This window comes from Streptomyces sp. NPDC002104, assembly GCF_053593795.1.
The window spans coordinates 1-54,292 of record NZ_JBSFDF010000014.1; the positions used below are offsets into that span (position 1 = coordinate 1).

Below are 54,292 nucleotides of genomic sequence, written 5' to 3' on the forward strand. Positions count from 1 at the left end.
AGGAACCTCATCCACCGAAATGGACGGGGTATCAACTTTTTGGCGTTGATTTTTGGCACGCTGTTGAGTTCTCAAGGAACGGACGCTTCCTTTGTTCCTGTTTCCAGGCCCTCCGGGCGCTTCCTTCGTTTCCAACTCTACCAGATCATTTCCGTTGTCGTTTCCGACTCTGGATTTGAATTCGGTGACCGTTGGGGGTCTTTGCCTTTCGGCGCTCCACCACATTAGCGCTTATCCCGTGCGGCTCATAATCGGCCGTTCGGAATCGAATTCGGGCATGCCGAATAAGACCCCGCCAGGGGTAAGTCGTAGGTGTTGGGTTGGCCGCTCCGGGGGTCTGCTGATAGCAGTGCCCCGTTCAAGCGGCTCGGGCTACGTTAGGCGTCCGCCGGGGCCGAGTCAAGTCGAGCGGCGGCGTGGTGCGTGGGCGCGGTACGGACTCACCGTCGGGTCGTGGGTGATCCAGTAGCGGTACGGGTGGGCCGCGCCGGCGCCTCCGACCCCGGTGCGCGGACCGGTGCTCAGCAGGTCGGGCGGCACGGGGGTGCCGGCGAGCAGGGACAAGGGGGAATCGGGGCCGGCGCAGAGGTCCGTACCGTCCAGGGAGCGGTCCACGGCCAGGGCGGTGGCCAGGCGGGCCGGGCCTTTGGCCAGTTCTCGGTCGGTTCTGGCTGAAATCCGACGTTTGCGGGCTTGATCCGCGCCCACGGTGATCTCTCCGGCCCGGAGCAGCACTCCGCTCGCGTGGCCCGGCGGGCCGCAGACCAGGTTCAGGCTGAACCACATGCCGTAGATGAAGTAGACGTACGCGTGTCCGGGTGGACCGAACATCGACGCGTTGCGCGCCGTCCGGCCGCGGTAGGCGTGGGAGCCCGGGTCGGTTTCGCCCTCGTACGCCTCCACCTCCGTGATGCGCAGCTCCATGGGGCCGTCCGGGGTGCGGCGGACCAGGGTGCGGCCGAGGAGGTCCGGGGCCACGGTCAGGACCGGGCGGTCGAAGAAGGACCGGGGCAGGGGCGTACGGTCGGGGCGCGCGCTCATCCGGTCGAGCGTAGTGGACTGCGCGCTCCTGCAACCGGGGCCTAAGGTTCCGCGTTTGTAGGGGTAGTACCGCGCGGAGTGGCGCGCGTCTTGCCGAGCAGGATTTTTCGAGCACGTCGTAGTCGTAGTCGTAGTCGTATAGGGGAGTCAGAGCATGGGGTTCAGGAAGCTGTTCGCGAGCCTGGGTGCCGGTGGTGCTTCGGTCGACACCGTCATCACCGAGCCGAACGTCGTGCCGGGCGGCATCGTCCAGGGCGAGGTCCGGATCCAGGGCGGATCCGTGGAGCAGCAGATCGAGGGGCTGTCCGTCGGGCTCCAGGCGCGGGTGGAGGTGGAGGGCAACGACCAGGAGTACAAGCAGGACGTGGTTTTCACCAAGCAGCGCCTCGGTGGTGCCTTCCAGGTGCAGCCGGGCGCCCTGCACGTGGTGCCGTTCGGGCTGGAGATCCCCTGGGAGACGCCGATCACCCACTTCGGGGGGCGTCAGCTGCACGGGATGAACATCGGGGTCAGCACGGAGCTGGAGATCGCGCGCGCGGTGGACGCCGGCGACCTCGACGCGATCAACGTGCACCCGGTGCCGGCGCAGCAGGCGATCCTCGACGCCTTCGCGCAGCTGGGCTTCACCTTCCGCAGCGCGGACATGGAGCGCGGGCACATCCGGGGGACGCGGCAGACGCTGCCGTTCTACCAGGAGATCGAGTTCCTGCCGCCGTCGCAGTTCCGGGGGCTGAACCAGGTCGAGCTGACCTTCGTCTCCGACGGGCGCGAGATGGACGTCGTCCTGGAGATGGACAAGAAGCCGGGGCTGTTCAGCGAGGGCAGCGACACCTTCCGCTGCTTCCAGGTCGGGCTGCAGTCCTACCAGGGCACCGACTGGGCGGCCTACCTGAACCAGTGGATCTCCTCGGTGGGTTCGCAGCGCAACTGGTTCTGAGCGGCGGGCCACCCCCTAGGCTCGGTCCCGGTACAGGTACCGGTCAGCGTCGACTCGATCCAGCAGGAGGTTCCGTAGTGGCCGAGCAGAACAGGGCACCGCTCCCCCACGATTTCCACCCGGCGGTGCACGCGTTCACGGTGAGCAGTGCGGATCTGGAGCCCGGGGCCGATCTGGGCTCCGACCAGGTGCTGTCCGGCGCGAACGTGTCGCCGCAGTTGCGGTGGGAGGGGTTCCCCGAGGGGACGAAGAGCTTCGCCGTGACCTGCTTCGATCCGGATGCTCCGACGGGCAGCGGGTTCTGGCACTGGGTGCTCTTCGATCTGCCGGCGTCGGTCACCGAGCTGCCGGCCGGGGCGGGCACCGGAAAGTTCGAGGGGCTGCCCGCCGGGGCCGTGCACGTGCGCAACGACTACGGCACGCAGGACTTCGGCGGCGCGGCTCCCCCGGCCGGGGAGCGGCACCGCTACGTGTTCACCGTGTACGCGGTGGACCAGGAGAAGCTCGGCCCCGGCGCGGACGTGTCGCCGGCCGTCGTCGGGTTCAATCTGCGGTTCCACACGCTGGGGCGTGCGCAGCTCGTCGGTGAGTACGAGGCTCCCGCGGGCTGAGCATTCCTGACGTCGTTCTCCGAGCGTTTGCCCGGTCCTGGTCTAAAGACGGCCAGGACCGGGCATTTTTATTGCGTTGTCCCGCGTGGCGCGCGCGACCAGAGTGGTTGCGGGCCTTGCCGCCAGGGTGGTCGCGGGCCTGCACACGGGAGGTGGGCGAGATGCGGGACACGCTGGTGCTGAACGCGAGCTTCGAGCCGCTGTCGACGGTGACGATGAACCGGGCTGTGGTGCTGGTGCTCCAGGACAAGGCCGTGGTGGAACAGGCGCATCCCGAGTTCCGTGTGCGCGCGGCCACGATGGACCTTCCGCTGCCGCGGGTGATCAGGCTCTGCAGGTACGTACGGGTGCCCTTCCGGAGACATGCTCCCTGGTCACGTAGGGGGGTGTTGATCCGGGACCAACACCGGTGCGCGTACTGCGGGAAGCGTGCGACGACCGTGGACCACGTGCTTCCGCGGGCTCAGGGGGGCGGGGACACCTGGCTGAACACGGTGGCCTCCTGCTCCGAGGACAACCACCGCAAGGCGGCCCGGACTCCGGAGGAGGCGGGGATGCCGCTCCTCCGGAAGCCCTTCGTTCCCTCGCCGGCCGACGCGATGCTGCTCGCGCTGGGGGTGGGCGGGCGGGAGGCGCTGCCGGAGTGGCTGGAGCGTTCCGCGTAGGGCGGTCCGTGATCGCGTAGGGCGGGATCGTCCCGCCGGATGGACGGCTGCGCTGGGCGGCGTACGTTTTCTACGTCGCTCAGCGGAGCAGCAACTGGACGATCGCGATGATCCCGACGGTCACGATGACGGCGCGGAGCGCGGTGGGCGGCAGGCGGCGGCCGACCTTCGCGCCGAGCTGGCCGCCGATGGTGGAGCCGACGGCGATGAGCAGGACCGCCGTCCAGTCGAACTCGGCGACGAAGAGGAAGAAGACGGCCGCGATGCCGTTCACCATGGCCGCGACGACGTTCTTCACCGCGTTGATCCGCTGGAGGTCCTCGCGGAGCAGCAGGCCCATCAGCCCGAGGTAGAGCACGCCCTGGGCGGCACCGAAGTAGCCCCCGTACGCGCTGGAGAGCAGCGTGCCCGTCAGCAGCAGCGGGCCGCCGTCGGGATGGCTCGTATCGCCTCCCGCGGCCTCCTGGCGCCTGCGCAGGGCCGCGGCGAGCCGGGGCTGGAAGACGACGAGCACGAGGGCCAGGCCGATCAGGACGGGCACGATCGTGTCGAAGGAGTCCGACGGCAGGGTGAGGAGCAGGATCGCGCCGGCCAGTCCGCCGACGAGCGAGACGGCGCCGAGCCGGATGATGCGGGCGCGCTGGCCCTGGAGCTCCTTGCGGTAGCCGATGGCTCCGCTGATGGAACCGGGTACGAGGCCCAGGGTGTTGGAGACGTTGGCCGTGACCGGTGGCAGGCCGGTGGCCAGGAGCACCGGGAAGGTGATCAGGGTGCCGGAGCCGACGATGGTGTTGATGGTGCCGGCGCCGATGCCGGCCGCGAGGACCGCGAGTGATTCCCAGATGGACATGGGCGGGGTCGTCCCCTTTGCATGAGTGAGTCGCCTCCCCGCCGTGAAGGTCGGGGGGCCTCACTGATCATGCCGGAGGGGACGTCCCGTTCGGGCCGTCGGGGCCGTTCAGTCGATCGGGGGCTGCTCGCGGCGTTCCGCGGCGTCCTTGTCGCGGGCGGCGGGGATCCCGCCGGCGGGGCCGGCGGCGCCCCCGTCCTTTCCGGTGTTCTGCGGGTTGAAGCCGGAGGCGGCGCCCATCGGGCCGAAGTTGCCCATGGCCCCGGAGAGGCCCTTGAGGGCGTCGCCGATCTCGCTCGGCACGATCCAGAGCTTGTTGGCATCGCCCTCGGCGAGCTTCGGGAGCATCTGGAGGTACTGGTAGGCGAGGAGCTTCTGGTCGGCGTCGCCGGCGTGGATGGACTCGAAGACCGTACGGATGGCCTGGGCCTCGCCCTCGGCGCGCAGGGCCGCGGCCTTGGCGTCACCCTCGGCGCGCAGGATGGAGGACTGCTTCTCACCCTCGGCGCGCAGGATCTCGGACTGGCGGACACCTTCGGCCTGGAGGATCGCGGCGCGCTTGTCGCGGTCGGCGCGCATCTGCTTCTCCATCGAGTCCTGGATGGAGGTCGGCGGCTCGATGGCCTTGAGCTCGACGCGGTTGACGCGGATGCCCCACTTGCCGGTGGCCTCGTCGAGGACTCCGCGCAGGGCCGCGTTGATCTCCTCGCGGGAGGTCAGGGTCCGCTCCAGGTCCATGCCGCCGATGATGTTGCGGAGCGTGGTGACGGTGAGCTGTTCGATGGCCTGGATGTAGCTGGCCACCTCGTACGTCGCGGCGCGGGCGTCGGTCACCTGGTAGTAGATGACGGTGTCGATGTTGACGACCAGGTTGTCCTGGGTGATGACCGGCTGCGGCGGGAAGGGGACGACCTGCTCGCGGAGGTCGATCCGGTTGCGGATCGAGTCGATGAACGGGACGACGATGTTCAGGCCCGCGTTGAGGGTGCGGGTGTAGCGCCCGAACCGTTCGACGATGGCGGCGCTGGCCTGCGGGATCACCTGGATCGTCTTGACCAGTGCGATGAAGACCAGAACCACCAGAATGATCAGAACGATGATGATCGGTTGCATGCGGTTCCCCGTGCCCTTCCGGCTGTCTGTGCTGCCCCGTTCAGCGGAGTCTCGCAGACCCCGGGGCCGCGGGTCTCATGATCCGTCACATGACGACGGCGGTCGCCCCGTCGATCTCCACGACGTCGACGGACTGGCCCGGTTCGAAGGTGATGTCCGCGTCCAGGGAGCGCGCCGACCAGATCTCGCCGGCGAGTTTGATCCTGCCCCCGCCGCCCGCGTCCACGCGTTCCAGGACGAGGGCACTGCGCCCCCTCAACGCGTCGATTCCGCTGCGGTGTTGGGGTTGCTGATTGCGGTGCCGGCCGGCGATCGGGCGGACGACCGCGAGGAGTGCGACCGATACGGCCACGAAGACCAGGACTTGGGCGACCACTCCCCCGCCCAGGGCCGCCGTGACGGCGGCCGCCACCGCTCCGGCGGCGAACATGCCGAACTCGGGCATCGCGGTCAGGACGAGGGGTATGCCCAGTCCGACCGCGCCGATGAGCCACCACACCCACGCGTCGATGTCCACATGGTCATGGTAGGTCGGGTGGGCGCGGTCCGGACAGGGTGCGGGTGCCCTCCTGGTGCGCGAACTCCCGCACCCGGTGGGCGAACTACCGCAGGGGCAGGCCCTGGGCGGTCCAGCGGTCGCTGTCGTTGCGCTCGACGACGAGCGGCAGGCCGAAGCAGAGGGAGAGGTTGCGGGAGGTCAGTTCGAGGTCGATGGGGCCGGCCGCGACCACCTTGCCCTGACGGATCATCAGCACGTGGGTGAAGCCGGGGGCGATCTCCTCGACGTGGTGCGTGACCATGATCATCGACGGGGCGAGCGGATCGCGGGCGAGCCGGCCGAGGCGTCGTACGAGGTCCTCGCGGCCGCCGAGGTCGAGACCGGCGGCGGGCTCGTCGAGCAGCAGCAGCTCGGGGTCGGTCATCAGCGCGCGGGCGATCAGGGTGCGCTTGCGCTCGCCCTCGGAGAGGGTGCCGAACTTCCGGTCGAGGTAGGGCGTCATGCCGAGGCGGTCGAGGAAGGCGCGGGCGCGCTGCTCGTCGATGTCCTCGTACTCCTCCGTCCAGGTGGCCGTCATGCCGTACGCGGCGGTGAGGACGGTCTCCAGGACGGTCTGGCGCCTGGGCAGCTTGTCGGCCATCGCGATGCCGGCCATGCCGATGCGGGGGCGCAGCTCGAAGACGTCCACCTTGCCGAGGGTGCTGCCGAGGATGGTGGCGGAACCCTTGGTGGGGAAGAGGTAGCTGGAGGCGAGGTTCAGCAGCGTGGTCTTGCCGGCGCCGTTGGGGCCGAGGATCACCCAGCGCTCCCCCTCCTTGACCGACCAGGAGACCTGGTCCACCAGAGCCCGGCCCTCGCGGACCACGGATACGTCCACCAGCTCCAGAACATCGCTCATGAGCGTGTTGTCTCCCCTTGCAGTCTCGGTACGTCTGTGCGCCGCCCGTCCATGGGCGCAGCCCCAGGGGAAAACCTACGCCACTCGGGGAGGGGTCCGGGCGCGGGCCCGGGTCCAGGGGGCCGTCCGTAAAGTAGGGGGATGCTTTTCGAACCGCGTTCAGGGCGGCTGGCCGCCTGGGGGAACGCTCTGCTGGCCGGTCTCGTCTCGCCCGACGAGGCCGTGTTGTCGATCGTGGGCGAGGACGCCGTGCACCGGGTGGAGGGACTGCCCGGGGAGACCGGCCCGGTGGGTCTCACCCTGGCGCTGGGCCGGCTGCGGGTGCTGGGCGTGAGCGGGCTGCGGATCGCGCTCCCGGCGCCCGGGCATCCGCTGGGGCTGAGCGGGCCGCCGGAGTTCAACGCGAGGGCGCTGGACGCGGAGGAGGCGGTCGTCGCGGTGGGTGCGGCGGTCGGGCTGGTCCCGGAGGTGCACGAGGCCGGGCCGGCGGGTGATGTGCACGTGTCGGTGACCTGGCACTGCCTGCCCGTACGGGAGGCCCCGCCGGCGGACGTGCCGTCGCTCGGCGAGGCCGAACGGGAACTGGCGGAGGCGCTGCGCGAGGCCACGGTGGTGCTGACCCGGCTGGACGTGGCGGGATCCGGGCCGGTCGCGGAAGCGGCGCTGTCCGCGTACCGGGCGCGGACGGAGGCCGGACGGGACGCGCTGGCGCCGGGGTATCCGGCGCGGGCGGTACGGGTCCTGTCGCTGGCGCAGCGGGTGGACCTGATGGTGTCGCTGGCGACGGAGCGCGGGCACGGCGCGGCGGTGGCCGCCTCGGAGATGGCGGCTCGGGCGGAGGCGCTGCGGCCGGTGGAGCGGGTGGCCCGGCGGGCGCTGGTCGCGGCGTACAACTCGGCGGTCGAGGAGCGGTTGCGCTAGCCGCTTGGTGCGGGGTGGGGGTGCGGCGCCGCCCCGCGAGCGCCCCCGGCTGCGCCGGCGGGGCTGAGTGTGCCCGGCTGCGCCAGGAGGCCGCCCCTGCGGAGCGAATCCGGCGGAGCGGTGCCGGTGCCGTCCGCGTCGGACGCGGCTCGGCCCCGCGGGCCCGACGGCCCCGCCGGCCGGCGGCCTGCCCAGGGGGACGCGGTGGGTGCGGGCGCCCGCGTCACGAGGGACCCCGGAGCGGGGCCCGTGCTGCCTCAGGTACGAGATCGGCACCGCTTCCCGGGGAGAGGGGAAGCCGGGCCGAAGGTCGGGCCTCTGTATGGGCCCCGCGGCTGCGTCGGCACGTCTGCCGCCCCGGTCGGAGGCCGAGCCGGTGGGGCGCGGCCTGCGGAGCCGTACGAGTGCCGCGTCACGGGGCGGGTGCGAACGCCCGTTCCACGAGGGACCGCGGAGCGGTGCCCGTGCCGCCTCGGGCATGGAATCGGCCCCGCTTCCCAGGGAGAGGTGGGGAAGCGGGGCCGAAGTTCCGGCCGCTGCACGGGCCCGCGGCTGCGCCGGCCCGCCTGCGCCGCCGGTCGGAGGCCGGCGCAGCGGGGCGAAGCCTGCGAAGCAGTGCGAGCGCCGCGTGGAAACGGGGTGCGGTGCGAGCGCTGCGTTATGACGGGGTGCAGTGCGAGCGCCGCGTCAAAAGGCCCGGCGGTGCGAGCACCGCGTCAAGAAGGCCAGCAGTGCGAGCGCCGCGTCCAGAAGAGCTAGCGGTGCGAGCGCCGCGTCAAAAGGGCCAGCGGTGCGAGTGGCGCGTCGGGGGAGGTCGGGCTAGTTGTTCACGCCCGTGTTGCCCCAGGCGCCGTTCAGCAGGCCGATCACGTTGACCGAGTTGCCCACCACGTTCGCGGGGATGTGGACGGGGAGCTGGAGCTGGTTCCCCGCGGCCACGCCGGGCGAGTTCAGGGCCTCGCCCTCCGCCGACGCACCGCCGTGCGCCGACGAGACACCGGCGCCGGCGGCCAGGAGGCCACCCGCGATCATGGTGACGGCGGTGGCCTTCTTGAAGTTCTTCACGTTCTCGTCCTCCAGTACGTCTGCCGCGGCCAGCCGCCGCGGCACGCCATGGAGAACGCTCATCCGGCGGACCGGATGCGCCATGTGGGCTACATACACCCGACCGTATGAATCACTGCTCGTATGCGTTACTGCGCGATGCCGTGTCTGACGGCCCACAGCGCCGCCTGGGTGCGGTCCGCGAGGTCCAGTTTCATCAGGATGTTCGAGACGTGCGTCTTGACCGTCTTCTCCGACAGGACCAGCGCACGGGCGATCTCCCGGTTCGAGCGCCCGTCCGCTATGTGGTGGAGCACCTCGCGCTCGCGGTCCGTCAGGTTGCCGCCGCGGCCGGAGGACGGGCCGGGGCCCTCCTCGGCGAGCAGGGCGCCGGCGACCTCCGGCTGGAGGAGGACGTGGCCCGCGTGGACCGAGCGGATGGCGGCGGCGAGGGCGTCGGGGTCGATGTCCTTGTAGACGTAGCCGGCCGCGCCCGCGCGCAGGGCGGGGACCACCGTGCGCTGCTCGGTGAAGCTGGTGACGATCAGCACGCGCGCCGGGTTCGCCAGCGTGCGCAGCCTGCGCAGGGCCTCGATGCCGTCGGTGCCCGGCATCTTGATGTCCATCAGGATCACGTCGGGGCGCAGTTCCTCCGCGCGGTCGATGCCCTCGTCGCCGTCGGCGGCCTCGCCGACGACCTCTATGTCGTCCTGGACCTCCAGGAAGGTGCGCAGGCCCCGCCGGACCACTTGGTGGTCGTCCACGAGCAGTACTTTGATGCCGTCGCCTCGGCCCGCCGTGTCAGCCACCGGGTACCTCCAGTTCGATCGTGGTGCCGGTGCCGGGCTCCGAGCGCACGGTGAGCCGGCCGCCGACGCCGGCGGCGCGGTCCCGCATGGAGACCAGGCCGAGGTGCCGGCCCGCCCGGCGGACGGTGGGTGGGGAGAAGCCGGTTCCGTCGTCGGTCACCCGGAGCAGGGCTCCGCCGGTCTCCCTGCGAGTCAGGGTGACCTCGATCCGCTCGCCCGCGGAGTGGCGCAGGGCGTTGTGCAGGGCCTCCTGGGCCACGCGCAGGACCGCCTCCTCCTGGGCCGCGGGCAGGGCCCGTACGCCGTCGCAGGTGAAGGTGACGTGCGCGGCGTGGGCCCGGTCCAGGACGCGGACCTGGTTGCGGAGGGTGGCGACGAGGCCGTCCTCGTCCAGGGCGGCGGGGCGGAGCTCGGTGACGGCCGCGCGCAGTTCGTCGGCGGCCTCGGCCGCGAGGACGGCGACCTGCTGGAGCTCGTCCTTGGCGCGGGCCGGGTCGCGGTCCACCAGGGCGGCGGCGGCCTGCGCGGTCAGGCGCAGCGAGAAGAGCTTCTGGCTGACCGCGTCGTGCAGCTCGTGGGCCAGGCGGGAGCGCTCCTCGGCGATGGTCAGCTCGCGGCTGCGCTCGTAGAGGCGGGCGTTGGTGAGGGCGATCGCGGCGTGCTGGGCGAGGAGGGAGAGGAGCTCCTCGTCCTCGTCGGTGAAGCCGCGTGCGCCGCCCGGGGCGCTCCGCTTGTTCGCGAGGAAGAGCGCGCCGAGCGTCTCCTCGCCGTCGCGGATGGGCAGCCCGAGGAAGTCGGACATGTCGGGGTGGGCGGCGGGCCAGCCCTCGAAGCGGGGGTCCTTCCGTACGTCGGCGAGCCGTTCGGGGCCGTTCTGGTGGAGCATCGCGGCGAGGATGCCGTGCTGGCGGGGCAGCGGGCCGATCGCCCGCCACTGCTCCTCGCTGATGCCGTCCACGACGAACTGGGCGAAGCCGCCGTGGTCGTCCGGGACGCCCAGCGCGGCGTACTCGGCGTCGAGCAGCTCGCGGGCCGAGACGACGATCGTGCGCAGCACGTCGCGGACCTCCAGCCGGCGGCTCATGGCGAGCAGCGCGGTGCTCACGGCGGCCAGGCCGCCGCCGCGGGGGCCGCGGGGTCCGGGGTGACTGGCCTCACGCGGGTGCATGGCCTCACGGTACTCGCGGGGCCGTGGCGGGCGGATCGGGCCCTGGACGTAGGGCCCGGCCAAGGCACGGCGTAGGGCCCGGCCGGGGCGCGGCGTAGGGCCAGGCCTAGGCCGTCACTTCCGGACCTCGCGGGCCCGGCGCGATCCGGAAGGGACGGCTTAGGACGAAGGGACCCGGCGGGGTACGGCCCGTGGCCGAGGCGGCGGGGGCGGCCGGGTTCCTACGTTGGGGGCATCTGCAAGGCGTTCGGAAGACGAGGGGTGCGGTCATGTCGGTGGCGATGGTGACGGGGGCGTCGAGGGGGCTGGGCCGGGCGGTGGCCGGGGAGCTGGCGGCCCGGGGCTGGGACCTGGTGCTGAGCGCACGGGGCGCGGGCCCGCTGGTGGAGGCCGGGGAGGCCCTGCGGGCCGCGGGGGCGCGGGTGACGGTGGTGGCCGGGGACGTGTCCTCGGCGGCGCACCGGGCGGAGCTGGTGGCGGCGGCGCGGGCGCTGGGCGGGCTGGACCTGCTGGTGAACAACGCGGGCGTGCTGGGGGCGGAGCCGCTGGTGCCGCTGGCGGTGCACCCGCTGGAGGGGCTGCGCGAGGCGTTCGAGGTGAACGTGGTGGCCCCGCTGGGGCTGGTCCAGGAGGCGCTGCCGCTGCTGCGGGCGGCGGGCGCCGGGGCGGTGCTGAACATCAGCTCGGACGCGGCGGTGGTGGCGTACGGGACCTGGGGGGCCTACGGGGCGACGAAGGCGGCGGGGGACCTGATGTCGGCGGTGCTGGCCGTGGAGGAGCCGGAGCTGCGCGTGTGGTGGGCGGATCCGGGCTCGATGCGGACGCGGATGATGGCGGCGGCCGAGCCCGGGGAGGACCTGGCGGGGCTGCCGGGCCCCGAGGAGGTGGCTCCGCTGCTGTTGAGGCTGGTGGCGGAGCGGCTGCCGAGCGGCCGCTACACGGCGCGGGGCCTGAGCGGGGTGGAGCGGTGAACGGGGAGGGCGCTCGGGGGGTACGGGAGAAGGGACTGTATATAAGGGACATTCCGCCAGGTCTTGCGGCCCGGGTTCCCGCCGAGCAGCGAGGGCCGGGCCGGGGGCGGGACTCGGTGCGGCTGCTGGTCTCGCAGGGCGCCTCGGAGGTGTCGCTGCGCGCCTTCCGGGAGCTGCCGGGGCTGCTGCGGGCGGGGGACGTGCTGGTGGTGAACACCTCGGTGACGCTGGCGGCCGCCGTGGACGGGCGGCTCGGCGGCGAGGAGCTCGTCGTGCACTTCTCCACGCGCGGGAACGACGGCCGCTGGGCGGTGGAGCTCCGCGACCGGGAGCGGGTGGGCCGGGCCGTACGGGGGACGACCCGGCCCCGGGCCGGCGGGCCCGCCGGGGCCGTCGTGGAGCTGCCGGGCGGGTGGCGCCTGGTACTGGAGGAGCCACTGGCCGCGGGGGCGGACCGGCTGTGGTGGGCGCGGCCGGCGCCGCCGCGGGGGCGTACCGGGGAGGTGCCGGCGCTGCTGGGCTCGTACGGGCGGCCGATCCGGTACGGCTACACGGAGCGGGACCAGCCGCTGTCGGCGTACCAGACGGTCTTCGCGGTGCCGCGGGCCGACGGGGCGGGTTCGGCGGAGATGCCGAGCGCGGGCCGGCCGTTCACGGCGGAGCTGGTGGCGGAGCTGGTGCGCCGGGGGGTGCAGTTCGCCCCGCTGACCCTGCACACGGGCGTGGCCTCCCAGGAGGCGCACGAGCCGCCGTACCCGGAGCGGTACGAGGTGCCCGTGACGACGGCCCGGCTGGTGAACGCGGCCAGGGCGGCGGGCGGGCGGGTGATCGGGGTGGGGACCACGGCGGTGCGGGCGCTGGAGTCGGCCGCCGACGGGAACGGGGTGGTGCGGGCCGCCGGGGGCTGGACCGGTCTGGTGGTGACGCCGGAGCGCGGGGTGCGGGTGGTGGACGGCCTGCTGACCGGGCTGCACGAGCCCGAGGCCTCGCACCTGCTGATGCTGGAGGCGGTGGCCGGACGGGAGGCCGTACTGCGCGGGTACGCCTCGGCTGTAGCGAACCTGTGCCTCTGGCATGAGTTCGGGGACGTCCATCTGCTACTCAAGGATGAGAACGGTCACGGAACGGATTGCTGCCGCAACGGTTGGTGAGATTGATACACGCCCGATGTGAGCCCGCACATAGGACGCACATCACTTACGAAGCTCCCTAGTGGACGCATAAACGCGCTGTTAGCGCTGGCTTGCATGCGCCGGGCCCCGAAATCGGGGCTCGGCCGCGGCCCCTGATCCACTAAGCGGGATCGTACGTCACACCTTTGCCACAGGTTTTTGCCACCGCTAAGAATTGCTCTCGCCGCACAGCGCCGCGGATCCCGGATCCGGCAGGCGCTTTCCTGCGGGCCCCGCTATTCGAAGAGGTTGCTACGCATGACCGAGACCAGCACTCCCGGCCACAGTCGTCGTCTGACGATGACGAAGGCGCACAAGCTTTCCATCGCCGGTGTAGCCACCCTGGGCGCCGCCGCCCTCGCCTTCTCCCTCGTCCCGGCCAACGCCAGCGAGACGCAGACGGTCGTCGCCGCCCCCGTCGCCTGGGCCAAGGTCGTCGACGGCGCGCAGACGCAGGCCGTGCAGCAGCACCTCACCGTTCAGCAGGTCGTCGCCAAGCAGCAGGCCAAGGTCGCCGCGGACGCCAAGGCCGCCCAGGTCGCCAAGGACGCGGCGGCCGCCAAGGCCAAGGCCGAGGCGGACGCGAAGAAGGACCGCGAGCAGAAGGCCGCCGCCAGCCGTTCCGCGACCCGCACGCCGGTCTTCGCGAACAACCTGGACGGCTGGATCAAGGAAGCCCTCTTCATCATGAAGCGCGAGGGCATTCCGGGCACCTACGCCGGGATCCACAAGAACATCATGCGCGAGTCCAGCGGTAACCCGCTGGCGATCAACAACTGGGACATCAACGCCCAGAACGGCATCCCCAGCAAGGGTCTGCTCCAGGTCATCGCCCCGACCTTCAAGGCGTACCACGTCAAGGGCACCAAGTTCGACCTGTACGACCCGGTCGCCAACATCGTCGCGGCCTGCAACTACGCGGCCGACCGTTACGGCTCCATGGACAACGTCAACAGCGCCTACTAGGCCTGCGGCGTCCTTCCAAGCCCCCCATGCGCCTCAGGGCGGCCCCGGTGTTCCGGAGCCGCCCTGAGGCGTTTCGTGGTTGCCTGCTCGCTTCCCCGATCCCTTGCCCGCCTACTTGCCCGCGCGCATGACCTCGGGCTCGTGGCGGCGCAGCAGTCGCTGGACGGCGAAGCCGCACGCGACGCCGAGGAGCAGCAGGACCGTGATGTTCAGGCTCCACTGGCCGACCGTGGCGTCCCAGAGCGGGTCGGTGTTGGTCGGGTTCTCCGCGTCCCACGGCGGCATGAGCACGCCGAGGTTCAGCGTGGTGCCGGCGGCGGCGATCGCCCAGCGCGACGGCATCAGCCAGGCGAACTGCTCCAGGCCCGGGGAGTCGTAGACCTGGAAGAGGATGCCGGTGAAGACGACCTGGACGATCGCGAACATGACGAGCAGCGGCATGGTCTTCTCGGCGGTCTTCACCAGCGAGGAGATCACCAGGCCGAACATCATGGACGTGAAGCCGAGCGCGATGACCGACAGGCAGATCTCCACGGCCGGCGGCATCAGCAGACCCTCGGCGGGCAGGTCGCGCGGGTAGAAGCCGATCGCGCAGATGATCACGCCCTGGATGGCCGTGATGACACCGAGGACGATCACCTTCGAGGCGAGGTACGCCGACCGGGACAGGCCGGTCGCGCGCTCGCGCTCGTAGATCACGCGTTCCTTGATCAGCTCGCGGACCGAGTTCGCCGCGCCCGAGAAGCACATGCCGACCGCGAGGATCAGCATGATCGTGCCGGCGTCGCCGTTGAAGCGGGACGGCGCCACGGGCGGCGCGAGTCCGAACTTCGCGGGGATGACGACGGAGACCACGCCGAGGACCGCCGGGAGGATCAGCATCAGCCCGATGAAGCCCTTGTCGGACGCGATGACCGACATGTAGCGGCGCATCAGCGTCCAGAGCTGGGAACCCCAGGCCTGCGGCTTCGGCGGCCGGGTCGCCTGCACGGCGGGCTGGACCGACTGGGGGGCGACGGCGTCGATGTCGGCGGCGTAGAGCTGGTAGTGCTGCGAGCCCTTCCAGCGGCCGGCCCAGTCGTAGTCGCGGTAGCTCTCGAAGGCGGAGAACACGTCGGCCCAGGTGGAGTAGCCGAAGAAGTTCAGCGCCTCGTCCGGCGGGCCGAAGTACGCGACCGAGCCGCCCGGGGCCATGACCAGCAGCTTGTCGCAGATGGCCAGCTCGGCGACCGAGTGCGTGACGACGAGGACCGTGCGGCCGTCGTCGGCGAGGCCGCGCAGCAGCTGCATGACATCGCGGTCCATGCCCGGGTCGAGGCCCGAGGTGGGCTCGTCCAGGAAGATCAGCGAGGGCTTGGTCAGCAGCTCCAGGGCCACGGACACGCGCTTGCGCTGGCCGCCCGAGAGCGAGGTGATCTTCTTGTCCTTGTGGATGTCGAGCTTGAGCTCGCGCAGCACCTCGTCGATGCGTGCGGCGCGCTCGGACTCGGCGGTGTCGCCCGGGAAGCGGAGCTTGGCCGCGTACTTGAGGGCGGTGCTGACCTTCAGCTCCTTGTGCAGGATGTCGTCCTGCGGGACCAGGCCGATGCGCTGGCGGAGCTCCGCGAACTGCTTGTACAGGTTGCGGTTGTCGTAGAGGACGTCGCCCTCGTTGGCCGGGCGGTAGCCGGTCAGCGCCTTGAGGAGCGTCGACTTGCCGGAGCCGGAGGGGCCGATGACGCCGATCAGCGACTTCTCCGGGACGCCGAAGGTGACGTCCTTGAGGATCTGCTTGCCGCCGTCGACCGTGACCGTGAGGTGGCGGGCCGAGAAGGAGACGTCACCGGTGTCGACGAACTCCTCGAGGCGGTCCCCGACGATCCGGAACGTCGAGTGGCCGACGCCGACGATGTCGTTCGGGCCGAGCAGCGCGGTGCCGGACTTCGCCAGCGGCTGGCCGTTGACGTAGGTGCCGTTGTGGCTGCCGAGGTCGCGGATCTCGAAGCGGCCGCCCGGCATCGAGTGGAACTCCGCGTGGTGGCGGGAGACCTGGAGGTCGGAGACCACCAGCTCGTTCTCCAGCGCGCGGCCGATGCGCATGACGTGGCCCAGCGCGAGCTGGTGGAACGTCGTCGGGCTGCGGTGGTCGCCGTAGCCCGGGGTGCCGCCGCCGCCCGGCTGGTGCTGCGGCTGCTGCTGGTGCTGCGGCTGCTGCTGGTGCTGCTGCGGGAACGGCTGGGCCTGCTGCGGCTGCTGGGCCTGCTGCTGCGGGAACGGCGCGGCCTGCCGGCCCTGCTGTTCCCAGGCCTGCGGCTGGGCCTGCGCCTGCTGTGCCTGCTGTGCCTGCGGCTGCTGCGCGTACGCCTGCGCGGGCGACTGCTGCGCCACGGCCGGCTGCGGGGTCTGGGCGGCCGCCGCGACGGGGTTCAGCCTCGGCCCGTCGGTGGCGTTGCCCAGGTGCACCGGCGTACCGGGTACGAGCTCGGCCTGCTGGACCCGCGCCCCGCGCACGTACGTGCCGTTGGTGCTGCCGTGGTCCTCGATTCCCCAACCCCGCCCGTTCCAGGCGATGGTGGCGTGCCGCCACGACACCCGGGCGTCATCGATCACCACGTCTCCCTGGGGATCGCGCCCCAGCGAGTACGACCTGGACGGATCGAGCGTCCAGGTCCTTCCGTTCAATTCCAGTACGAGTTCCGGCACTCCAGCCCCACTTAAGTCCCCCGAGAATCCCCCATGACGTCAGGGAGTCTAGGGATGGCGAACATCCGGGGGAACTATTTCAGGCGCACGGCCACAAGAGGAATCCGGCCCCGCCGGGGTGTCCGAAAGGGGGGACGGGCGGGGGCCGAAAGACACCCGGAGCATGCGATAAGGGACGTCTCGCACGGGTACGGGACGGGTCGCGCCCCCGGGTCCGGACAGGTCCGCCCGGGGAGACGTCCCTGACAGACGGGCGGCTCGTTTCGGCGTACGCTCGCCGGTCCCGACAGAATGGTTATCGGACAATGGACGTCCGCTCCCCCCACGCCCCCGTTCCACCCCCAGGACTGCAATGACGCGTACAGAGCACGCCGCGCGGCCCGAGACCGAGCGACCCCCACCGCTCGGCCCCCGGCGCTCCGCCCTCGGAGCGCGTCGGGCGCTGCGGCAGCGCCCGGCGGCCGCGCTGGTCTGGCTGCTGCCCGCACTGGCGACCCTCGGTGCCGGCCTGTACCGGATCGGCACCCCGGTGCTGTGGCACGACGAGCTGGCCACCCTCACGGTGGTCCGCCGGCCCCAGGGCGCACTGATGGACATGCTGCAGCACGTGGACGCCGTGCACGGCGCCTACTACCTGCTGCTGCACTACTGGATCGCGCTCTTCGGCGACTCCCCCGCGATGCTCCGGCTCCCCACCGTGCTGGCGATGGCCGGGGCGGCGGCCTGCGCGGCCCTGGCCGGCCGGCGGATGTTCGGTGCCCGCGCCGGACTGACCGCGGGCCTGCTGTTCGCGCTGATCCCGGCCGTCACCCGGTACGCGCAGGAGGCCCGGTCGTACGCCTTCGTGGTGCTGATCGCGGCAGTGGCGCTGCTCCTGCTGCTGCGGGCCCTGGAGCGGCCCCGCCCGCTGCGCTGGCTCTGCTACGGGGCTTCGGTGGCGGCGGCCGGCTACCTCCACCTGGTGTCGCTGGTCTTCCTCGGCGCCCACGCGGTCGGGGTCGCCCTGCACTGGTGGAGGGAGCGGAGCCAGTGGCGGATCCCCGCCGGCTTCGTGCTCGCGGCCGCACTGGGCGTGGCCTGCACCTACCCGCTGATGAAACTGGGCGAGGGGCAGGCCGGCCGGCAGATCGGGTGGATACCCAAGCCGCAGCCGGGCGACCTGGCCGGGATCTGGCCGCAGGTCTTCGCCAGCACCCCGATGGCGGCGCTGCTGTTCCTGGCCGCCGCGCTCGCCTGGGGCAGCGACCGCAAGGGGTCGGTGCTCTTCGCCGCGGCCGCGGCGATGCTGCCGGTGATCACCGTGTGGGCGATCTCGCAGCAGGCCGACGTCTCCTACTTCATGCCGAAGTACCTGTTCTTCGTCCTGCCCGCGTGGGCGGTGCTGGCCGGCGCCGGCATCGCACTGGTCCCGGTGCGCGGGGTGGTGGCGGCGCTGCTGGCGGTGACGGTGATGGTCGCCCCCGACCACGTGGCCGTGCACCGGCCGCTCTCGCACGGCGTGTACACCTACCCCGAGCCGGTCGCCTGGTTCACGCCGCTGGACTACCGGGCGGCGGCCGGGATCGTCGCCGCGGGCTACCGGCCGGGCGACGCGGCGGCGTACGGGCAGCAGCAGTTCTCCCCGTGGTGGGGCGTGGACACCGGTGTCACGTACTACCTGCCGCCCGGCATCCACCTGCGGGACATGCTGCTGGGCCGGAGCGGCGAAGAGCTCGACGACCTGTGGCCGACCCTGTCCCCCGACGCCACGAAGACGCTGGACACCGTGGCGCCGCCGCGGATCTGGCTGATCTCCAAGGACGACGGCGGCGACCCCTTCACCACCCTTCCGCCCGAACACGCCAAGGCCCTGCGGGACCGGTACGTGCAGAAGAGCTACCGGCAGGTCCCGGGCATTTCAGTCGCCCTGCTCGTGCACCGCTGACATCCGGTCCCGGAGGGTGGGACGGGGGTCCTGAGCGGGGGGCGGGGAAGATACGGTGAGGGCACCATGAGCGCTTCGCAGACCTCCGACGTCCCCACCCTCCTCGTCAAGATCTTCGGCAAGGACCGTCCCGGGATCACCGCCGGGCTGTTCGACACCCTCGCCGCCTACTCCGTCGACGTCGTCGACATCGAGCAGGTCGTCACCCGAGGCCGCATCGTCCTGTGCGCCCTCGTCACCCACCCGTCCGCCGGCACCGAGGGCGAGCTGCGGGCCACCGTCCACAGCTGGGCCGAATCCCTCAAGCTGCAGGCCGAGATCCTCTCCGGCACCGGTGACAACCGGCCGCGCGGCAGTGGCCGTTCGCACGTCACCGTGCTCGGGCATCCGCTCACCGCCGAGTCCACGGCCGCGATCGCCGCACGGATCACCTCGACCGGCGGCAACATCGACCGCATCTTCCGGCTCGCGAAGTATCCGGTGACGGCGGTGGAGTTCGCCGTCTCCGGCACCGCGACCGAGCCGCTGCGCACGGCGCTGGCCACCGCCGCCGCGCAGATCGGCGTCGACGTGGCCGTGGTCTCGGCCGGGCTGCACCGCCGGGCCCAGCGCCTCGTCGTCATGGACGTGGACTCGACCCTGATCCAGGACGAGGTCATCGAGCTCTTCGCCGCGCACGCCGGCTGCGAGGCCGAGGTCGCCGAGGTGACCGAGCGGGCCATGCGCGGGGAGCTGGACTTCGAGCAGTCCCTGCACGCCCGGGTCGCGCTGCTGGCCGGGCTGGACGCCTCCGTGGTGGACAAGGTCCGCTCCGAGGTGCGCCTCACCCCGGGCGCGCGGACCCTGATCCGTACGCTCAAGCGCCTCGGGTACCAGGTGGGCGTGGTCTCCGGCGGGTTCACGCAGGTGACGGACGATCTGCGGGAGCGGCTCGGGCTGGACTTCGCCTCCGCCAACACCCTTGAGATCGTCGACGGGAAGCTGACGGGCAAGGTCACCGGCGAGATCGTGGACCGGGCCGGCAAGGCCCGGCTGCTGCGCCGGTTCGCCGCGGAGGCCGGCGTACCGCTGGCCCAGACGGTGGCCATCGGTGACGGCGCCAACGATCTGGACATGCTGAACGCCGCCGGGCTGGGCGTGGCCTTCTGTGCCAAGCCGGTGGTCCGCCAGGCCGCGCACACCGCGGTGAACGTGCCGTTCCTGGACGCCGTGCTCTACCTGCTCGGGATCACCCGCGAAGAGGTCGAGGCCGCCGACCTGGCGTGACGGGCACCTCCGGCTCCACGAGGCAGCGGGCCCCGGCACTTCGACCGTGCCGGGGCCCGCTGCGTATGCGTGGTCGTCGGGGCGTGCGCGTCAGCTGTGCGGGGTCCAGAAGTCCAGCAGGGTGCCCACGCCGTGTTCCACGGACTTCCACGAGCCGGTGAAGGAGACGACGGCGATCCCGGAGGTCGGGAAGCCGCTGCGGTTCATCCGGGCGAGCACGTCGCCCTGCGCGCTTCCGGCGAGGGCGTCGGCCAGGGCGTGCATGCCGGGGTTGTGGCCGATGACGAGGAGGTTCTTCACCTCGTCGGAGGTCTCGTTGAGCAGGGCGATGAGCTCGCCCAGCGAGGCTTCGTAGAGCCGTTCCTCATACGTGGTCTTCGGCCGGTGCGGCAGCTCCTGGACGGCCAGCTTCCAGGTCTCCCTGGTCCGGGCCGCACTGGAGCAGAGGGCCAGGTCGAAGGTGATGCCGGTCTGGGCCAGCTTCTGGCCGGCGGCCGGGGCGTCGTGACGGCCGCGCTCCGCCAGGGGGCGGTCGTGGTCCGTGCCGTCCGACCATTCGGCCTTGGCGTGCCGGAGGAGGACGATCCTGCGGGGTGTGTCGGCGCTCATGACTCCCAGCTTCGCATGAATCGAGCCACGGGGCGCAGGGTGTTGAGAGCGTCCCCCGCAGGTGTGGCGGGTGGGGGACGCACCCCGGCGCGCGGCCGCACGGACGGGCTCCCCGCGGCCGGCTCCCCGTGGCTGGCGCCCCGTCAGCCGACGGCGTCGAGCAGCCGTTGGGTGACGTGGACGAGCACCGAGCCGTCGCCGGAGGCCGCGTGGGCCTGGCCGGATCCCGCGAGGAGGACGAGCAGGAGGCCGAAGGCGAGGGCGGGCAGGGCGAGCGCCCACCAGGGCAGCCGGGCATCGGCCCCGGCGGCGCGGGAAGCGGACCGGCGGCGGGGCGCCAGGTGCTTGGGGGCCAGCTGCGTGGGGGCCGACATGGCCGCCTCCGTGGGTGCGTCGGACGGGCTCGCTCTTGCTCTTCGAATCTAAGGATCCGAGCAGGCGGTTCCCATCCGGGACGCACCCCAGATGTCCCTGAGCCTGACCCCCTAGGGGTTGGGGGGTTAACCCCACCCCGGGGCGTCCCCTACGGCGAGGCGAGGGTCGCGATGACGGCGATGATCACGGTCACCAGCAGCATCGCGCCCAGCACGAGGCCGAGCTTGCGATGGCCGTTCTGGGGGTTCGGTTCAAGTACGGGCGACATGCCGATCAGTCTCGCATGCCGCATTCGTCCTCGATCGTGCGGTCCCGGCCCGCGAGCACGCCGAGCACGATCTGCGGGACGAGCAGACCGGCCATCAGGGCGAGGGGCAGGTCCCAGCCGCCGCTGTGCTGGTACAGGACGCCGACGACGAGCGGTCCGGGGATGGAGATGAGGTACCCGGTGCTCTGGGCGAAGGCGGAGAGCTTGACCACGCCCGCCGGGGACTTGGCGCGCAGCCCGATCATCGTGATGACGAGCGGGAAGGCGCAGTTGGAGACGCCGAGCATCAGGACCCAGGCCCAGGCGCCCGCGGCGGGGGCGAAGTAGAGGCCGAGGTAGCCCGCGAGGCCGAAGAGGCCGAGGACGACCGCGATGGGGCCCTGGTTCTTCATCCGGCCCGCCAGGCCGGGGATGATGAAGGCGAGCGGGACGCCCATGACCATGGTGACGGCGAGCAGGATGCCCGCGGTGGAGGCGGAGACCCCGGCGTCGCGGAAGATCTGCGGGAGCCAGCCCATGGTGATGTACGCGCCCGTGGCCTGGAGTCCGAAGTAGCAGGCGAGGGCCCACGCGGTGCGGCTGCGCACGACGCCGGGCCCGGCGTCGGGGCGGACGGCCGGCACGCCCGCGGCGGCGGCCTTCTCCTTGCGGGCCGACGCGGCGATCGCCAGCCAGGGCAGGACGGCGATCACGGCGAGGAGGGCCCAGACCAGCAGGCCGGTGCGCCAGCTGCCGCCCAGCGCCCGGGTCATCGGGACGGTCGCGGCCGCGGCGAGCGAGGTTCCGGCGGCCAGGGCCATGGAGTAGAGCCCCGTCATCGTGCCGACCCGGTCGGGGAACCAGCGCTTGACGATGACCGGGAGGAGCACGTTGGTCAGGGCTATGCCCGCCAGGGTCAGGGCGCTGGCCGCGAGGAATCCGGCGGCGTTGCTCGCGAAGGGCCGGATGAGCAGGCCCGCGGCGACGGCGGCCATGCCGGCGCAGACGACGGCGGCCGGGCCGAAGCGGCGCGAGAGCCGGGGCGCGGTGACGCCGAAGACGGCGAAGCAGAGGGCGGGTACGGAGGTGATGAGCCCGGCGACGGTCCCGCTCATGCCGAGGCCCTCGCGGGTCTCCTCGAACAGGGCGCCGAGGCTGGTGATGGCGGGCCGCAGGTTGAGGGCGGCCAGCACGATGCCGACGAGGAGCACGGGTCCGAGCCACGCCGGCTGCGGGGTGGCGGCGGGGGCGGGAAGGGGCTGCGGGGCAACCGTGCGGGCGGCCTGGGGCCGGTTCAGGGTCTGGATTTCTTCGTCGGACATTCAACCATCATAGAATCATGGGATGATTGGTTGTCCACCCCGCGGACGTATCGTGCCCGTCACTCCCGAGAGGAACCCCGCCGCATGCCGCTGACCTCGCCCCGGCGATCCGCGCTCGTCGACCAGGTGATCGCCCAGCTCAGGAACCAGATCACCTCCGGCGAATGGCCCGTGGGCTCTCGCATCCCGACCGAGCCGGAGCTCGTGGAGCTGATGGGCGTCGCCCGCAACACGGTCCGGGAGGCGGTCCGGGCCCTCGCGCACAACGGCCTCCTCGACATCCGCCAGGGCTCGGGGACGTACGTCATCGCCACCAGCGAGCTGGCCGGGGTCATGCACCGCCGTTTCGCGGGCGCCGACCCCCGGCACATCGCGGAGCTGCGCTCGACGCTGGAGTCCTCGGCGGCCCGTCTCGCGGCGGAGCGGCGGACCGCGCGGGACCTCGTACAGCTGGACGCGCTGCTGGCGCGGCGCGAGGAGGCGTGGGCCGGCGGGGACGCGGAGCTGTTCATCGCGGCGGACGTGGCGCTGCACATGGCGGTGGTGGCGGCCTCGCACAACGAGGTGCTGATCGAGCTGTACGCGGACCTCGGCGATCTGGTGGCCGACTGGCTGCGCACCGACGTGGGGACGGAGCTCGATCCCGCCGCGCACCTGGACCACGCGCGGCTGATCGGGGCGATCCGGCGCGGCGACGGGGACGCGGCGGCCTCGGAGGCGGCCGGCTACCCGTTCGTCTGCCTGGCCGAGGGGCGGCGCCCCTCCAGGGACACGGCGGACGCGGCGGACACCGCGGCGACGGCGGACGCGGCGGGCGCCGCCGTCTCCGGGGTCACTGCCGCTGGTGGCTGACCCAGGCGGAGCGGACTTCCTTCCAGCAGCGGCCGGAGAGCTCCACCCGGCCCGCCGGTCCGACGGCCACGGCGGCGCCGTCCCCGTCCACGTCCCACCAGCGGTCGCACTCCACGTGCAGGCGGACCAGGTCGGTCTGCGGGAAGCCGTTGTGGCAGAACGCCACCACCTGGGAGCCGTTGATCTCGGTGTCGCAGTCGGCCCCGAAGAGCTCCCGCTTGGCGGGCTTCTGGGGCTGCACGGGCGGTTCGCCGGGGATCTGGGCCAGATCGACCACGGCCGGGGCCTGGACGTCCGTACCGGGCAGCGGGAGCTGGGCGTCCGTACCGGGCACGGGGGCCGGCCCCTCGTCCTGCGCGACGGCTCCCGGGAGCAGGAATCCGGTCAGGACCACCGAGGTGACCAGCAGGGATACCGCTCGGCTCCGCCTCGCGCGCACTCCCGTACCTCCTCCCCGCAGGAGCCGGGAAGATCCCGACGGGCCCAGTTTGCAGGGAAATGTCCCGATTTTCGACTCGGGAAGATCCGGCCCGGGGGCGGACATCTGATCGAGCCGCCCCGTACGGTCCCCGCCCCGCACACCGAAACGGCGGCGGCCGCGCCTCCCGGAAGGGAGGGCGCGGCCGCCGCCGTACGGATGGAACGTTCCGCCCGGACCGGGCCGGACGGGAAGCGCGCGAAGGTCAGGCACCCACCGCGTGCAGGCCGCCGTCGACGTGGACGATCTCGCCGGTGGTCTTCGGGAACCAGTCCGACAGCAGGGCGACGACGCCCTTGGCGGCCGGCTCCGGGTCCGACATGTCCCAGTCCATCGGGGAGCGCTGGTCCCAGATGTTCGCCAGCCCGTCGAATCCCGGGATGGACTTCGCGGCCATCGAGCCGATCGGACCGGCCGAGATCAGGTTGCAGCGGATCTTCTCCTTGCCCAGGTCACGGGCGAGGTAGCGGCTGGTGGCCTCCAGCGCGGCCTTGGCCGGGCCCATCCAGTCGTACTGCGGCCACGCGTACTGCGCGTCGAAGGTGAGGCCGACGACCGAGGCGCCCTCGTTCTCCGGGAAGAGCGGCTTGCAGGCCATGGTCAGCGACTTCAGCGAGAACGCCGAGACGTGCATGGCGGTGGCGACCGACTCGAACGGGGTGTTCAGGAAGTTGCCGCCGAGCGCGTCCTGCGGCGCGAAGCCGATGGAGTGGACGACGCCGTCGAGGCCGCCGAGCTCCGCACGGACGAGCTCCTCCACGCGGGCCAGGTGCTCGTCGTTGGTGACGTCGAGCTCGATGACCTTGGCGGGCTTGGGCAGCTTGCGGGCGATGCGCTCGGTCAGCGTGGGCCGCGGGAACGCGGTGAGGATGACCTCGGCGCCCTGCTCCTGCGCCAGCTTGGCGACGTGGAACGCGATGGAGGACTCCATCAGCACCCCGGTGACGAGGATGCGCTTGCCGTCGAGAATTCCGCTCATGGTGATCAGTGACCCATGCCCAATCCGCCGTCAACGGGAATGACGGCACCAGTGATGTACGCGGCGTTGTCGGACGCCAGGAAGCTGACCGCGGCCGCGATCTCCTCGGGCTGCGCGTAGCGGCCCAGGGGCACCTGGCCGACGATGCCGGCCCGCTGCTCTTCGGTGAGCACCTTCGTCATGTCGGTGTCCACGAAGCCGGGCGCGACGACGTTGAAGGTGATGTTGCGGGAGCCCAGCTCGCGGGCGAGGGAACGGGCGAAGCCGACCAGCGCGGCCTTGGAGGCGGCGTAGTTGGCCTGGCCGGCCGAGCCTAGGAGGCCGACGACCGAGGAGATCAGGACGACGCGGCCCTTCTTGGCGCGGAGCATGCCGCGGTTGGCGCGCTTGACCACGCGGAAGGTGCCGGTGAGGTTGGTGTCGACGACCGAGGCGAAATCGTCCTCGGACATGCGCATCAGCAGCGTGTCCTTGGTGATGCCGGCATTGGCCACCAGGACCTCGACCGCGCCGTGCGCGTCCTCGACCTGCTTGTAGGCCTGGTCGACCTGGTCGGAGTCCGTGATGTCGCAGCGGACCGCGAGCACGCCCAGGGCCGTGAGCTCCGCCGGGGGCTCGCCCGACCGGTACGTGATCGCGACCTTGTCCCCCGCTTCCGCGAAGGCTCGGGCGATGGCGAGGCCGATGCCCCGGTTACCTCCGGTGACGAGAACCGAGCGGCTCAACGGATCACCCTTTCGACTAGCGGTCTGATAACCAAAAACCTATAGGTCAAGAACCCCATCCGGAGAATCCGGCTCCGACAGGGCCTCGGTACGCGCTCTGTCGAGTCCCTACAGAAAGATGTAGGCACCGCGAGCCCCGGCGCGACATGATCGTGCCAGCTGCCCCAACCCCCGGGAGGACCTCCGTGCCCCATTCCATCGACGCGGCCTTCACCGCGCTGCCCCTGCGGGCGCTCGCCGACGCGGCGCTCGCGCGGGCCCGCGCGCTGGGCGCCGATCACGCCGATTTCCGGCTGGAACGCATCCGCAGCGCCTCCTGGCGGCTGCGCGACGCCAAGCCCTCCGGCGGTTCCGACACCACGGACCTCGGCTACGCGGTCCGCGTGGTGCACGGGGGCAGCTGGGGGTTCGCCTCCGGTGTGGACCTGACCATGGACGCCGCCGCCAAGGTGGCCTCGCAGGCCGTGGCCATGGCGAAGCTCTCCGCCCAGGTGATCAAGGCGGCCGGATCCGACGAGCGGGTCGAGCTCGCCGACGAGCCGGTGCACGCCGACAGGACCTGGATCTCCGCCTACGACGTGAACCCCTTCGAGGTGCCGGACACGGAGAAGGCCGCGCTGCTGGCCGACTTCAGCGCGCGGCTCCTGGCGGCAGACGGGGTGGCCCACGTGGACGCCTCGCTGCTCGCGGTCCACGAGAACAAGTTCTACGCCGACACCGCGGGCACCTCCACCACCCAGCAGCGGGTCCGCATCCACCCGCAGCTCACCGCCGTCGCGGTGAACGGCACCACGGGCGAGTTCGACTCCATGCGCACCATCGCCCCGCCGGCCGGGCGCGGCTGGGAGTACCTGACCGGCACCGGCTGGGACTGGAACGCCGAGCTGGAGCGGATCCCCGGGCTGCTCGCCGAGAAGATGCGGGCGCCGAGCGTCGAGGCCGGGCGCTACGACCTGGTCGTGGACCCCTCGAACCTGTGGCTGACCATCCACGAGTCCATCGGCCACGCCACCGAGCTGGACCGGGCGCTGGGCTACGAGGCCGCGTACGCCGGGACCTCCTTCGCCACCTTCGACCAGCTCGGCAAGCTGACGTACGGCTCCCCCATCATGAACGTGACGGGCGACCGGACCGCCGAGCACGGGCTGGCCACCATCGGGTACGACGACGAGGGCGTCGAGGCGCAGAGCTGGGACCTGGTCAAGGACGGCACCCTGACCGGGTACCAGACGGACCGGCGGATCGCGAAGCTGACCGGCCTCGGCCGCTCCAACGGCTGCGCCTACGCCGACTCCCCCGGGCACGTGCCCGTCCAGCGCATGGCGAACGTCTCCCTCCAGCCGGATCCGGGCGGGCTCTCCACCGAGGACCTGATCGGCGGGGTGGAACGCGGGATCTACGTGGTCGGCGACCGCTCCTGGTCCATCGACATGCAGCGCTACAACTTCCAGTTCACCGGGCAGCGCTTCTTCCGCATCGAGAACGGGAAGCTCGCCGGACAGCTGCGCGACGTGGCCTACCAGGCCACGACCACGGAGTTCTGGGGCTCGATGGAGAAGGTCGGCGGTCCGCAGACCTACGTCCTGGGCGGCGCCTTCAACTGCGGAAAGGCCCAGCCGGGCCAGGTCGCGGCGGTCTCGCACGGCTGCCCGTCCGCGCTGTTCCGCGACGTGAACATCCTGAACACCACGCAGGAGGCCGGGCGATGAGCTCGTCGATTCGTACCACCAAGCCCCACGAGATCGTCGAGCGCGCGCTGGAGCTGTCCACCGCGGACGGCTGCGTCGTCATCGCCGACGAGGAGTCGAGCGCCAACCTGCGCTGGGCGGGCAACGCCCTGACCACCAACGGGGTCACCCGCGGCCGGACCCTCACGGTCATCGCCACCGTCGACGGCAAGGAGGGCACGGCCTCGGGGGTCGTCTCGCGCTCCGCCGTCACGGCCGCGGAGCTGGAGCCGCTGGTCCGGGCCGCCGAGGCGGCCGCCCGCGGCGCCGGGCCGGCGGAGGACGCCCGGCCGCTGGTCACCGGCACCCCCTCCTCGCCGGACTTCGCCGACGCCCCGGCCGAGACCTCCTCGGCGGTTTTCGCGGACTTCGCTCCGGCCCTCGGCGAGGCCTTCGCCCGGGCCCGCGCGGGCGGCCGCGAGCTGTACGGGTTCGCCAACCACGAGCTGGTCTCCACGTACGTGGGCACCTCCACGGGGCTGCGCCTGCGCCACGACCAGCCCAACGGCACCCTGGAGCTCAACGCGAAGTCCCCGGACCGCCAGCGCTCGGCCTGGGCCGGCCGCGCGACGCGGGACTTCAAGGACGTGGACCCGACCGCGCTGGACGCGGAGCTGGCCGTCCGGCTCGGCTGGGCGGAGCGGAGGATCGACCTGCCGGCCGGGCGGTACGAGACGCTGCTGCCCCCCACGGCCGTGGCCGACCTGGTGATCTACCAGATGTGGTCGGCGGCGGCCCGGGACGCGGTGGAGGGGCGGACCGTCTTCTCCAAGCCCGGCGGCGGCACCCGGATCGGCGAGCGGCTCTCCCCGCTGCCGCTGAACCTGCGCAGCGATCCGAACGCGCCGGGCCTGGAGTCCGCGCCGTTCGTGATCGCGCACAGCTCCGGGGACGACGCCTCCGTCTTCGACAACGGCCTGCCGGTCCCGGCGACCGAGTGGATCAAGGACGGCGAGCTGGCCCGGCTGACCACGACCCGGCACACGGCCGAGCTGACCGGGCTGCCGGTCTCGCCCTCGTTCGGGAACCTGATCCTGGACGCCGGCGGCGAGAAGTCGCTGGAGGAGATGGTGGCCGCCACCGAGCGCGGGTTGCTGCTGACCTGCCTCTGGTACATCCGCGAGGTGGATCCGGCGACGCTGCTGCTCACCGGGCTGACCCGGGACGGCGTCTACCTGGTGGAGAACGGCCAGGTCGTCGGCGAGGTCAACAACTTCCGGTTCAACGAGTCCCCCGTGGACCTGCTGTCGCGGGCCTCGGAGGCGGGCCGGACCGAGAAGACCCTGCCGCGCGAATGGAACGACTGGTTCACCAGGACCGCGATGCCGGCGCTGCGCATCCCGGACTTCAACATGAGCTCGGTCAGCAAGGGCGTCTGATCAACAAAGCGTGAGAGGCGCGGGGCTTCCCCGCCTAGACTGGCGGGGAAACCCTGAGCTTTCCGTTTCACCGTGTTTCACCTCGTTCCATCTCGTTCAAGGAGACCCAGAACCGTGACGGACATCGTCGACGAACTGAAGTGGCGCGGGCTCTTCGCCCAGTCCACCGATGAAGAAGCGCTGCGCAAGGCCTTCGCGGACGGTCCCGTCACGTTCTATTGCGGCTTCGACCCGACGGCGGCCTCGCTGCACGTGGGGCACCTGGTGCAGGTCCTCACCGTGCGCCGGCTCCAGCAGGCCGGCCACCGCCCGCTGGCCCTGGTCGGCGGCGCCACCGGGCAGATCGGCGACCCGCGCCCGACCGCCGAGCGCACCCTGAACGACCCGGAGACCGTGGCGAACTGGGTGACGCGCCTGCGCACCCAGATCGAGCCGTTCCTGTCCTTCGAGGGCGAGAACGCGGCGCTGATGGTCAACAACCTGGACTGGACGGCGGGCCTGTCCGCCATCGAGTTCCTCCGGGACATCGGCAAGCACTTCCGCGTGAACAAGATGCTGACGAAGGACTCGGTCGCCAAGCGGCTGGAGTCCGACCAGGGCATCAGCTACACGGAGTTCAGCTACCAGCTGCTCCAGGGCATGGACTTCCTGGAGCTGTACCGCCGGCACGGCTGCGTGCTCCAGCAGGGCGGCTCCGACCAGTGGGGCAACCTGACGGCCGGTCTCGACCTGATCCACCGGGTGGAGCCGGACGCGCACGTGCACGCCATCGCGACCCCGCTGATGGTCAAGGCGGACGGCACCAAGTTCGGCAAGTCCGAGAGCGGCGCCGTCTGGCTCGACCCGGAGATGACCACCCCGTACGCGTTCTACCAGTTCTGGCTGAACGTGGACGACCGGGACGTCTCCACCTACATGCGCATCCTGTCCTTCCAGACCCCCGAGGAGCTGGAGGCGCTGGAGGCGCAGACCGCCGAGCGGCCGCAGGCGCGTGCCGCGCAGCGGGCGCTCGCGGAGGAGCTGACCACGCTGGTGCACGGGGCCGGCCAGTGCGCCGCCGTGATCGCGGCGTCCAAGGCGCTGTTCGGCCAGGGCGAGCTGGCGGACCTGGACGAGGCCACCCTGGCCGCGGCCCTGTCCGAGCTGCCGCACGCGAAGGTGGCGGAGCCGGGCCTGGTCGTCGACCTGCTGGCGGAGACCGGGCTCGTCGCGAGCAAGTCGGCCGCGCGCCGGACCGTCAAGGAGGGCGGCGCCTACGTGAACAACGTGAAGGTCGCCTCCGAGGACGCGGTCCCCGCCAAGGAGGACCTGCTGCACGGACGCTGGCTGGTGCTGCGCCGCGGCAAGAAGAACCTGGCGGCGGTCGAGGTCACCGGCTAGGCGCCGGCCCGGGAGTACGACGCAGGGGCCGGTCCGGACGTGCTGTCCGGGCCGGCCCCTGCGTCATGCTCCGCCGCGTCGGGCGGGAGCCCTCAGGTCATCTGCCGCTTGTTGCCGCGCAGCGAGCTGTAGATCAGGTCGCCGAGACCGACGATCACGACGGCTCCGGCAAGCTGCAGCAAGTGCCGGATCCAGTCGATGCCGCGCGTTTCGTTGACGCCGATCCACGTGGCCACGGCGTTGCCGAGGACCGCGCCGATGATGCCGAAGATCGTGGTCAGCCAAAGGGGCTGGTGTTGCTTGCCCGGCAGGATCGCCCGGGCTATCAGTCCCAGTACAAAGCCGACGATGATCGCCCACAACCAACCCATGTCGAGCCTCCTCCTGGCGCGTTGTGCGCATGTGGGCCCAGTCTCGACCCGTCCGGCCTACTGCGCATTTCGGACAGCTCCATTCGGGGGACACCCCCTCTGCCCGGCTCGACGCGGGCGGCGTACCGTGGAGACGTCCGGGCCGGGGAGCGCCCGGCGGTCGATCGGGTGGTGGGTTGTGGAGCGGACGAAGCGGAACGGGTCCGAGGTCTTCCGGATCACGGGGGCGCGGATGAGCCTCGCCGAGGACGTACGGGGACGCCAGCGCCGGTACGTGATCTCGATGCTGGTCCGGACCCTGTCGGTCGTCGCGACGATCGTGCTGTGGAACGTGCAGCGGCCCGTGGCCGTCGTGACGCTCGTCGCGGGGGCGCTGCTGCCGTACATCGCGGTGGTCATCGCCAACGCGGGGCGCGAATCGACGCCCTCCCTGCCGTCCCACTTCGTTCCGTCGCCGGTGCGCCCCGCGCTGGGTGACGGGAACCTCAAGAAAACCTCAGATCAATCATGAAGTTCCAGTGCACCGCACCGGGTCCTGCGTGACATACTGCCTACGCGCTCCGCATCCCCCGTCGGAGCGACGGACCGACGCCGGGCAGCTCCCCCCGTGGCTGCTCGGCGTCGCCATTCCGTCTTAGGGTTGAGCCGTGACTCCCCTTGACGCATTTCTGAACGACGCCTCCGCCGGCGATGCACCCACGTGTTCCGCCAAGGCCTGCCGCGAGGCGGCCGTCTGGGTCCTGGCGTGGAACAACCCGAAGCTGCACACCCCCGAGCGCCGCAAGACCTGGCTGGCGTGCGAGGAGCACCGCGAGCACCTGTCGCAGTTCCTGGGGGTCCGCGGGTTCCTCAAGGACGTCGTGAAGCTCGACGCGTGGGAAGCGCCCGAGGGCTCGCAGCGGCCGTAGCCACTGCGAGCCCTCGGGGTCGCTCGGAAGAGCCGGTGACGGCGGGGGTCAGCCGCCGATCGCCGACATCGGGCGGTCGGGCTGCAGGAAGGTCGGGTCGTCGAGGCCGGAGCCGGCCTTCTTGCCCCACATCGCCACCTTCCACAGGCGGGCGATCTCCTCGTCCGGGGCGCCCGAGCGCAGGGCGGCGCGCAGGTCGGACTCCTCGGTGGCGAAGAGGCAGGTACGGATCTGGCCGTCGGCGGTGAGGCGCGTACGGTCGCAGGCTCCGCAGAAGGGACGGGTCACCGAGGCGATGACGCCGACGGTGGCCGGGCCGCCGTCGACGACCCAGCGCTCGGCCGGGGCGGAGCCGCGCTCCTCCGAGCCCTCCTCGGTGAGCGTGAAGCGGGTGCGCAGGGATTCCAGGATGTCACCGGCGGTGATCATGCCGTCGCGCTTCCAGCCGTGCTGGGCGTCGAGCGGCATCTGCTCGATGAAACGGAGCTCGTACTCGTTCTCCACGGCCCAGGCCAGCAGGTCGGGGGCCTCGTCGTCGTTGAGTCCGGGCATCAGCACGGCGTTGACCTTGACGGGGGTGAGGCCGGCTTCGCGGGCGGCGGCCATGCCGTCGATGACGTCCTTGTGGCGGTCGCGCCGGGTCAGGGTCTTGAAGACCTCGGGCCGCAGGGTGTCCAGGGAAACGTTCACCCGGTCCAGGCCGGCGGCCTTGAGTGCCTGGGCGGTGCGCTTGAGGCCGATGCCGTTGGTGGTCAGCGACATCTTGGGGCGGGGCTCCAGGGCCGCGCACTGCTCGACGATCCCGACGAGGCCGGGACGGAGCAGCGGTTCGCCGCCCGTGAAGCGGACTTCCTTGATCCCGAGCTCGGTGACCGCGATGCGGATCAGGCGGACGATCTCGTCGTCGCTGAGCAGATCCGACTTGCCGAGCCACTGCAGGCCCTCTTCGGGCATGCAGTACGTACAGCGCAGATTGCACCGGTCGGTGAGTGAGACGCGCAGGTCAGTAGCTACGCGGCCGTAGGTGTCGAGAAGCACTGTAAGCCCCCTCCCCTGTCCGGTTTGTAGAGGTTTGCGCCGTGATGGATGAGAGTACGAGCGCTATCAACGAGCCTACGCGACACGCGTGACTTGTAGGGGTGCCCGAATGAACGAGACGGGACGTGGCCGTGTCGTAGGGAAATACGACACGGCCACGCTGGGTGCTCGGAGGATCGCGCTGAAGCGCAGCGTGTCAGTGCGCGCCGGTTCCGGTGAGCGACCGGACCTCGAGCTCGGCGAACTTCTGGGGGTCCGCCTTCTCCTTGGACAGGACCGTTCCCAGCCACCCCAGCAGGAAGCCGAGCGGGATGGAGATGATGCCGGGGTTCTCCAGGGGGAACCAGTAGAAGTCGGCGCCCTTGAACATCGAGGTGGGCTTGCCGGAGACGACCGGGGAGAAGAGCACCAGGACGACCGAGGAGACCAGGCCGCCGTAGATCGACCACAGGGCGCCCTGGGTGGTGAAGCGCTTCCAGAAGAGGCTGTAGAGGATCGTCGGCAGGTTGGCGGAGGCGGCGACCGCGAAGGCCAGGGCGACGAGGCCGGCCACGTTGAGGTCGCGGGCCATGGCGCCGAGGCCGATGGCCACGGCACCGATGACCACGGTGGACCAGCGGGCCGCCCGTACCTCTTCCTTCTCGGTGGCCTTGCCCTTGCGGATCACGTTCACGTAGATGTCGTGGGCGAAGGACGAGGAGGAGGCCAGCGTCAGGCCCGCGACGACCGCGAGGATCGTGGCGAAGGCCACCGCCGAGATCACGGCGAGCAGGACGGCGCCACCGGTGGAGCCCGGACCGCCGCCGATCTCCTGGGCGAGCAGCGGGGCCGCGGTGGTGCCGGCCTTGTTGGAGGCGATGATGTCGGCCCGCTTGAGGAGGGCCGCGGCGCCGAAGCCGAGGACGATCGTCATCAGGTAGAAGGCGCCGATGATGCCGATGGCCCAGTTCACGGACTTGCGGGCGGCCTTGGCCGTGGGAACCGTGTAGAAGCGGATCAGGATGTGCGGCAGGCCGGCGGTGCCCAGGACCAGGGCGAGGCCCAGCGAGAGGAAGTCCAGCTTCGAGAGCGAGTCCTTCCCGTACTTCAGGCCCGGCTCCAGGAACTTCACGCCCTGCCCGCTGTTGTCGGCGGCCTTGCCCAGCAGGTCCGAGATGTTGAAGTGGAACTTCCACAGCACCATGAAGGTGATCAGCAGCGTGCCCGCGATCAGCAGCACCGCCTTGATCATCTGGACCCAGGTGGTGCCCTTCATCCCGCCGATGGTGACGTAGAGGATCATCAGGACGCCGACCAGCGAGACGATCACGACCTTGCCGAAGTCGCTGGTGATGCCGAGGAGCAGCGAGACGAGGACGCCGGCTCCGGCCATCTGGGCGAGCAGGTAGAAGATCGAGACCACGATGGTGGAGGTGCCGGCGGCGGTGCGTACGGGGCGCTGGCGCATCCGGTACGCGAGCACGTCGCCCATCGTGTAGCGGCCGGAGTTGCGCAGCGGCTCGGCGACCAGGAGCAGGGCGACCAGCCAGGCGACGAGGAAGCCGATCGAGTAGAGGAAGCCGTCGTAGCCGAAGAGCGCGATGGCTCCGGCGATGCCGAGGAAGGACGCGGCGGACATGTAGTCGCCGGAGATGGCCAGGCCGTTCTGGAATCCGGTGAACTGGCGGCCGCCCGCGTAGAAGTCGGCGGCGTCCTTGGTCTGGCGTCCGGCCCAGATGGTGATGGCCAGGGTGGCGACGACGAACGCCCCGAACAGGGTGATGATCAGCGGGCGGTGCTCGGAGGCGCCGGCGGCGGTGGTCGTACCCGCCGTGGCCGCCCCGGCGAGCGCCACGTACAGCGGGGCGCTCATTCGCCCGCCTCCATCCTTGCCTTGATGGCCGAGGCCTTGGGGTCGAGCCGGGTCGCCGCGTGGCGCGAGTACAGCCAGGCGATGAGGAAGGTCGTCGCGAACTGGCCGAGGCCCAGGACGAGGGCGACGTTGATGTTGCCGAAGAGCTTCGTCCCCATGAAGCCGCCCGCGTAGTTGGAGAGCAGGACGTACAGCAGGTACCAGGCGATGAACGCCACGGTGAGCGGGAAGGCGAAGGAGCGGTGGGCGCGGCGCAGTTCGGCGAACTCCTCGCTCTGCTGGACGCGCACGAACTCCTCGGGTCCGGGACTCGCCAGCGGCGTTCCCGCGCTGCCGTGGGGCGGCGCTGCTTCGGTGGTCACGGGGGACCCTCCTTGTGACGCGGGTGCGGTGGGGGTGACGGACAAAACAACCTCCGTGTGGGGGGCGGTGGTGCCGATCCCCCTGTCAACGGCACGTCCGGCGCGTCGGGGTGGTTCAACACCTGTTTGTTTCTTTGGGAACTGATTCCTCGAACGGATTTCTCGAACTGATGGCGCGAAGTCGAACGTCGGCACTAGGTTCACGTGACATGAACCCGTCGGGCGCGACCGCGCCCGCACGGCTTTTTCACGATGATGTGGAGAACCCATGGCTCATCTGGGAACCGGTTACCGGCGGCGCGCTCTCGCCGTTCCGGTCGGCCTGGCGCTCACCGCCTCGCTCGCCTTCCTGCCCTCGGTCACGGCCTCCGCCGCACCGGCCGGCGTGACGGCTGACGCCTCGGTCACCGCCACGCCCGACCCTTCCGGCCCCAAGCTGTCCTACGTGGCGAACCTGACCTCGTACGGAAGCGTGAAGCAGGCGAAGAAGGCGATCGAGCGGGCCGGTGGCACCGTGGTGATCGCATATGAGCAGATCGGAGTGGTCGTAGCCCACTCGCAGAACCCGGACTTCGCCAAGCAGCTCCGCGGCCAGCGCGGCCTGTTCGCCTCGGTCGGCGCCACCCGCGTGGCTCCCCTGTCGGTCGTGCAGACCGACGAGGAGGGGTCGACGCAGCGCCTGAGCGACGCGGACGCCGCCAAGGCCGCGGCGCAGGCCGAGCCCGGACAGGAGCCCCTGGAGTCCAACCAGTGGGACCTGCGCGCGATCAAGGCCGACCAGGCTCACAAGATCAACGATGGCAGCCGGAACGTCACGGTGGGCGTCATCGACACGGGTGTCGACGACACTCACCCGGATCTCGCCGCGAACTTCTCCAAGGGCCAGTCCGCCAACTGCGTCGGCGGCGTCGCCGACACCACCGAGGGAGCCTGGCGCCCCTACGCCGACGGCAGCGACCACGGCACCCACGTGGCGGGCACCATCGCGGCCCCGCGCAACGGAGTCGGCATCAGCGGTGTGGCGCCCGGCGTCCAGGTGGCCGCCATCAAGGTGAGCGAGCCGGCGACCAGCCTCTTCTACACCGAGGCCGTCGTCTGCGCCTTCATGTTCGCCGCCGAGAAGGGGATCGAGGTGACCAACAACAGCTACTACGTCGACCCCTGGCTCTACAACTGCAAGTCGGACGACGACCAGAAGGCGCTGGTGGAGGCCCTCAGCCGGGCGACGCAGTACTCCGAGCGCAAGGGCGTCCTCAGCGTCGCCTCCGCCGGCAACTCGAACCACGACCTGGCGTCCGACGCCATCGTGGACGACACCAGCCCGGACGACGCCACCCCGGTGCCCCGCACCATCGACCCCCACGTCTGCCTGGACGTCCCCACCCAGCTCCCGGGCGTGGTCACGGTGGCCGCGACCGGTGACAAGGGCTTCAAGTCGTACTACTCCAGCTACGGCCTCGGCGTCGTCGACGTCACGGCCCCCGGCGGCGACAAGTGGCAGATACCCGCCACCCCGGACGCCAACGGCCGCGTGCTGTCCACCCTCCCGGGCGGCGGCTACGGCTACAAGCAGGGCACCTCGATGGCCGGCCCGCACGTCGCCGGTGTCGCGGCGCTGCTCAAGAGCCGCCACCCGTGGGCGACCCCGGCGCAGATCCAGCTGCTCCTCAAGGTCCAGGCCACGAAGACGGCCTGCCCCGAGAAGGTCTACGACGCCACGGGCACGCTGGTCGACGCCACCACCTGCACCAGCAAGTGGGGCCAGAACAGCTACGACGGCTTCGGCGTGGTCGACGCGCTGAAGGCCGTGAAGTAACGGTCCGGACCTGACCGGCGGACGAACGAACGGAGGGGCCGGCCCGGGGTGATACCCGGGCCGGCCCCTCCTTCGTCCTGGCGGACCGCTAGGGCTTGATGAGCACCTTCAGCGCGCTGCGGTCGTCCATCGCCCGGTAACCGTCCGGGACCTCGTCGAGGGTGACGGCACGGTCGAAGACGGGCGACGGGTCGATCGCACCGCTGAGCACGTCCGCGAGCAGCTCGGGGATGTACGCGCGGACCGGCGCGACCCCGCCGCGCAGGGTGAGGTTGCGGTCGAACATGACACCGAGGTCGAGGCCGGTGCCGCTGCCGTGCGGGACGCCGACGTAGCCGATGGCCCCGCCGTCGCGGGCGATGTTCACGGCGGTGCGCATGGACTGCTCGGTGCCGACCGCCTCGATGACCGAGTGGGCGCCCTGGCCGCCGGTGAGCTCGCGCACGGCCGCCTCGGCGGCCTCGCCGCGCTCGGCGACCACGTCGGTGGCCCCGAAGAGCTTCGCGATGTCCGTACGGACGGTGTGCCGGCCCAGTGCGATGATCCGCTCGGCGCCCAGGCGCTTGGCCGCGAGGACCCCGCACAGGCCGACCGCGCCGTCGCCGACGACGGCGACCGTGGAGCCCTTGCGGACCCCCGCGCCGAGCGCGGCGTGGTGCCCGGTGCCCATGACGTCGGACAGCGCGAGGAGCGCGGTCAGCAGGTGGTCGTCGGAGACGGCGTCGGCGGGCAGCTTCACGAGCGTGCCGTCGGCGTGCGGGACCCGGACGGCCTCGCCCTGGCCGCCGTCGTGGCCGACCGAGCCCCAGAAGCCGCCGTGCTCGCAGGAGGTGTAGAGGCCCTCGGCGCAGTAGGAGCAGGTGCCGTCGGACCACATGAAGGGGGCGACGACGAGGTCTCCGGCGCGCAGGCCCGAGACGGCGGAGCCGGTCTCCTCGACGACGCCGAGGAACTCGTGGCCGATCCGCTGGCCCGGCTCGCGCTTGGCCTCGCCGCGGTAGGCCCAGAGGTCGCTGCCGCAGATGCAGGCGCGCAGGACGCGGACGACGGCGTCCTCGGGGCGCTGGATCGCAGCGTCGGGCACCTCCTCCACGCGGATGTCGTGCGGGGCGTGGATGACGGTGGCGCGCATGGTGGTGCAGTCCTCCGGTTAGGAAATGGTGGAGCCCTGTAGGGCCTCCCTACCGTACGCCCGCTCCGGCGCGAGCGCTCCCGTGGCCAGCAGGTACTGGGCGGCCGCGTAGGTGGCCATGACCCAGAAGTCGGGGCGGGGCAGCTGGGGCCACTCGGCGACCCCGGTGGCGATGAGCGTGTCGGAGATCAGGAACAGCGCCCCGCCGAGCCCGGCCCGCGGACCCAGGGCGCTGGAGCGGTACGCCATGGCGGTGAGCAGCAGGCTGTACCCGGCGACCGGGATCCGCAGCTCCGCGGGCAGGTCGCCCCAGAGCAGCGTGACGGTGGACAGGAGCGCGGCGGCGTACGCGGCCCCGAGCAGGGGGCCCGTGCGGCGGCGGCCGAACAGCACGAGGTAGCAGACGTGCCCGGCGGCGAAGGAGCCCATCCCGATCAGGAAGGCGGGATCGGTGTCGAAGAGCAGGGCCAGGTCCCCGCCCCAGCCGAACAGCAGGGCCGCGACGAGCAGGCGGGGGGCGCGGCGGGTGATCACGTACGCGACGAGCAGCGGCATCAGCAGCGGCTTGGCGAGGAGGTGCCCGGTGTGCCAGTCCGCGAGCAGGGATCCGAGGTCCGCGGCGGTGGCGACGGCGAAGGCCGCGAGCAGCGCCCGGCCGGCGGGGCCGGAGCCCGGGGAGGCGGCCGGGCGCACCCAGGAGGGCGTACGGGACTGCGCGCGGTCGGTGGATCCGGTGGCGCTCACGCGGCGTGCTCCTGGGCGGGCGCGGGCGCGGTGGTGGGCGCGGTGGTGGGCACCTCGGCCTGCGCGGGCTCTGCGGGCTCTGTGGTCTGGGCGGCCTGGGCGGTCTGCGTGGTCTGGGCGGTCTGCGCGGTCTGGGCGACCTGCGCCGGCTGCCAGCCGGGGCCGCGGAACACGCGGCCGGCGCGCTCGCGCCAGGTGGTGGCCCCGCGCACGTCCCGGGCGATGGAGGCGTACTCGTGGGTGGCGACGCGCAGCGGGTTGTAGGTGCCGATGTTCTTGGTGAGGCCGAAGACGGGCTTGTCGGTCTCGCCCACCCAGGAGCCGAACATCCGGTCCCACACGATCAGGATGCCGCCGAAGTTCCGGTCCAGGTAGCCGCCCTGGGAGGCGTGGTGGACGCGGTGGTGGGAGGGGGAGTTGAAGACGTACTCGATCGGCCGGGGCAGTTTGCCGATGCGCTCGGTGTGGATCCAGAACTGGTAGACGAGGTTGACCGAGTAGCAGAACGCGATGGCGGCCGGGTGCACGCCCAGCGCGATCATCGGGAGGTAGAACGGCCAGGAGGTGGCGCTGGTCCAGGGCTGGCGCAGGGCGGTGGTGAGGTTGAACTTGCGGCTGCTGTGGTGGACGACGTGGCAGGCCCACAGGATCCGGATGACGTGGTGGCCCCGGTGCTGCCAGTAGTAGAGGAAGTCCTGGGCGAGCAGCATCAGCGGGACGGTCCACCACAGGACGGGGACGCGCAGCGGGGTGAGCTCGTAGACCGCGGTGTAGATCGCGACGATCGGGATCTTCCAGAGGAAGTCGAAGCCGAGGCTGCCGATCCCCATGCCGAGGCTGGTGACGGCGTCCTTGGTCTCGTACCCGGCGGCGTCCTCGTCGGGATGGATGCGGTAGCTCACCACCTCGATGACGGTGAGCAGCACGAAGGCGGGTATGGACCACAGCACGACATCGGGCAGGTTCGGCATGCCCGCACCATAGAGGCGGATTCCGGGGCTCGGCTAGGGGTTGTTACCGATCGGTATCCATCGGTGTTACCGACGGTTCACGAGATGCTTCCGGGTGAGGGTGTCCGGGCCAAGGGGAGGGCATGGGGGATGGGGTACGTACCGGGTTTCGAGGAGATCGCCTTCGAGGCGGCGGACGCGGTGGCGTGGGCGCTGGGCAGGGCCCGGCCGCCGGGGGGACTCCGGCTCTTACCGGTCCGGGTGAACGGCCCGGACCGGCTGCGCCACGCGCACGGGCTGGTCGCCCTCCTGACGGAGGGCAGCGCGGGGCTGGACGAACCCGCCCGCTCCGAGGCGGTGGCCGCCGTCGGGCGGGCGTTCGCCGCGCTCGGCCCGAAGCAGGCCGGGGCCCTCCTCCTGGCCGCCTTCGGCGCCTCGGCCGTCACCGTGCCCCCGCCGCCCGGGGAACTGTCCCCGGCAGCGGAGGCCGCCTACCGGAGGCTGTTCGTCCTGTGCCTCGGCGGCCGGCCGCCGCAGGAGGACGCCGTGCCCGCCGAGGACGACGAGCCCGGGACCACACCGGCCGAGGAGGCCGCCGCGGCCTTCGAGGAGAGCTACGCCCAGTACGTCGCCGGGGCCCAGGGGCGGGTCCAGCTGTACGGCCTGACGCTCAGCCAGGCCCGCCAGGACTGGTCGCTGGACCTGGCCTACATCAGCCTCGCGGTCAGCGGCGGGGAGTTCCTGGAGGAACCCGGCCTGCAGAGCTCGGTGAAGGCCGAGGTGGCGCTGAACGCGACGGAGCGGGTGCTGCTGCGCGGCCCGGCCGGCTCGGGCAAGAGCACCCTCGTGAAATGGCTGGCCCTCAATGCCGCCCGGAGCAGTTTCGGCCCCCAGTTGCGGGACTGGAACGGCCTGGTCCCCTTCGTCCTGCCGCTGCGTTCCTTCAACTCCCCCGCCGGACTGCCCCGGCCGCAGGACTGGCTCGGCGCGACCGGTGTCCGGCTGTCCCCTCCGGAGGGCTGGATCACCGGGCTCCTCGCCTCCGGGCGGGCGCTCGTGCTGATCGACGGCGTGGACGAGGTGTCCCCGCGGCTGCGGGACAGGACCGAGTCCTGGCTGCGGGCGCTGCTCACCGCGTACCCGGCGGCCCGCTTCGTGGTCACCACCCGCCACTCGGCCGTGCCCGAGGACTGGCTGACCGCCCACGGCTTCACCTCCCTCGCCCTGCTGCCGATGGACCGCGACGACGTCGGCGCCTTCATCACGCACTGGCACGCCTCCGCCCGGGCCGAGGCGGACGGCGAGGGCGCGGAGTCCGAACGCGAACTGCTCGACCGGTACGAGAAGGCGCTCCTGGAGGCCGTGGGATCGCGCCGGGACCTGGGCCGGCTGGCGACGAACCCGCTGATGTGCGCCCTGCTGTGCGCCCTGAACCGGGACCGCCGGATGCACCTGCCGCGGGCCCGCAAGGAGCTGTACGACACGGCTCTGGACATGCTGCTGATCCGCCGCGACAGCGAACGGGACATCTCCGGGGTCGAGGGCGTCTACCTCAGCCGGGACGAGCAGACCCTGCTGCTCCAGCGCCTGGCGTACTGGCTGATCCGCAACGGGCAGGTGGAGGCCTCCGCCGAGGAGGCGATCGGGATGATCGCCGAATCGCTGGACTCCATGCCCCAGGTCAAGGCGCAGGGCGGCGCGCAGACGGTGTTCCGTCATCTGCTGATCCGCAGCGGGCTGCTCCGCGAGCCCGTACCGGGCTCGGTCCTGTTCGTCCACCAGACCTTCCAGGACTACCTCGGCGCCAAGGCGGCCGTGGAGGCACGGGACTTCGGCGTCCTGGTGCGCAATGCGCACGAGTACACCTGGGACAACGTGGTCCGGATGGCCGTGGGGCACGCCCGGCCCGACGAACGCGCTTACCTGTTGCGGCAGTTGCTGGCACGGGCCGACCGGTCGGAGCCCGACCGCAGCCGGCTGGTGCTGCTCGCGGCCGCCTGCCTGGAACACGCGCCGGAGCTGGACCCGGAGGTCCGGCGCGAGGTGACGGCCCGGACGGCCCGCCTGCTGCCCCCGCGCTCCCCCGGCCAGGCCGAGGAACTGGCCAAGGCCGGGGAACTGGTGCTGGAGCTGCTGCCGGAGCCGGCCGGGCTCGTCGAGGCCGAGGCGGCCGCGACGATCCGTACGGCGGCGCTCGTCGGCGGCGACCGGGCGCTCCGGGTGATCGCGGGCTTCCGGACGGACGACCGCTACGAGGCCGCCCGGGAACTCTCCGACGCCTGGGGGCGGTTCCCCGTGGACGTGTACGCGGACACGGTGCTCGCGGACGCGCCCATGAGCACCGCGCACCTGCACGTGCGGACGCCCGGACAGCTGCGGGCCCTGGACCGGCTCCGGCACGTCCGCCGGCTGCACGTCACCTGGGACGGCCCGGTCCCGCCGGAGATCGCGCGGCGCCGGGACCTGGAGTCGCTGACCCTGCACCGCAATCCGCGGCTGGCCGATCTGTCCCCGCTGGCCGGCCAGTCCTCGCTGAGGCACCTGGGCGTCCTGGACTGCCCGCAGGTCACCGGGATCGAGGTGGTGGGCGAACTGCGCGCGGACAGCCTCGCCTTCGGCTACCTGCGGGACGACCTCTCGCTCGCCCCGCTGGCGGGTGCGGCGGACCTGCGTTCGCTGATCATCGGCTTCGAGCCGGCGCAGCGGCGGATCGGGGACGTGCCCGCCGCGGACTCGCTGACCGCACTGCACCTGTGGCAGGGCGCCCGCCGGATGACGCTCGACGGGATCGAGCGCTGGCCGCGGGTGGAGAAGCTGACGGTGGCCGGGAGCGGCCAGTACCGGCAGCTGGTGCGCTCGCTGCCGCTCAGGGGACTGACCGCGCTGCAGATCCGGCACGCCGCCCCCGTATCGGCCGGGGCGCTCCTGCCGTACGAGCGCCTGGGCCGGCTCGTGCTGATCCGGTGCGCGCTGGAGGGCTCCCTGGAGGCGCTGCGCGAGGTCCCGGCGCTGCGCCGGCTGGTGCTGAGCGAATGCCTCGGGACCGTGGACCTGGCTCCGCTCGCCCCGCTGGAGGAGCTGGTGATCGAGCTGCGCCGGGGCACGCACGTCACCGGGGCGGAGCTGATCCCGCCGGAGCGGCTCGTCCGCAGGGACTGAGCCGCTCCGGCGGGAGCCGCCGGTCACCAGACCCGGACCGAGCCCCCTCGGGCGAAGGCCGGGCTGGTGGCCGCCGCCGGGACCTCGGTGAGGGGCTGCGCGACCTCCGAGACGAGGGGGCCGTGCTTGGCGGCCACCGCGTCGAGGAGGGCGAGGTCGAAGCCGTACACCCGGGCGGCGTTGCCGCCGACCATGGCGGCGACCTCCTCGCGGGGCAGGCCCGCGTAGGCGATGCGCAGGCCCTCGCGGGAGTAGGGCGTGGTGCCCTCGTCGTGGGGGTAGTCGCTGCCCCACATGATCTTGTCGAGGCCGATCCGGCCCCGCAGCGGGACCTCGTGGGGGCGCATGAAGCTCGCTCCCACGAAGCAGTTGTCCCGCCAGACTTCGCTCGGCCCCCTGCCCATGGACTCCGCCAGCCCGGCCCCGAACTTGGCCTCGGCGGTGGCCGAGGCCGCGACCAGGCGGCCGTGGTAGTAGTCCAGCATCTCGATCACGCCCGGGATCCAGCCGGAGCCCTGCTCCGTCAGGACCAGTTTCAGCCCGGGGTTGCGGCGGAAGGCACCGCCGAAGATGAGGTGCCACAGGGCCCGGTGGGAGAACCAGGTGGTCTCCACCATGAAGACGGCCCGCGCCGCCGGTTCGTCGCCCAGCGGCGGCGAGGCGGAGCCGCCGTGGTGGTTGACGGGGACGTCCAGCTCGTCGCAGACGGCCCAGATCGGGTCGTAGGCCTCCGAGTAGAGCTCGGGAACGGTGGAGCCGGGCGGGACGCCGGGCAGCAGGATGCCGCCGGTCAGTCCCGCGTTGCGGGTGCGGCGGATCTCCTCGACCGCCGCGTCCACGTCGTTCAGCAGGATCTGGACCACGCCCGCCCGGCGGCCCGGCGCGTCCGCGCAGAAGTCCGCCAGCCACCGGTTGTGGGCCTGGAGACCGGCCCAGCGCATCTCGTACTCGGCCGCCGTCGGGGGCTGGGCCATCAGCGAGGCCTTGGGGAAGAACGGCGGGATGGTGTTCGGGAAGAGCACCTCCGCGACGATCCCGTCGGCTTCGAGTTCGGCCAGCCGGCGCTGGGAGTTCCAGTTGCGGTCGGCCGTGTCCGCGAGGAGGTCCTCGTACGGGTTGACGTAGGTCGCGGCCCAGGCGTCGAACTCCTCGTGGTACCGCTTCTCCAGGTACGGCTTGTAGTCCAGCAGGTCGGCGCCCGCGTGGCAGTCGGCGGAGATGACCGTGTAGCGGTCCTCCCCGGCGGCCGGAGCGTCGGGGCCGGCGGGGCCGGCAGGGCTCACGGGGCTGTCGGGGCCGTCGGGGCTGTCGGGGCTCACGGGTTCACCCCCAGCACCGGGAAGTCGTGGTCGGTCAGCCAGTGCCGGCCCACCTCGCGCGAGCGCGCCCAGGAGGCTTCGACGGCCGGCTGGTCCGCGCTCTGGCCGAGCTCGGCGGGGGTGGGGCCGATGCGGCGGGCGATCGGCGCCAGCTTCTCGGTGTCGAAGCCGAAGACCTCGGCGGCGGCCAGGCCCAGCATCCGGCGGGTCTCCTCGACGGGGATGTCGTGGAAGGTGTTCTTCAGCCAGCCGCGGGTGTTCGGCCAGGTCCCTTCGGGGTGCGGGAAGTCCGAGCCCCACAGGATGTTGTCCACGCCGATCTCGTAGCGCTGGGCCAGCTCGCGCCGCTTGGTGTTGGTCGCGCAGACGAACACCTGCCGGTCGAGGTACTCGCTCGGCGGCCGCTTCAGCTCCTCGAACGGCGAGAGCTTCTTGCCGCCGTGGGCGCCGAGGTAGAGCCGGTCCATGAACCAGAGCTGGTTCGGCAGCCACCAGCAGCCCGACTCGGCGACGCCGAACTTGAGGCCCGGGTGCCGCTCGAAGACCCCGGACCAGAGCAGGAACCACAGCGGGCGGGCCGGCCACCAGGTGACCTCGGAGACGAAGATGCCCAGGTGGTCCCCGTACTCGTGGCGCGGCGAGGAGCCGGAGTGGGTGACGATCGGCATCCGCGTCTCGGCCGCCGCCGCCCACACCGGGTCGTAACGGCGGTCGTGGTACGGGGCCTTGTCCACCCACATGGCCGGGATCATCAGGGCGCCGAGCCCGGAGGCCTTGGCCCGGTATATCTCGGCGACGACCTTGTCGGGCTCGCCGGTGATGGGCAGCAGGGCGACCCCGCAGTGCCGCTCGGGGTTCTCGGACACGAACTCGGCGAGCCACCGGTTGTGCGCCTGGGCGCCGGCCATGCCGAGCTCGGGGTCCTGGTCGCCGGAGAGGCCGAGGCCCACCCCGAAGGGGGCGGCGGTCTGGCTGTCCACGGCGTCCGCGTCGGGGAAGACGACCTCGGCGGCCACCCCGTCGCCGTCGAGCTCCTTCAGCCGCTGGCCGACGTCCCAGCCGCCCTTGAGGCCCTCCTCGTGGTCGTGGAACCACTTCTCGGCGAAGGCCTCGTTGCGCACGCCCAGTTTCGTGGCCTCGGCGCGCCGGGCGTCGCGCTGGCCGAGGAACTCGTCGAACTGCGGGTGGAAGGCGCGGTCCAGGTAGGGGCGGTACTGCTCGGTGGGCAGCCCCGCGTGGCAGTCGGAGGAGATGATCAGGTACGGGTCTTCGTACGCACTCACGATTGAGGCTCCTCAGTCGAGGATGAAGCTTTCCAGGTAGGCGGGGTTGGCGCGGTCGAGCATCGACTGCGACCGGGCGCGGATCTGCCGGTCGCTGTGCTCGCTGTCGGGCAGCATCCAGAAGCGGTCGGCGCGGATCCCGTCCACGACGTGGTCCGCGACGTCCTCGACGGGGGTGAAGTTCACCTCGTGACCGGCCTTCCTCATGGCGGTCTCGTACTGGTCGAGGCTGCGGTACGGGGACTTGCGCGGTCGCTCCTTGGCGTACCGCTCGGGCCGGTTGCGGTGCGACTCCCACAGGCCGGTGCGCAGCATGTGCGGTCCGGGGAAGAGCACGGAGGCGCCGATCTGCGCGCCCTCCGCCTTGAGGTGGGCGTAGAGCGACTCGGTCATGGTCACCACGGCCGCCTTGGTGACGGCGTAGACCGAGGCGGTGGGCAGCGGGGCGATGCCGCCGTCGCCGGAGGAGGTGTTGACGATGTGGCCGGGGCCGCCGGCCGCGATCATGCGGGGGACGAAGGCCTGGATGCCGTGGAAGACGCCCCAGACGTTGACGGAGAAGGCCCACTTCCAGTCGTTGGGCTCGTGCTCCCACATGCGGCCCTCGGCTCCGGAGCCGACGCCCGCGTTGTTGCACAGGACGTGCACGGCGCCGAAGGTCTCGTACGCCGCGTCGGCCAGCGAGAGCACGGAGTCCCGGTCGCTGACGTCGACGATCCTGGCGAGCACCTCGGCGCCCTCGGCGGCGAGTTCGTCGGCGGCCTTGCGCAGGGCCCCCTCCTCCACGTCGGCGAGGACCACCTTCAGCCCCTCGGCGGCGAAGCGGCGGGCCATGGCGAGGCCGATGCCGCTGGCGGCGCCGGTGACGACGGCCACCTGTCCGGGTTCGAGCCGCATGTCACACACTCCCCTCGGGCGGTCCGTCGAGGATCTGCATCGGGTCGTCGTAGCGCTGGTGGATGTACGGGAGCAGGGCCTGGGCGCTGACCCGCTCGACGACCCTGCCCCGCTGGTCGGTGGTCTTCTCGCCGATGGTGAGCTCGACGAGGCGGCGTACGGGGAGGTCGGCGATGGGGTCGAACATGGACTCGCGCAGCACCACGTCGCCGGTGATGTGCTCCAGCTTGCGGACCTTCTCGTTGCGGGTGCAGTGCACCAGCACCGGATCGGCGTCGAAGCCCGAACCGTCGACCGCGGGAAGGAACTTGAAGTAGAAGTCGGTCTTCACGGTGGGCTCGGGCAGCGGCAGCTCGCGGTCCACCGCCCCGCGCACCTCGACGAAGGCGATCCCGTGCCGGGCGAGCGAGGCCCGGACGACCAGGCCCTCGCGCTCCACGGTGATCTCGCCGAGCTTCTTCGGCTCGCCGAAGACCTCGCGGCCTCCGATCAGGGCACGCTCCATGCTCATCGGCATGACCAGCGGGTACCAGCCCTCGACCCCGTCGTGCTGGGCGGCGACGGCCACGGAACCGGCGCCGAGCGGGTAGCCGGGCAGGTCCACCTTGCTGATGTTGGCCCGCACCAGGGGCCGCTCCGTGGGCTTCAGCGGCGGCGGCAGGACCGCCGCCACCACGTCCGGGTCGGTCTCCCAGACGGCCACCACGCCGGTGGACCAGATGTCGGGGAGCTTGGAACTCTTCTCGCGCGAAGCGGCGATCTCGGCCTCGGTGCGCGCTCCGTACCGTACGCGTGCCATCTATCGCACCATCCTTCGTCTAGGACGCAGTCGGTTCTGTAACACAGTTACACCGCTGCCGATGAAGGGTAAAGACCCGTGCACGTAACCGATCTGACGGATCGACAGAAAGTTGGGGCGGACACGATGACCAGAACCACGCTGACCCGCGCGGAGGTACTGGACGCCGCCGCGTCCCTGGTCAAACAGCACGGCCCGGCCGCCCTCACGATGCGCAAGCTCGCCGCCGAGCTGGGCACCGCGGTGACCTCCATCTACTGGCACGTCGGCAACCGCGAATCCCTGCTCGACGCCCTCGTGGAGCGGACCGTGGAGGAGGTGGGCGCCATCCGGCCGGCCGGCCGCAACCCCGGCGACCGGATCGTCTCGGTCGCCCGGATCCTGCGCCGCGAGCTGCGCGGGCGCCCGCACCTGATCGCCATGGTCCACGAGCGCGGCCTCACCGACCGGATGTTCCTGCCCGCCCAGCAGGCCCTCGTCCACGAGGTGCACGCGGCGGGCCTGCGCGGGGCCCGGGCCGCGGACGCGGTGCGGGCGATCCAGTTCCAGATCATCGGCTTCGTCCTGGTCGAGCGCAATCGCGAACGCTCCCCCGCCCAGTCCCCCGCCGAGAGCGAGCTCTGGGACCCGGCCGACGCCCCGCACGACCCCCCGCTGGCCCGCGCGCTGGCCCGGCCGGTGGACCCGGAACGGCTGTTCCAGCTGACCCTGAGGGCCCTGGTCCGGGCCCTGCTGGCGCCGGGCGGTTAATTCCTCGGCCGGCGCCACCGCGTACGTGGACCTGGACCCGGGCAGCGCGGGGCCCCGCGGGCGCGGGCGCGGAGGCGGCCCAACCGGCCGCCGGGAAGCGCGCGTTCCTGGCGCCGACCCACGCGGGCGCGGCTCCCGGGGAAGGTTCGGGGACGGCCTGCCGGCTCTTCCCCGGACCTGCCGAAGTGCCCGGGTCCTTCGCCCGGGTGACGGCCGGGGCCCTCGTGGTCGGGCCGGGCCGAAGGGGCATCGGGCCACGGGTGTCGGCGCGGGCCGATATCCTCTGTGACCATGCTCGCCGACCGTACGACCGCAGAGACGATGTGGCCGACCGCGTACCCACAGGGGTACGCGGTCGTCGACGTGGAGACCACCGGGCTCGCTCGCGACGACCGGATAATCTCCGCCGCCGTCTACCGGCTCGACGCTCAGGGCAACGTCGAGGACCACTGGTACACGCTGGTCAACCCGCTCCGGGACCCCGGCCCCGTGTGGATCCACGGTCTGACCAGCGACATGCTCCAGGACGCGCCGCTCTTCAAGGACATCGCCGAGGAGTTCGCGGACCGGCTCGCCGACCGGGTGCTGGTCGCGCACAACGCGATCTTCGACTGGCAGATGATCGCCCGCGAGTACGCGCGGGCCGAGGCCACCGCTCCGGTGCGCCAGCGGCTGTGCACCATCGCCCTGTCGAAGGAACTGAACCTCCCGCTGCCCAACCACAAGCTGGAGTCGCTCGCCGCGCACTTCGGCGTGGTCCAGCAGCGCGCCCACCACGCGCTGGACGACGCCCGGGTCCTCGCGGAGGCGTTCCGTCCCTCGCTGCACGCGGCCGCGCGGGACAACGTACGGCTGCCCCTGCTGGAATGCCGGCCGCTGACGGAGTGGTCGGACACGCCCGCCGCCCCGCGCGTCGGGTACCAGGCCTCCTACGGGGCGGGCGGGGGGAACGCCGGGTCGAGCTGGCGGCCGTCGCGCAAGCGGCCGCCGTGCCCGTACCCGAACCCGGGGCGGTGGGTGGACGGCACCCCGCTCAAGCAGGGCATGCGGATCGCCTTCTCCGGCGACACCTCCGTGGACCGGGAGCTGCTGGAGGACCGCGCCGTGGAGGCGGGCCTGCACGTCGCGACGAGCCTGTCCCGGCTCACCAGCCTGCTCGTGACGAACGACCCGGACTCCTCGACCTCCAAGACGGTGAAGGCGAAGTCCTTCGGGACCCCCGTCGTCGACGAGGCGGCCTTCACCCAACTGCTGCGGGACGTGGCTCCGGCGCAGGACTGACCGGCGGCGGCGAGCGGCGGGGAGCGGCGGAGAGCCGGCGGCGGGGACCGGCGAGAGCCGGAGGCCGGCCCGTTGGGCCGCCCGGGTGCACGCTCGGCGACTCACCCCGGTGGATCTTGTTCCGGCGGTCCGGCCTGCGCAGCATGCCGCGCATGGCACGTTGCGAAGTCTGCGGGAACGATTACGGCATGTCCTTCGAAGTCCACGCACAGGGTGCTGTGCACGTCTTCGACTGCTTCTCCTGCGCCATTCACCGCATGGCGCCCATCTGCGAGCACTGCCGGGTCCAGATCATCGGGCAGGGCGTCGAGGCCGACGGACAGTGGTTCTGCGGAGGGCACTGCGCCCGCGCGGAGGGGAAGGTGGGCATCACCGACCGCGTCTGACTCCCGTCCCGTCCTCCCCTCCCTCCCCCGCCACGACCCCGGACGGCCACCCGGCCGCCGGGGTCCTCGCCGCTGGGGGTACCGTCGTGGGCGTGTACCGCTTTGTGCTGACCCGGCAGTGGGTGTGCCTCACCCTCATCGGCCTCGCCCTGATCCCCGCGATGATCAAGCTGGGGTTCTGGCAGTTCCACCGTCATGAGCACCGGGTCGCGCAGAACCAGCTGATCGACGCGAACCTGCGGGCGAAGCCGGTCCCCATGACCGAGGTCACCTCCCCCGGCCACGTGGTCCCGCGCGCCGACTACTGGCGTGCCGTGACCGCCACCGGTACGTACGACTCCGCGCACGAGGTCGTGGTGCGCATGCGCACCGACAACGACGACAAGGTCGGCTTCCACGTCCTCACCCCGCTGGTCCTGGCCGACGGCCGGGTCGTGCTCGTCAACCGCGGCTGGGTCGCGGGCGGCGACGACCCGCGCGCCTACCCGCCGGTGCCGGCCCCGCCGGCCGGCGAGGTCACGGTCACCGGGCGGCTGAAGGCCGACGAGACCAGCGGCGGCAGCGGCATCAAGGACCGCAAGGGACTGCCGGACCGCCAGGTGATGCTGATCAACAGCGCCCAGCAGGCGCGGTACCTCGGCAAGCCCGTCCTCGGCGGCTATCTGGAACTCACCGCCCCGGTCCCGGCCGGCGGGAAGCCCGAGGCCGTCGCCGAGCCCGACCACGACTCGATCGGGCCGCACATGGCGTACGCGATCCAGTGGTGGCTGTTCACCTTCGCGGTGCCGGTGGGCTGGATCGTGCTCGTACGGCGCGAGAAGCGCGACCGTGATGCGGCGGCCGCGGCTTCCGCCGCCACTTCCGAGCGGGAGCCCGTGACGACCGCGTAGCGTGTCGGGCATGGATCTTGGACTGAAGGACCGTGTCTACGTGGTCACCGGCGCCACCAGGGGCCTCGGCTACGCTTCCGCCCGCGAACTGACGGCCGACGGCGCGAAGGTGCTGCTGACCGGCCGGGACGCCGCGCGCGCCGAGGCCGCGGCCAAGGCGCTGGGCCCGAACGCGGTCGGCGTGGCCGCCGACAATTCCGACCCCGCAGCCGCCGCCCGGCTCGTCGCCGCGGCCCGGGAGCACTTCGGCCGCCTCGACGGCATCCTCATCAGCGTCGGCGGTCCGGCCCCCGGTTCGGCGGCGGACAACACCGACGAACAGTGGGCGGCCGCCTTCGAGTCGGTGTTCCTCGGCGCGGTCCGCCTCGCGCGGGCGGCCGCCGCCGAGCTCTCCGACGGCGGGGTCATCGGCTTCGTCCTGTCGGGCTCCGTGCACGAGCCGATCCCCGGACTCACCATCTCCAACGGCCTGCGCCCCGGCCTGGCCGGCTTCGCAAAGTCGCTCTCCGTGGAACTGGGCCCGCGCGGCATCCGGGTGGTCGGCCTGCTGCCCGCCCGCATCGACACCGACCGGGTCCGCGAGCTCGACGCCCTGTCCGGGGACGCGGACCTGGCCCGTACCCGCAACGAGGCCGGCATCCCGCTGCGGCGTTACGGCACCCCGGAGGAGTTCGGCCGCTCGGCGGCGTTCCTGCTGTCCCCGGCGGCTTCCTACCTGACCGGCGTCATGCTCCCGGTGGACGGCGGCTCGCGGCACGGCTTCTGAGCACGCGTCGCGGACGGACGGCCTACGTCACCCGCCGCGCCCGGCGGGGGGTGACGTGGAGCCGGGCCTCCGCCGGCAGGGCCGCGAGCGCCGCCGAGGCGCGGGCCCGGCCCAGCACCGGGCCGGCCAGGGCCGCCAGTACGTCGGCCGGCACCGCGTGCGGGTCCAGCTCCAGGGCGACCCGCAGGGCCGGGGCCCCGCGCCGCCCGCACAGGGTGACCCGGCACCGTGCCACGCCCTCCACGGCCTCCTGGACATCGGCCGCGACGGCCTCCTCCAGGGCCCGGCCGCGCAGCACCGCGAACGCCCCGTCCCCGGTGTCCACCAGCACCGCCGCGAGCCGGGCCCGGCGCAGTTGGGACAGCAGCCACCACAGGGCCAGCAGGACGCACACCCCGAGCGCGGCGAGCACCGCCCACCAGGGCGCCGGCCGGCCCGGACCGTGCGGGGCCAGCAGGGGTGCGTGGCGGCCCTCGAACGGCCCGGTCGCGGTCAGCACCGACACCCCCGCAGCCAGCAGGACCAGTCCGAGCAGCGCGAGCAGGACCCGGTTCACCCTCCCGAGGGTCACCGGCGGTTCACCCGTACCCTCGGCCGCACCTCGCGGGCCAGGCCCAGTTCCTCGACGCCGACGGCCAGTACCGCGTCCAGATCGGCCCGTACGTCGTCCAAATCGCGGAAGTGGGACTCCGCCCGGACCCCGATGCCGGCCCGGCCCACCCTGACCCGCACCGACCGCACTCCGGACACCTCCATGACCCGGTCCCTCAGCACCTGCGCGGCGGCCTTGCGTTCGAGCCCTCCCCGGACCTGCGGGTGCCCGGAGGCCATCGGGAGGATGCCGCGCAGGCCGGGGGTGAGGGCGTACAGCAGCAGCACGGCCCCGGCGACGGCCAGGACCGCGCCGCCGATCAGCACGCCGGGGTCGGCCGGTGTGTGCCGTTCCAGGGCGCGGGAGAGCTCGTCGCGCCAGCGCATGCCCGGGCGGTGGGCCCGTACCGCCGCCAGGTCGTACAGGAACAGCCCCGCCACCCCGAGGACGGCGCACGCCCCCAGGGCCGCCGGAATCCGCCGGGGCGACCGGAAGCGGGCGCTCACCGGACCCGCCGGTCCGGACCGGCGGCGGGGCGTCCCCGCGCGGGGCGCAGGTGCTCGATGTCCACGTCCACCTCGGGTACGGCCATCTGTGCGCACTGCTCGACGCGCAGGGCGACCTGGCGGCGGACGGCCGCGCACTGGGCGGCGAGGTCGGAGGGGTAGGCCAGCTCCAGGGCCACCCGTACGCGGGCGATGTCGTGGTGCACGGTGACGGTGGCGTGCGGCGGGGCGGCGTCCGGGGCGGGCCGGGTCAGCGCCTCCCGCGCGGCCCGGGCCGCGATCTTCGCGACGACCCGGTCGGCGATCCGGGTCGCTCCCCGCTCGGCGGCGGGCACCCGCGGCGGGGCGGGGCGGGGGGTACTCATCGGTCGCGGTCCCGGTCGCGGTCGCGCTCCCGGTTGCGGTCGCGGTCGCGGTCGCCGGGGCGGCCCCGGGGGCGGAAGAAGTCCCCGGGTTCCAGGTCCCCGTCGAGGAACCGGCCCAGGACGAAGCCGATGGCGCCGAGCGCGGCCACCAGGAGGAACGCTCCGAAGCCGCCGAAGTACCCGGCGAACCCCAGCGCCATGCCGGCCACCAGGCCGACGACCGACATGCTCATGCGGGCTCCTCTACTGCAGTCGGGACTCCGGCTCCTCGTCGTCCTCGTCCGGCAGTTTGACGTCGCTGACCGCGATGTTGACCTCGACGACCTCCAGACCGGTCATCCGCTCCACCGCCGAGACGACGTTCTCACGGACGGCCCGGGCCACGTCCCGGATCGACACTCCGTAATCCACGACGATCTCCAGGTCGAGGGCGGTCTGCACCTCGCCGACCTCCGCCTTCACGCCGCGGCTGACGGTGGACTTGGCCCCGCCGGGGACGCGGTCGCGGACGGCGCCGAAGGTACGGGAGAGGCCGCTGCCGCTGCCCATGGCGTGGACGCCGACCACCTCGCGGGCGGCCAGGCCGGCGATCTTCTCGACGACGCCGTCGGCGATGCTCGTGCGGCCACGGTCGGCGGGGGGCTTGGCGGTGCTGCTGCCTGTGGCGGCGGATTCGGTCATCTCGTACCCCTTCGCGCGGTGGGCCCCCGACCACGTTAAGCCGCGGTCCGGGCAGGCGCCCCTCCCGACGCGGCCCGCCGGTGCCCGGCTGCGCAGGGCCGGCCCTGCGGGGGCGAGGTCCCCTACCCGCCCTTCCACCGTTCCCCGGGCGCCGCCCGGACCCGAAAGGACCTGGGCTGCGCCCCGGACCCCGGTCCTCACACGCCGGACGGCTGGAAAGGCCCGGACGTGCTGTGAGGCGCGGGGATCCGGGGGCAGGCCCCGTGCCGCGGCGGCGCGGCTAGTCGGAGAGGCCCGCCAGGTCCCGCAGGCGGCGGGCCTGGGCGGCACGCTCCGCGACCCGCTGGTCGTCGTACGAGCGGGCACCCGCACCGCGCAGCAGTGCCTTCGTCTCGGTCACCGCATCGCGCGGCGGAGCCAGCAGTGCGGTGGTGAGGTCCTGGACGGCCGCGTCGAGCTCGCCCGCGGGGACGACCAGGTTGGCGAGGCCGATCCGTTCCGCCTCCTCGGCGTGGACGAAGCGGCCCGTCGCGCAGATTTCGAGCGCGCGGGCGTAGCCGACCGCCGAGGTCAGCGGCTGGGTGCCGCCGAGGTCGGGCACCAGGCCCAGCCCGGTCTCGCGCATGGCGAACTGCACGTCGTCCGCGACGACGCGCAGATCGCACGCGAGGGCAAGCTGGAAACCGGCACCGATCGCGTGCCCCTGAACGGCGGCCACGGAGATGATGTCGTTGCGCCGCCACCAGGTGAACGCCTCCTGGTACTCGGCGATGGTGGAGTCGAGCAGTTCCTCCGACCCGCGCGCCAGGTCGAGGAAGGACGGCTCGCCCTCGAAGCCTTCGGGGGTGAACGCCTGCCGGTCGAGCCCTGCGGAGAAGGACTGCCCTTCGCCGCGCAGCACGACGACCCGGACGGTGCCCGGCAATGACCTTCCAGCCTCCGTCAACGCCCGCCAGAGCGCGGGGGATTGAGCGTTTCGTTTGGCGGGATTGGTCAATGTCACCGTGGCGACCGTGTCGTCGACGGTGAGCCGTACGCCGTCCTTGTCGAGCAGAGCCATCTGTGTGCCTCCGGTGTCGTGCCGTCGTTCGGCCGCGATCTCGGCCTAAGTGACTGCACAGTAACCACCCAGCCGGCCATGGAGCCGACCGGGGGGTCACCGAAGGACGGTGGAACTGGAACCGTGAAGCTGATTACGGAAAACCGTTGGAACCATGGGGAACCATGGAGAACCAAATGGTCAGGCCGTAGCCGCCTTCTTGCCGCGCGTCGCGCCACCGCGACCACGCAGCGTGACTCCGGACTCACTGAGCATCCGATGGACGAATCCGTAGGACCGGCCGGTCGATTCGGCCAGCGCCCGGATACTCGCACCGGAGTCGTACTGCTTCTTCAGGTCTGCCGCGAGCTTGTCGCGCGCGACGCCGGTCACCCGGCTGCCCTTCTTCAGAGTTTCGGCCACCCGTGCCTCCTCATGGGAAGTGCGCTCTGACTTCTCATGATCACCCCTCCCCGGCTTCCTGGCCACCCATTCAGCAAGGTGGTAGGGCGTCATTTCTTCAGGCGTGGACACATGAGCAGAACGGAATCTTCTCTTCCGCTGCATGACCTCCGTCACATTTCCGCTCGGCCGGTATGAATCGGCAGGTCAGGGGCCGGAGAGCGGAAGCGGAAGGCCCCGGCCGCATCTCCTGGAAGATGCGGCCGGGGCCTTCGTCACGCACGGATCGGTATGAGACCGTCTCACTCAGATGATGGATCACGCCTGAGCCGAATGATCCATAAGCAAAGGATCACGGAAGCGGAAGCACCTCAGGCGAGTGCGACGAGGTCCC

General features: G+C 71.9%; 58 protein-coding genes (1 of these 58 cut by a window edge). 23 read left to right on the forward strand and 35 right to left on the reverse strand.

Features of this window, described 5'->3' with window-relative positions:
- A partial coding sequence (locus ACWCP2_RS14810; RefSeq protein ID WP_351382095.1) for a hypothetical protein occupies positions 1-228 on the forward strand: 228 nt, incomplete at its 5' end.
- Between the two features lie 171 nt (positions 229-399).
- Here the strand turns inward: ACWCP2_RS14810 and ACWCP2_RS14815 are convergent.
- Complete coding sequence (locus ACWCP2_RS14815; protein ID WP_450908968.1) at positions 400-1,041, reverse strand: DNA-3-methyladenine glycosylase; 642 nt, start codon at positions 1,039-1,041, stop codon at positions 400-402.
- A 154-nt stretch (positions 1,042-1,195) separates the two neighbouring features.
- On the opposite strand from ACWCP2_RS14815, the gene ACWCP2_RS14820 reads away from it, so the two are divergent.
- The 3 genes from ACWCP2_RS14820 (at position 1,196) to ACWCP2_RS14830 (ending at position 3,254) form a co-directional block, all read left to right on the forward strand.
- Positions 1,196-1,978 (forward strand): sporulation protein, encoded by a 783-nt coding sequence (locus ACWCP2_RS14820; protein ID WP_450908969.1) that lies wholly within the window; start codon positions 1,196-1,198, stop codon positions 1,976-1,978.
- A 77-nt stretch (positions 1,979-2,055) separates the two neighbouring features.
- Positions 2,056-2,589 carry a YbhB/YbcL family Raf kinase inhibitor-like protein gene (locus ACWCP2_RS14825; protein WP_450908970.1) on the forward strand — a complete coding sequence of 178 codons (534 nt, stop codon included), beginning with the start codon at positions 2,056-2,058 and terminating at the stop codon, positions 2,587-2,589.
- Positions 2,590-2,750: 161 nt separating this feature from the next.
- Entirely contained in the window at positions 2,751-3,254 is a 504-nt protein-coding gene (locus ACWCP2_RS14830; protein WP_243338573.1) for an HNH endonuclease, read from the forward strand.
- 79 nt (positions 3,255-3,333) lie between these two features.
- Here ACWCP2_RS14830 and ACWCP2_RS14835 read toward each other — a convergent pair whose 3' ends face one another.
- From ACWCP2_RS14835 to ACWCP2_RS14850, 4 genes are all read right to left on the reverse strand, one after another.
- On the reverse strand, positions 3,334-4,104 hold the full coding sequence (locus ACWCP2_RS14835; protein WP_450908971.1) for a sulfite exporter TauE/SafE family protein: 771 nt from the start codon (positions 4,102-4,104) through the stop codon (positions 3,334-3,336).
- A 108-nt stretch (positions 4,105-4,212) separates the two neighbouring features.
- On the reverse strand, positions 4,213-5,217 hold the full coding sequence (locus ACWCP2_RS14840) for an SPFH domain-containing protein (RefSeq protein WP_450908972.1): 1,005 nt from the start codon (positions 5,215-5,217) through the stop codon (positions 4,213-4,215).
- An 85-nt stretch (positions 5,218-5,302) separates the two neighbouring features.
- Positions 5,303-5,734 carry an NfeD family protein gene (locus ACWCP2_RS14845; RefSeq protein ID WP_450908973.1) on the reverse strand — a complete coding sequence of 144 codons (432 nt, stop codon included), beginning with the start codon at positions 5,732-5,734 and terminating at the stop codon, positions 5,303-5,305.
- Positions 5,735-5,819: 85 nt separating this feature from the next.
- Positions 5,820-6,614 (reverse strand): ABC transporter ATP-binding protein, encoded by a 795-nt coding sequence (locus ACWCP2_RS14850; protein ID WP_450908974.1) that lies wholly within the window; start codon positions 6,612-6,614, stop codon positions 5,820-5,822.
- 141 nt (positions 6,615-6,755) lie between these two features.
- Here ACWCP2_RS14850 and ACWCP2_RS14855 point away from each other — a divergent pair, with 141 nt between their 5' ends.
- Positions 6,756-7,535, forward strand: coding sequence for a hypothetical protein (locus ACWCP2_RS14855; RefSeq protein ID WP_450908975.1), 780 nt, complete (start codon positions 6,756-6,758; stop codon positions 7,533-7,535).
- A gap of 819 nt (positions 7,536-8,354) precedes the next feature.
- Here ACWCP2_RS14855 and ACWCP2_RS14860 read toward each other — a convergent pair.
- From ACWCP2_RS14860 to ACWCP2_RS14870, 3 genes are all read right to left on the reverse strand, one after another.
- Positions 8,355-8,600, reverse strand: coding sequence for a chaplin (locus tag ACWCP2_RS14860; protein WP_243338617.1), 246 nt, complete (start codon positions 8,598-8,600; stop codon positions 8,355-8,357).
- A gap of 128 nt (positions 8,601-8,728) precedes the next feature.
- The gene (locus tag ACWCP2_RS14865) at positions 8,729-9,388 is read right to left on the reverse strand and encodes a response regulator (protein ID WP_450908976.1); all 660 of its coding nucleotides are present in this window, start codon (positions 9,386-9,388) and stop codon (positions 8,729-8,731) included.
- Entirely contained in the window at positions 9,381-10,556 is a 1,176-nt protein-coding gene (locus ACWCP2_RS14870; RefSeq protein WP_450908977.1) for a GAF domain-containing sensor histidine kinase, read from the reverse strand. Before ACWCP2_RS14870 ends, ACWCP2_RS14865 begins: the two co-directional genes overlap by 8 nt.
- Positions 10,557-10,825: 269 nt before the next feature.
- Here ACWCP2_RS14870 and ACWCP2_RS14875 point away from each other — a divergent pair, with 269 nt between their 5' ends.
- The 3 genes from ACWCP2_RS14875 (at position 10,826) to ACWCP2_RS14885 (ending at position 13,665) form a co-directional block, all read left to right on the forward strand.
- A complete protein-coding gene (locus tag ACWCP2_RS14875) occupies positions 10,826-11,527 on the forward strand; it encodes an SDR family NAD(P)-dependent oxidoreductase (RefSeq protein ID WP_450908978.1) in 702 nt (233 codons plus the stop codon).
- Complete coding sequence (locus tag ACWCP2_RS14880) at positions 11,524-12,678, forward strand: S-adenosylmethionine:tRNA ribosyltransferase-isomerase (RefSeq protein WP_450908979.1); 1,155 nt, start codon at positions 11,524-11,526, stop codon at positions 12,676-12,678. The genes ACWCP2_RS14875 and ACWCP2_RS14880 overlap by 4 nt, the downstream gene beginning before the upstream one ends.
- Positions 12,679-12,957: 279 nt before the next feature.
- Positions 12,958-13,665, forward strand: a complete 708-nt coding sequence (locus tag ACWCP2_RS14885; RefSeq protein ID WP_450908980.1) for a transglycosylase SLT domain-containing protein — start codon at positions 12,958-12,960, stop codon at positions 13,663-13,665.
- A gap of 111 nt (positions 13,666-13,776) precedes the next feature.
- On the opposite strand, the gene ACWCP2_RS14890 is transcribed toward ACWCP2_RS14885, so the two are convergent.
- Positions 13,777-16,347: an FHA domain-containing protein gene (locus tag ACWCP2_RS14890; RefSeq protein WP_450908981.1), complete on the reverse strand. Its 2,571-nt coding sequence runs from the start codon at positions 16,345-16,347 to the stop codon at positions 13,777-13,779.
- Positions 16,348-16,699: 352 nt separating this feature from the next.
- Here ACWCP2_RS14890 and ACWCP2_RS14895 point away from each other — a divergent pair, with 352 nt between their 5' ends.
- Complete coding sequence (locus ACWCP2_RS14895; RefSeq protein ID WP_450908982.1) at positions 16,700-18,271, forward strand: glycosyltransferase family 39 protein; 1,572 nt, start codon at positions 16,700-16,702, stop codon at positions 18,269-18,271.
- A 66-nt stretch (positions 18,272-18,337) separates the two neighbouring features.
- A complete protein-coding gene (serB, locus tag ACWCP2_RS14900) occupies positions 18,338-19,537 on the forward strand; it encodes a phosphoserine phosphatase SerB (protein ID WP_450908983.1) in 1,200 nt (399 codons plus the stop codon).
- 90 nt (positions 19,538-19,627) lie between these two features.
- On the opposite strand, the gene ACWCP2_RS14905 is transcribed toward serB, so the two are convergent.
- From ACWCP2_RS14905 to ACWCP2_RS14920, 4 genes are all read right to left on the reverse strand, one after another.
- Positions 19,628-20,146: a SixA phosphatase family protein gene (locus tag ACWCP2_RS14905; protein ID WP_450908984.1), complete on the reverse strand. Its 519-nt coding sequence runs from the start codon at positions 20,144-20,146 to the stop codon at positions 19,628-19,630.
- Positions 20,147-20,289: 143 nt separating this feature from the next.
- Complete coding sequence (locus ACWCP2_RS14910) at positions 20,290-20,520, reverse strand: hypothetical protein (RefSeq protein WP_450908985.1); 231 nt, start codon at positions 20,518-20,520, stop codon at positions 20,290-20,292.
- A 149-nt stretch (positions 20,521-20,669) separates the two neighbouring features.
- Positions 20,670-20,789: an SGM_5486 family transporter-associated protein gene (locus ACWCP2_RS14915; protein ID WP_328297916.1), complete on the reverse strand. Its 120-nt coding sequence runs from the start codon at positions 20,787-20,789 to the stop codon at positions 20,670-20,672.
- Between the two features lie 5 nt (positions 20,790-20,794).
- Positions 20,795-22,090, reverse strand: a complete 1,296-nt coding sequence (locus tag ACWCP2_RS14920) for a CynX/NimT family MFS transporter (RefSeq protein ID WP_450908986.1) — start codon at positions 22,088-22,090, stop codon at positions 20,795-20,797.
- 84 nt (positions 22,091-22,174) lie between these two features.
- Between ACWCP2_RS14920 and ACWCP2_RS14925 the strand changes: the two genes are divergently transcribed.
- Entirely contained in the window at positions 22,175-22,942 is a 768-nt protein-coding gene (locus ACWCP2_RS14925; protein ID WP_450908987.1) for a FadR/GntR family transcriptional regulator, read from the forward strand.
- Here the strand turns inward: ACWCP2_RS14925 and ACWCP2_RS14930 are convergent.
- From ACWCP2_RS14930 to fabG, 3 genes are all read right to left on the reverse strand, one after another.
- Positions 22,923-23,210 (reverse strand): hypothetical protein, encoded by a 288-nt coding sequence (locus ACWCP2_RS14930; RefSeq protein WP_450909093.1) that lies wholly within the window; start codon positions 23,208-23,210, stop codon positions 22,923-22,925. The genes ACWCP2_RS14925 and ACWCP2_RS14930 overlap by 20 nt on opposite strands.
- 415 nt (positions 23,211-23,625) lie before the next feature.
- Positions 23,626-24,399, reverse strand: a complete 774-nt coding sequence (fabI, locus tag ACWCP2_RS14935) for an enoyl-ACP reductase FabI (RefSeq protein ID WP_450908988.1) — start codon at positions 24,397-24,399, stop codon at positions 23,626-23,628.
- A gap of 5 nt (positions 24,400-24,404) precedes the next feature.
- Positions 24,405-25,124 carry a 3-oxoacyl-[acyl-carrier-protein] reductase gene (fabG, locus tag ACWCP2_RS14940; protein ID WP_450908989.1) on the reverse strand — a complete coding sequence of 240 codons (720 nt, stop codon included), beginning with the start codon at positions 25,122-25,124 and terminating at the stop codon, positions 24,405-24,407.
- A 146-nt stretch (positions 25,125-25,270) separates the two neighbouring features.
- Here fabG and ACWCP2_RS14945 point away from each other — a divergent pair, with 146 nt between their 5' ends.
- The 3 genes from ACWCP2_RS14945 (at position 25,271) to tyrS (ending at position 29,610) form a co-directional block, all read left to right on the forward strand.
- Positions 25,271-26,833 carry a TldD/PmbA family protein gene (locus ACWCP2_RS14945; RefSeq protein WP_450908990.1) on the forward strand — a complete coding sequence of 521 codons (1,563 nt, stop codon included), beginning with the start codon at positions 25,271-25,273 and terminating at the stop codon, positions 26,831-26,833.
- Positions 26,830-28,230, forward strand: a complete 1,401-nt coding sequence (locus tag ACWCP2_RS14950; RefSeq protein ID WP_450908991.1) for a metallopeptidase TldD-related protein — start codon at positions 26,830-26,832, stop codon at positions 28,228-28,230. Before ACWCP2_RS14945 ends, ACWCP2_RS14950 begins: the two co-directional genes overlap by 4 nt.
- A 114-nt stretch (positions 28,231-28,344) precedes the next feature.
- Positions 28,345-29,610, forward strand: a complete 1,266-nt coding sequence (gene tyrS, locus ACWCP2_RS14955) for a tyrosine--tRNA ligase (protein ID WP_450908992.1) — start codon at positions 28,345-28,347, stop codon at positions 29,608-29,610.
- A 92-nt stretch (positions 29,611-29,702) separates the two neighbouring features.
- Here tyrS and ACWCP2_RS14960 read toward each other — a convergent pair whose 3' ends face one another.
- Positions 29,703-29,981 (reverse strand): GlsB/YeaQ/YmgE family stress response membrane protein, encoded by a 279-nt coding sequence (locus ACWCP2_RS14960; protein WP_403710065.1) that lies wholly within the window; start codon positions 29,979-29,981, stop codon positions 29,703-29,705.
- A gap of 178 nt (positions 29,982-30,159) precedes the next feature.
- Here ACWCP2_RS14960 and ACWCP2_RS14965 point away from each other — a divergent pair, with 178 nt between their 5' ends.
- Positions 30,160-30,492 carry a DUF3099 domain-containing protein gene (locus ACWCP2_RS14965; protein ID WP_450908993.1) on the forward strand — a complete coding sequence of 111 codons (333 nt, stop codon included), beginning with the start codon at positions 30,160-30,162 and terminating at the stop codon, positions 30,490-30,492.
- 136 nt (positions 30,493-30,628) lie between these two features.
- Positions 30,629-30,889: a hypothetical protein gene (locus ACWCP2_RS14970; RefSeq protein ID WP_450908994.1), complete on the forward strand. Its 261-nt coding sequence runs from the start codon at positions 30,629-30,631 to the stop codon at positions 30,887-30,889.
- A 48-nt stretch (positions 30,890-30,937) separates the two neighbouring features.
- On the opposite strand, the gene moaA is transcribed toward ACWCP2_RS14970, so the two are convergent.
- The 3 genes from moaA to ACWCP2_RS14985 form a co-directional block, all read right to left on the reverse strand.
- Positions 30,938-31,927, reverse strand: coding sequence for a GTP 3',8-cyclase MoaA (moaA, locus tag ACWCP2_RS14975; RefSeq protein ID WP_450908995.1), 990 nt, complete (start codon positions 31,925-31,927; stop codon positions 30,938-30,940).
- 196 nt (positions 31,928-32,123) lie between these two features.
- Entirely contained in the window at positions 32,124-33,779 is a 1,656-nt protein-coding gene (locus ACWCP2_RS14980; protein WP_450908996.1) for a solute symporter family protein, read from the reverse strand.
- Positions 33,776-34,141 carry a DUF485 domain-containing protein gene (locus ACWCP2_RS14985; protein ID WP_450908997.1) on the reverse strand — a complete coding sequence of 122 codons (366 nt, stop codon included), beginning with the start codon at positions 34,139-34,141 and terminating at the stop codon, positions 33,776-33,778. Before ACWCP2_RS14985 ends, ACWCP2_RS14980 begins: the two co-directional genes overlap by 4 nt.
- 268 nt (positions 34,142-34,409) lie before the next feature.
- Here ACWCP2_RS14985 and ACWCP2_RS14990 point away from each other — a divergent pair, with 268 nt between their 5' ends.
- A complete protein-coding gene (locus ACWCP2_RS14990; protein WP_450908998.1) occupies positions 34,410-35,957 on the forward strand; it encodes a S8 family serine peptidase in 1,548 nt (515 codons plus the stop codon).
- Positions 35,958-36,045: 88 nt separating this feature from the next.
- Here the strand turns inward: ACWCP2_RS14990 and ACWCP2_RS14995 are convergent, their stop codons facing one another.
- From ACWCP2_RS14995 to ACWCP2_RS15005, 3 genes are read right to left on the reverse strand one after another with little or no spacing between them, the layout of a single operon-like run.
- Entirely contained in the window at positions 36,046-37,089 is a 1,044-nt protein-coding gene (locus tag ACWCP2_RS14995) for a zinc-dependent alcohol dehydrogenase family protein (protein ID WP_450908999.1), read from the reverse strand.
- An 18-nt stretch (positions 37,090-37,107) separates the two neighbouring features.
- Positions 37,108-37,782: a lysoplasmalogenase gene (locus ACWCP2_RS15000; protein WP_450909094.1), complete on the reverse strand. Its 675-nt coding sequence runs from the start codon at positions 37,780-37,782 to the stop codon at positions 37,108-37,110.
- 47 nt (positions 37,783-37,829) lie between these two features.
- Complete coding sequence (locus ACWCP2_RS15005) at positions 37,830-38,804, reverse strand: sterol desaturase family protein (RefSeq protein WP_450909000.1); 975 nt, start codon at positions 38,802-38,804, stop codon at positions 37,830-37,832.
- 129 nt (positions 38,805-38,933) lie between these two features.
- On the opposite strand from ACWCP2_RS15005, the gene ACWCP2_RS15010 reads away from it, so the two are divergent.
- Complete coding sequence (locus ACWCP2_RS15010; protein ID WP_450909001.1) at positions 38,934-41,942, forward strand: NACHT domain-containing protein; 3,009 nt, start codon at positions 38,934-38,936, stop codon at positions 41,940-41,942.
- A 23-nt stretch (positions 41,943-41,965) separates the two neighbouring features.
- Here ACWCP2_RS15010 and ACWCP2_RS15015 read toward each other — a convergent pair whose 3' ends face one another.
- From ACWCP2_RS15015 to ACWCP2_RS15030, 4 genes are read right to left on the reverse strand one after another with little or no spacing between them, the layout of a single operon-like run.
- Positions 41,966-43,225, reverse strand: a complete 1,260-nt coding sequence (locus ACWCP2_RS15015) for an amidohydrolase family protein (RefSeq protein ID WP_450909095.1) — start codon at positions 43,223-43,225, stop codon at positions 41,966-41,968.
- A 32-nt stretch (positions 43,226-43,257) separates the two neighbouring features.
- Entirely contained in the window at positions 43,258-44,544 is a 1,287-nt protein-coding gene (locus tag ACWCP2_RS15020) for an amidohydrolase family protein (RefSeq protein WP_450909002.1), read from the reverse strand.
- 12 nt (positions 44,545-44,556) lie between these two features.
- On the reverse strand, positions 44,557-45,441 hold the full coding sequence (locus ACWCP2_RS15025) for an SDR family NAD(P)-dependent oxidoreductase (RefSeq protein ID WP_450909003.1): 885 nt from the start codon (positions 45,439-45,441) through the stop codon (positions 44,557-44,559).
- A 1-nt stretch (position 45,442) separates the two neighbouring features.
- Positions 45,443-46,240, reverse strand: coding sequence for an acetoacetate decarboxylase family protein (locus ACWCP2_RS15030; RefSeq protein ID WP_399377049.1), 798 nt, complete (start codon positions 46,238-46,240; stop codon positions 45,443-45,445).
- Positions 46,241-46,366: 126 nt separating this feature from the next.
- Between ACWCP2_RS15030 and ACWCP2_RS15035 the strand changes: the two genes are divergently transcribed.
- The 5 genes from ACWCP2_RS15035 (at position 46,367) to ACWCP2_RS15055 (ending at position 50,313) form a co-directional block, all read left to right on the forward strand.
- Complete coding sequence (locus ACWCP2_RS15035) at positions 46,367-46,990, forward strand: TetR/AcrR family transcriptional regulator (protein WP_450909004.1); 624 nt, start codon at positions 46,367-46,369, stop codon at positions 46,988-46,990.
- A 291-nt stretch (positions 46,991-47,281) separates the two neighbouring features.
- A complete protein-coding gene (locus ACWCP2_RS15040; protein ID WP_450909005.1) occupies positions 47,282-48,271 on the forward strand; it encodes a DEDDh family exonuclease in 990 nt (329 codons plus the stop codon).
- 152 nt (positions 48,272-48,423) lie between these two features.
- Positions 48,424-48,657, forward strand: a complete 234-nt coding sequence (locus ACWCP2_RS15045) for a hypothetical protein (RefSeq protein WP_254383890.1) — start codon at positions 48,424-48,426, stop codon at positions 48,655-48,657.
- Between the two features lie 92 nt (positions 48,658-48,749).
- Positions 48,750-49,547: an SURF1 family cytochrome oxidase biogenesis protein gene (locus ACWCP2_RS15050; protein WP_450909006.1), complete on the forward strand. Its 798-nt coding sequence runs from the start codon at positions 48,750-48,752 to the stop codon at positions 49,545-49,547.
- A 10-nt stretch (positions 49,548-49,557) separates the two neighbouring features.
- Positions 49,558-50,313, forward strand: coding sequence for an SDR family oxidoreductase (locus tag ACWCP2_RS15055; RefSeq protein ID WP_450909007.1), 756 nt, complete (start codon positions 49,558-49,560; stop codon positions 50,311-50,313).
- A 22-nt stretch (positions 50,314-50,335) separates the two neighbouring features.
- On the opposite strand, the gene ACWCP2_RS15060 is transcribed toward ACWCP2_RS15055, so the two are convergent.
- The 8 genes from ACWCP2_RS15060 to ACWCP2_RS15095 all read right to left on the reverse strand — a co-directional run.
- Positions 50,336-50,869, reverse strand: coding sequence for an alkaline shock response membrane anchor protein AmaP (locus ACWCP2_RS15060; RefSeq protein WP_450909008.1), 534 nt, complete (start codon positions 50,867-50,869; stop codon positions 50,336-50,338).
- A gap of 11 nt (positions 50,870-50,880) precedes the next feature.
- Positions 50,881-51,411: a DUF6286 domain-containing protein gene (locus tag ACWCP2_RS15065; protein ID WP_450909009.1), complete on the reverse strand. Its 531-nt coding sequence runs from the start codon at positions 51,409-51,411 to the stop codon at positions 50,881-50,883.
- Positions 51,408-51,776, reverse strand: a complete 369-nt coding sequence (locus tag ACWCP2_RS15070; RefSeq protein ID WP_450909010.1) for a hypothetical protein — start codon at positions 51,774-51,776, stop codon at positions 51,408-51,410. The genes ACWCP2_RS15065 and ACWCP2_RS15070 overlap by 4 nt, the downstream gene beginning before the upstream one ends.
- Complete coding sequence (locus tag ACWCP2_RS15075; protein WP_450909011.1) at positions 51,773-52,009, reverse strand: hypothetical protein; 237 nt, start codon at positions 52,007-52,009, stop codon at positions 51,773-51,775. The genes ACWCP2_RS15070 and ACWCP2_RS15075 overlap by 4 nt, the downstream gene beginning before the upstream one ends.
- A gap of 10 nt (positions 52,010-52,019) precedes the next feature.
- Positions 52,020-52,457: an Asp23/Gls24 family envelope stress response protein gene (locus ACWCP2_RS15080; RefSeq protein ID WP_450909012.1), complete on the reverse strand. Its 438-nt coding sequence runs from the start codon at positions 52,455-52,457 to the stop codon at positions 52,020-52,022.
- 280 nt (positions 52,458-52,737) lie between these two features.
- Positions 52,738-53,517: an enoyl-CoA hydratase/isomerase family protein gene (locus tag ACWCP2_RS15085; RefSeq protein ID WP_450909013.1), complete on the reverse strand. Its 780-nt coding sequence runs from the start codon at positions 53,515-53,517 to the stop codon at positions 52,738-52,740.
- Positions 53,518-53,697: 180 nt separating this feature from the next.
- Positions 53,698-53,919, reverse strand: coding sequence for a helix-turn-helix domain-containing protein (locus ACWCP2_RS15090; protein WP_327307398.1), 222 nt, complete (start codon positions 53,917-53,919; stop codon positions 53,698-53,700).
- Positions 53,920-54,269: 350 nt separating this feature from the next.
- On the reverse strand, positions 54,270-54,292 hold the final stretch of the coding sequence (locus tag ACWCP2_RS15095) for an ABC-F family ATP-binding cassette domain-containing protein (RefSeq protein WP_450909014.1). Its footprint extends 1,576 nt past the window's final position; the window shows 23 of its 1,599 coding nt (coding positions 1,577-1,599); the start codon falls outside the window, past its right edge; it ends in the stop codon at positions 54,270-54,272.

What these genes read in the sequence shown, in the direction of transcription:
- ACWCP2_RS14815 (WP_450908968.1), bottom strand. Translation starts at nt 1,041, where the DNA reads ATGAGCGCGCGCCCCGACCGTACGCCCCTGCCCCGGTCCTTCTTCGAC.
- ACWCP2_RS14820 (WP_450908969.1), top strand. Translation starts at nt 1,196, where the DNA reads ATGGGGTTCAGGAAGCTGTTCGCGAGCCTGGGTGCCGGTGGTGCTTCG.
- ACWCP2_RS14830 (WP_243338573.1), top strand. Translation starts at nt 2,751, where the DNA reads ATGCGGGACACGCTGGTGCTGAACGCGAGCTTCGAGCCGCTGTCGACG.
- ACWCP2_RS14835 (WP_450908971.1), bottom strand. Translation starts at nt 4,104, where the DNA reads ATGTCCATCTGGGAATCACTCGCGGTCCTCGCGGCCGGCATCGGCGCC.
- ACWCP2_RS14840 (WP_450908972.1), bottom strand. Translation starts at nt 5,217, where the DNA reads ATGCAACCGATCATCATCGTTCTGATCATTCTGGTGGTTCTGGTCTTC.
- ACWCP2_RS14850 (WP_450908974.1), bottom strand. Translation starts at nt 6,614, where the DNA reads ATGAGCGATGTTCTGGAGCTGGTGGACGTATCCGTGGTCCGCGAGGGC.
- ACWCP2_RS14855 (WP_450908975.1), top strand. Translation starts at nt 6,756, where the DNA reads ATGCTTTTCGAACCGCGTTCAGGGCGGCTGGCCGCCTGGGGGAACGCT.
- ACWCP2_RS14870 (WP_450908977.1), bottom strand. Translation starts at nt 10,556, where the DNA reads ATGCACCCGCGTGAGGCCAGTCACCCCGGACCCCGCGGCCCCCGCGGC.
- ACWCP2_RS14875 (WP_450908978.1), top strand. Translation starts at nt 10,826, where the DNA reads ATGTCGGTGGCGATGGTGACGGGGGCGTCGAGGGGGCTGGGCCGGGCG.
- ACWCP2_RS14885 (WP_450908980.1), top strand. Translation starts at nt 12,958, where the DNA reads ATGACCGAGACCAGCACTCCCGGCCACAGTCGTCGTCTGACGATGACG.
- ACWCP2_RS14895 (WP_450908982.1), top strand. Translation starts at nt 16,700, where the DNA reads ATGACGCGTACAGAGCACGCCGCGCGGCCCGAGACCGAGCGACCCCCA.
- serB (WP_450908983.1), top strand. Translation starts at nt 18,338, where the DNA reads ATGAGCGCTTCGCAGACCTCCGACGTCCCCACCCTCCTCGTCAAGATC.
- ACWCP2_RS14905 (WP_450908984.1), bottom strand. Translation starts at nt 20,146, where the DNA reads ATGAGCGCCGACACACCCCGCAGGATCGTCCTCCTCCGGCACGCCAAG.
- ACWCP2_RS14910 (WP_450908985.1), bottom strand. Translation starts at nt 20,520, where the DNA reads ATGTCGGCCCCCACGCAGCTGGCCCCCAAGCACCTGGCGCCCCGCCGC.
- ACWCP2_RS14915 (WP_328297916.1), bottom strand. Translation starts at nt 20,789, where the DNA reads ATGTCGCCCGTACTTGAACCGAACCCCCAGAACGGCCATCGCAAGCTC.
- ACWCP2_RS14920 (WP_450908986.1), bottom strand. Translation starts at nt 22,090, where the DNA reads ATGTCCGACGAAGAAATCCAGACCCTGAACCGGCCCCAGGCCGCCCGC.
- ACWCP2_RS14925 (WP_450908987.1), top strand. Translation starts at nt 22,175, where the DNA reads ATGCCGCTGACCTCGCCCCGGCGATCCGCGCTCGTCGACCAGGTGATC.
- fabI (WP_450908988.1), bottom strand. Translation starts at nt 24,399, where the DNA reads ATGAGCGGAATTCTCGACGGCAAGCGCATCCTCGTCACCGGGGTGCTG.
- ACWCP2_RS14945 (WP_450908990.1), top strand. Translation starts at nt 25,271, where the DNA reads ATGATCGTGCCAGCTGCCCCAACCCCCGGGAGGACCTCCGTGCCCCAT.
- ACWCP2_RS14950 (WP_450908991.1), top strand. Translation starts at nt 26,830, where the DNA reads ATGAGCTCGTCGATTCGTACCACCAAGCCCCACGAGATCGTCGAGCGC.
- ACWCP2_RS14960 (WP_403710065.1), bottom strand. Translation starts at nt 29,981, where the DNA reads ATGGGTTGGTTGTGGGCGATCATCGTCGGCTTTGTACTGGGACTGATA.
- ACWCP2_RS14980 (WP_450908996.1), bottom strand. Translation starts at nt 33,779, where the DNA reads ATGAGCGCCCCGCTGTACGTGGCGCTCGCCGGGGCGGCCACGGCGGGT.
- ACWCP2_RS14990 (WP_450908998.1), top strand. Translation starts at nt 34,410, where the DNA reads ATGGCTCATCTGGGAACCGGTTACCGGCGGCGCGCTCTCGCCGTTCCG.
- ACWCP2_RS14995 (WP_450908999.1), bottom strand. Translation starts at nt 37,089, where the DNA reads ATGCGCGCCACCGTCATCCACGCCCCGCACGACATCCGCGTGGAGGAG.
- ACWCP2_RS15005 (WP_450909000.1), bottom strand. Translation starts at nt 38,804, where the DNA reads ATGCCGAACCTGCCCGATGTCGTGCTGTGGTCCATACCCGCCTTCGTG.
- ACWCP2_RS15010 (WP_450909001.1), top strand. Translation starts at nt 38,934, where the DNA reads ATGGGGTACGTACCGGGTTTCGAGGAGATCGCCTTCGAGGCGGCGGAC.
- ACWCP2_RS15025 (WP_450909003.1), bottom strand. Translation starts at nt 45,441, where the DNA reads ATGCGGCTCGAACCCGGACAGGTGGCCGTCGTCACCGGCGCCGCCAGC.
- ACWCP2_RS15030 (WP_399377049.1), bottom strand. Translation starts at nt 46,240, where the DNA reads ATGGCACGCGTACGGTACGGAGCGCGCACCGAGGCCGAGATCGCCGCT.
- ACWCP2_RS15035 (WP_450909004.1), top strand. Translation starts at nt 46,367, where the DNA reads ATGACCAGAACCACGCTGACCCGCGCGGAGGTACTGGACGCCGCCGCG.
- ACWCP2_RS15040 (WP_450909005.1), top strand. Translation starts at nt 47,282, where the DNA reads ATGCTCGCCGACCGTACGACCGCAGAGACGATGTGGCCGACCGCGTAC.
- ACWCP2_RS15045 (WP_254383890.1), top strand. Translation starts at nt 48,424, where the DNA reads ATGGCACGTTGCGAAGTCTGCGGGAACGATTACGGCATGTCCTTCGAA.
- ACWCP2_RS15055 (WP_450909007.1), top strand. Translation starts at nt 49,558, where the DNA reads ATGGATCTTGGACTGAAGGACCGTGTCTACGTGGTCACCGGCGCCACC.
- ACWCP2_RS15070 (WP_450909010.1), bottom strand. Translation starts at nt 51,776, where the DNA reads ATGAGTACCCCCCGCCCCGCCCCGCCGCGGGTGCCCGCCGCCGAGCGG.
- ACWCP2_RS15075 (WP_450909011.1), bottom strand. Translation starts at nt 52,009, where the DNA reads ATGAGCATGTCGGTCGTCGGCCTGGTGGCCGGCATGGCGCTGGGGTTC.
- ACWCP2_RS15080 (WP_450909012.1), bottom strand. Translation starts at nt 52,457, where the DNA reads ATGACCGAATCCGCCGCCACAGGCAGCAGCACCGCCAAGCCCCCCGCC.
- ACWCP2_RS15085 (WP_450909013.1), bottom strand. Translation starts at nt 53,517, where the DNA reads ATGGCTCTGCTCGACAAGGACGGCGTACGGCTCACCGTCGACGACACG.